This is a genomic window from Pseudomonas sp. LBUM1663 (assembly GCF_059695905.1).
On sequence record NZ_CP166792.1, the window covers coordinates 2,457,816 to 2,512,021 of the forward strand.

Sequence of the window (54,206 nt, forward strand, 5' to 3'; positions counted from 1 at the left end):
GATGCCGTACTGGGTCGCCGGGTTTTTCAGTGCGGCCTTGAAAGCGTTGCGAGGCATGTTCATGGCGGGGTCCTTTCTCAGCGGTTGTACGGCCGATGCAGTTGGCATTCCGGGTTGAGGGTCACGCCGAAACCTGGCTGATCGAGTGCCGACAGGCGCATGCGGCCATTCACCGGCACCGGTTCGCCGAGCAATTGCGGGTGGAACATCGGCACCACTTCGTTGGCCTTAGGCGCCATCATCAGGAATTCGGCGAACGGGCTGTTATGGCGGGTGGCGACAAAGTGGTAGCTGTAAACCGAAGAACCGTGAGGAATGACCAGCGCGTTGTGAGCGTCGGCCAATGCGGAAATCTTCACCAGTTCGGTGATTCCGCCGCACCAGCCGACGTCCGGCTGGATGATGTCGCAGCAGCCCATTTCCAGGAGCATGCGGAAACCCCAGCGGGTCGCTTCGTGTTCGCCGGTGGTCACCAGCATGCCTTTGGGCACGTTGTTGCGCAGGGCCGCGTAGCCCCAGTAATCGTCAGGCGGCAGGGCTTCTTCGATCCACTTCAAACCGTACTCGTGGGCGCCGACCGCCAGTTTGGTGGCGTAGTTGAGGTCCAGGCTCATCCAGCAATCGAGCATCAGCCAGAAGTCCGGTCCGACCCGTTCGCGCATGGTCGCCAGCTCTTCGAGGTTCTTGCGCAAGCCTTCCTCGCCTTCCGCCGGGCCATGGTGCAACGGCATCTTGCCGCCGATGAAACCCATTTTCTGCGCCAGGTCCGGACGGGCGCCGGTGGCGTAGAATTGCAATTCGTCGCGCACCGCACCGCCGAGCAACTGGTGTACTGGCTCTTTGCGGATCTTGCCGAGCAAGTCCCACAACGCCAGATCAACGCCGGAGATCGTGTTGATCACGATGCCTTTGCGACCGTAATACAGGGTCGATTGGTACATCTGGTCCCAGATTTTTTCGATGTCGGTCACCCGTGCGCCTTCGAGGAAGCGCGCCAAGTGTTTTTCGACAATGTACGCGGCAGGCTCGCCACCGGTGGTGACGGCAAAACCCACCGTGCCGTCGCTGGCTTCGATCTCGACCACCAGCGTGCCGAGCACGTTGATGCCGAAGGTGCGGCGGCTCTGGCGGTACTCGGGGTATTTGCTCATCGGCGTGGCAATGTGATCGTCGATCCAGTGACCGTCCGCCTGATCGTGATAATCCGCGCCGCCGCCTCTCAACGTGAAGGCGCGGACGTGTTTGATGGTTGGAATGCCCATGGTGTGACTCCTCAGGTTATACGGTGGCCGGTGTGTTGGAAGGCTTCTGGACAGGTGAACGGATGCCCAGGACCAGCAAAGCGGCGATGACGGTGGTGCCGGCCAGCACGTACAAGCCTGCGGCCGGTGAATGGAAGGCGCCTTCGGCCCAGTTTTTCAGGACCGGGGCGATGAAGCCGCCGAGGGCGCCGAACGAGTTGATCAAGGCGATCCCGGCTGCAGCAGCGCTGCCGGCAAGGTAGCTGGAAGGGAAGGTCCAGAACACCGGTTGCACGGCGATGAAGCCGGAAGCGGCGAAGCACAGGGCGACGATGCCGAGGAACGGGCTGGCGAAAGTCACCGAGCAGGCAATCCCGGCTGCCGACATCAGCAGCGTCAGGCAGGCAGTGCGGCGACGTTCGCCGGTGCGGTCGCTGTAGCCGGGGATCAGGTACGCCGCGACGATCGCGCAGATCCATGGAATTGCCGTGACCAACCCGACCATCAGCCCGACCTTGGTGCCCAACAGCCCGCCGACCTGGGTCGGCAGATAGAACACCACGCCGTAGACGCTGGCCTGAATCAGCAGATAAATCAGGCACAAGTACAGGATTGAGGGTTGGCACAGAACGTTGAGCAAGCTGCGGCCGTGATTCTGTTTGTGGCTGTCTTCTTGATCCAGGATGCCTTGCACTCGCTGGCGTTCTTCAACCGTCAGCCACTTCGCGTCGGCCGGGCGATTGTCCAGATACCAATAGGCCCAGACGCCCACCGCCGTGGCCATCAAGCCTTCAACCGCGAACAGCCATTGCCAGCCGTGGACGCCGGCAAATCCGTCCAGCTCCAGCAGCAAGCCAGACAACGGGCTGCCAAAGATGAACGCCAGCGGTGCACCGAAGTAGAAAAAGCCCATGGCTTTGCCACGCGCGGCGCTGGGGAACCAGTAGGTGAGGTAAAGAATGACACCAGGGAAGAAACCGGCCTCGGCCACGCCCAGCAAAAAGCGCAGGACGTAGAAGCTGGTTTCGGTGTGAGCGAAGACCATAGCGGCGGAGACCAGGCCCCAGGTGACCATGATCCGGCACATCCAGAGGCGGGCGCCGACTCGGTGCAGGATCAGATTGCTCGGCACTTCAAGCAGCGCGTAACCGACAAAAAACACTCCGGCACCGAAGGCGAAGGCGGCGTCGCTGATATTGGTGTCGGCTTGAAAGGCTTGCTTGGCGAACCCGACGTTGGCGCGGTCGAGGAAGGCCATGATGTACATCAGTAGCAGGAAGGGGAGCAGCCGCCAGGAAATTTTGGCGAGCAGAGGCGCGGGTAGAGTCTTCATCGCAGTTTTCCTTTGGAAGGGCATTTGTTCTTATGGGAAAGACTGTACGGCCGTGGATCGATGCGTTACAAATCGAATCTAGCTCACAACTGATACCTTGAGGGTATCGATAACAAAGGCCCGCCATGTCCTCGCCGATCATCTCCCGCAGCCTGCTCAACCGCCTGCGCTACAAGCATTTGCACATGCTGGTGACGCTGAGCAGCAGTCAGAACCTGCACCGCGCCTCGCAAAGCCTGAACATGTCGCAACCGGCGGCGACCCGAATGCTCCATGAGATTGAAGACATGTTCGGCTGCGATCTGTTCGAGCGCCTGCCCCGCGGAATGCGGCCGACGGCGCTGGGCAGTGAATTGATTCGTTTCGCCGAATCCGCCATCAGCGGCCTCGACCGCTGCGCCGAAGACCTGATCGCGCGGCAGCAGGGCGGTTACGGTTATCTGTCCATCGGCACCATCATGGGCGCCGCACCGGACTTGGTGATGGATTCGATTGCCGAAATCAAGGCGCTCAATCCGCAGTTGCGCATTCGCATCATGGGCGACACCAGCGACCAGGTGATCCAGTTACTGGAACAGGGCCGCATCGACCTCGCCATCGCGCGGCGCAATGCCGCCACCGACAGCGAGCATTACGAGTTCGAACAACTGGGCAACGAACGGCTGCTGGTCGTCGTTCGTGCCGGGCATCCCTTGGTGCAGCGGGAAACACTCGAACTCTCGGAACTGGTCAGCGGCTGGCCGTGGATCCTGCAGCCAGAGACCAGCCCGGCGCGCATCGGGCTTGATCAGGCTTTGCAGCGCCTGGCCTTGCCGACGCCCGCCGACATCATCGAATGCAGTTCGGTGTATTCCATGCAGCAACTGATTCAACTGACCGACGCCATCATGGTGCTCTCGGAAACCGCGTTGCGCGACTACCTGAAAATGGGTCTGGTGGTGGCGCTGCCGGTAGAGCTGGATGTGCAACTGGCGCCGTTCGGATTGCTGCTGCGCAAGGGTGAGCACATCAGCCGCGAGTTGGGCTTGTTCATCGATTTGCTGCGCCGAAAGGCAGCGGCTTTTTGATTCTTCGGTCAGATTTTTGTTACCAGTTGTTTTCTAAAAGCGCATAAATCTATAAAGTTAACCTTTCGGTCAGCTTTGCACTGTCAACACGGCCCTTTGCCTCGTCAAAAAGGGCTTCTGCAAGACTCGAGATCCCCAGAACATAACCAGAAGGGCGGACCCATAACCGCCCAGAGGATGATCCATGTCCAACCGTGAAATATCCCGGCGCTCGTTCCTTCAGGGCGGGCTGGTGGCGGGTGTGAGCGTGACGCTCACGCCGCTCAGCAGTCAGGCGCTGGCGGCCTTGATGGAAAACAGCGTGACCGTGCCGTCCGAGCAATGGCTCGGCAACAACGGCAAGGCGCGCTCGCGTAACGATGCCTTGTCCAAGGTTTGCGGCAGCAAGGTTTTTGCCCGCGACATCCGCGCCAAGGACATGCCGGGCTGGCCGCAGCAGCAAGGCCACGCCATGCTGCTGAAAACCACCAAGGCCGATCGCATTTACGCCGGTTACGACCTGACGTGGCTCGGCGCCGACTTGCAGCCGGACCGCATCGTCACCGCCGCCGACCTGGACAAGGACGGCATCGTCTTCCCGGAAGAGCACGCACCGGATCCGCTGCTGCCGGAGGGCAAGGTGCCGATGTTCATCGGTCACCCGGTGGCGATCCTGATCTGGAACGACTTCGAGCGTTTCCGTCAGGCCAAGGCCAAGCTCAAATTCAATGACAAAGCGATTCGTTACGGCGACAAAGTGCCGTTCTACGAAGGCGATCCCTATGGCAGTTTCCGCTACGTGCGGGTGGGCGGCGCGACCTCGGCGGACGAAGATGAATTCGCCAGCCTCAAGGATTCGATCCTGTTCCCGATGCTGAAAAACCGTCGCCCGGTGTGGAATTCCCAACCGAACCTGCACGGCAACCTGACCGAGCGCGGCCTGTTCTACGCCGAGCGCATGAAGCAACAGATCGACACGCCACCCGACAACTGGCTGGTGTTCGACGAGCGCTACAAAACCCCGTCGATCGAACCGGCCGCGATGGAGCCGGACAACGGTAACGGCTGGTACGACCCCGCGACCAAGACCCTGCATTTCGTCGTTGCCACCCAGTGCCCGCTGGAAACCGCGACCGAGACCGCGAAGATGATCGCGCCGTCGCGGTTCGGCCTGGCCAACCTGAACATGCACCCGGGCTACACCGTCGGTTACGGTTCCAAAGACCACAACATTTTCGTGTACTACGCGGCGCTTGCGGCGTTATACGGCGCCGGTGTGCCGGTGCGTCTGGCCAACGATCGCTACGAGCAGTTCCAGAGCGGCATCAAGCGTCACCCGTTCGACATCCGCTACCAACTGGCGGTGGACAAGACCGATCACAGCTTCAAGATTTTCCGCGCCGAGATGAACGTCGACGGCGGTGGACGGATCAACTACAGCCCATCGGTGGCGGCGGTTGGTGCCACGGCGGCGCAATCGATCTATTACATGCCGCAGAACGATTTGCAGGTCACCGCCTACCATTCCCGCGCCGTTGAAGCCGGGTCGATGCGCGGTTACGGCACGCTGCAAAGCATGGCCTCGACCGAGATGATGGTCGATGAGATTGCCGATCGCCTCGGCATCGACGCCATTGATCTGCGCAAGAAAAACGCCATGGTCTCGGGCATGAAAAACACCCAGGGCGCAGTGCCGGCGGGTGCATTGCGCTTGCACGAGATTCTCGATAAAGCCGCCGTACACGAAGTCTGGAAAAACCGCGACGCGATCAAAAAGCAGCGCGAAGCCCAGGACCCGGACAACTGGTACGGCGTCGGTTTTGCCATTTGCCAGAAAGACTTCGGTACCGGTTCTGAAGCGCCGATGGCCAGCATCGAATTCACCGTTGATGGGCACATCACCCTGCGCCACATCGGTATCGAAATCGGCACCGGCATGTCCACCTCGCAAGCCTTGGTCGTGGCGGATTTCCTTGGCATCCCGGCGACTGAAGTGAAGACCGGCGAGACCGAATGGAAAGAGTTGCAGCTGATCACCGGCGGCAACCCGTACCTCATGAGCCAGGCCGAGCAGGACAATGTGCTGCGTAATCCGCGCTGGGTCGGCAAGCTCGCCTCGGCCTCATCGGCGACCAATTCCGCCTACTACTTCAGCCACGCGACCCGTGAAGCTGCGCGCGTGTTGTTCAACCACGGTTTGTGGCCGGCGGCGTTGCAGATCTGGGGCCAGGGCCCTTACGGCGGCCAGGCCAACCCGTATGTGGTGCGCCGTGAAGATGCGCATTGGGTCGACGGCCGACTCACCGCCAACGGCATGCAGCCGTTGAGCTTCGAACAACTGGCCAAACACGCCCACGAAAAAGGCCTGGTGACCGGCGCGACCGTGCACGGTTTCAACCGCTGGAGCTGGGCCGAGGCCGAATTCAGCATCGATGGCGTGCGCGAACGTCTGCCGCTGGATGGCTTGGCGGTGAAGTACGGCGACGGCGCGCCGAGCGTGAAAAAGGCGCAGATGAACAGCGCCGGTTTCCACTTACTGGATCGCCAGAACGTGCATTACCCGGACACGCAGTTGAACAACGCGGCGGTGACTTACTACAGCCCGGTCGCGACGCTGGTGGAACTGAAAGTGAACAAGGGCTCCGCCGAAGTGCAAGTGCTCAACCACCACTCGTGGGTCGAGTGCGGTCGAGTACTGGTGGAAGAACTGGTCAAGGGCCAGCTCGAAGGAGGGATCGCCATGGGCATCGGCCATGCGTTGATGGAAGAGATGCCGCTGTACGAAGGCGGGCCGGGGGAGGGTGACTGGAACTTCAACCGCTACCGCTTGCCGATGGCGCGCCACGTGGCGGTCTGGAAACAGACGGCCGAGATCCTGCCGCCGCTGTCGCCGAGCGATCCATCCAAGGGCATCGCCGAAGTGGTGATGATCCCGGTGGTCGGCGCCATCGGTAATGCCGTGGCGCACGCCATCGGCAAACGGGTCCGCGACCTGCCTATCACTTCTGCACGCATCAAGGAGGCCCTCAATGGCTAACCGTCCGCTTCAACTGACCCTCAACGGTCAATCCGTCGGCCCGGTGGACATCCCTGATGACCTGCCGATGATTGACTATCTGCACGAATACAAAAACCTCACCGGCTCGCGTCTTGGCTGCGGCCAGGGCATCTGCCACGCCTGCGTGGTGATCGTCGACAACCCGGACGGCACCAGCGAAGAAGTGCGCACCTGCATCACCGGTGCGCATTATTTCGAAGGCAAAAAAGTGCGGACCATCGAAGGCCACGCGACCCGCGATGAGCAGGGTCAGGTCATCGAACTCAATCCGATCCAGCAGCGCTTCGTCGATGAATTTGCTTTCCAGTGCAGCTATTGCGCACCGGGTTTCGTGAACGCCGCGACGGTGTTGGTGGAGAAGCTGCAGCGTCAGCCCATCGTCAAAAGCCAGCTGGAAAAAGTCATCGAGGACAGCCTCGGTCACCACATCTGTCGCTGCACTGGTTACGTGCGGTATTACAGCGCGACGCGCAACGTGCTGACCGATCTCGGCCTGGTCAAGGAGGGTTGAGCATGAAGCATTTACTGTCCCGCCTGGCGTTGGCAGTGGGTCTGGCTGCGCCTGTGTGGCTGGCTCATGCGGATGATCAAGTCGTTCGCGGCGCCTATCTTGCCCGTGCGGCGGACTGCATGGCCTGCCACACCGCACCGGGTGGCGCGCCGTATTCGGGCGGTCTGCCGATCGTCTCGCCGTTCGGCACGATTTACGGCACCAACATCACCCCGAGCAAAGAGCACGGCATTGGTTTGTACAACGATGACGAATTCTTCGCCGCGCTCACCGAGGGCAAGCGTCGCGATGGTGCGAACCTGTACCCGGCGATGCCGTACACCTCGTATCACTTGATGCCGCGCGCAGATTCCGATGCGATCCACGCATACCTGAAAACCGTCGAGCCGATCGAGCGTGCAGCACCGGTCACGAGCCTGAGCTTTCCGTTCAACGTGCGCCAGGGCTTGATGGGCTGGAACATGCTCTACGGCAAGGACGTAAAACTGGAACCGGCCGACGGCAAAAGTGAAGCCTGGAAACGCGGCCAGTACATGGTCGACGTGCTCGGTCACTGCGGCGAATGCCACACGCCACGGGGTTTGCCGGGCGCGATGCAGCAGGACAAACGCATGACCGGCGGCCTGCTCAATGGCTATCTGGCGCCCAGCCTGCTGGCCAATGACCTGGCCGCTCGCGGCTGGAATCATCAGGACCTGAGCTCGTTCCTCAAACACGGTATGAGTGCCCAAGGCACGATGTTCAACGAGATGTTCCCGGTGTTCCACAACAGCACCCAAGGCCTCAATGACCCGGACCTGGCGGCGATGGCGACCTTCCTGCTCGGCGATCAACCGCCGGCCGCCAAGGTACTGACCGACGTGCCGCTGGACAAGCTCAGTGCCAGCGCCCAGCGCGGTCGTCAGGATTACCTGAACGTCTGCGCCGGTTGCCACGCGGTCGGTGGCGAGGGCAAGCCGCACATCGCCGTGGCCATGCGCGGCAACACCACGCTGCGCCTGGAAGATCCGCGCAACCTGGTGCGGGTGATCGATGACGGTATCGGTGAGCAGAAGTTTGCCGGGTTCGAGCACATGCAACCCATGCCGGGCTTCGCCGAGAAGCTCAGCCACGAGCAACTCACCGATCTGCTGAACTACCTGCGTCAAGGGTGGGGTGGTCAGTCGGGTGATCTGGCCGTGAGCGACTTGCAGACGTTGCGGGCCGATGCGCCGCCGCTCGAGCACAAGGCGCACTGACATGCAGCATCTCGATCTGCAAGTCGTGCAACGGGCACTGGAATGGTCGATGGCCGAGCAGCGCATCTGGCTGTGCACGGTGCTCGCCACTTATGGCTCGGCGCCGCGTGCGCCGGGCTCGTTGCTGGCAGTGAACACCGACGGTCATTGGATCGGCTCGCTGTCCGGCGGCTGCGTCGAGGAAGACTTTCTCGAACGCGTCGCCGAGGGGGCATTTCTCGATGCGGTCAGCGTGGTCCGTTATGGCGAAGGCGATGATCCGCGTTCTCGTGTGAGTCTGCCCTGCGGCGGCGTGCTTGATGTGCTGGTGGAGAAGCTCGAATCCGGGTGCGAGGTTCAGGCTCATTTGCGGGAACTGGAGTCGGCGTTGCTGGGCCAGCGTCGGCTGATCCGCGAGGTTGATCTGGCGAGCGGTGCGCGCAGTCTGTTCACTGATCGCGAACAGGGTGTGCGCATCGAACGTGAAATTGACAGGGTGCGCGTGCGGATCGGCGCGGCTCAGCGTTTGTTGTTGGCGGGGTATTCCAGCGTCGCTCAGGCGTGCGCGGAGTTTGCGGTTGCCCTCGGTTTCGAGGTGATTCTCTGTGATCCACGGGACGAGGTGCTTGAAGGTGTCGTGCTGGAAAACGTCGAGGTTCGCCGTCAATTGCCGTCGGTATTTATCGCCGACGGCGGCTGCCACAGCGACACCGCGGTGGTGGCCTTGACTCACGATCCGCGCATCGACGACCTGGCGATGATGGAAGCCGTGCGCACCGAGGCGTTTTACATCGGTGTGATGGGCTCCCTGCAGACCTCGCAAAAACGCTTCGAGCGATTGAGCAGGGTTGGTGGTCTGGGAGACGCGGAGTTGGCGCGGATTCACGCGCCCATCGGGCTGAACCTGGGCAGCAAGACCCCAGCTGAAATCGCCCTCGCCGTACTCGCCGACATCCTGCGAATCCGCAGCGGCATCGCGCGGGATCGGCTCTAAAGCCATGCGCTGATCCCTGTGGGAGCCGGGCTTGCCCGCGATGAGGCCATCACATTCGATATCGGTGTTGACTGACCCCCCGCGATCGCGAGCACCCGCAGTGGTTTTGCAGTGTCAGTCAGTACCCGAACTTGTCCCGCAACCCGTAATACCAAGCACCCAGCGCGGCAAACGGTGTGCGCAGCAATTGCCCGCCGGGGAACGGGTAGTGCGGCAGATCGGCAAACGCGTCGAAACGCTCAGCCTGGCCACGCAGCGCTTCGGCCAGCACCTTGCCCGCCAGGTGCGTGTATGTGACGCCGTGGCCGCTGCAACCCTGGGAATAGTAGATGTTGTCGCCGATCCGTCCGACCTGAGGAAGGCGCGACAGGGTCAGCAGGAAATTGCCGGTCCAGGCGTAATCAATCTTCACGTCCTTGAGTTGCGGAAACGCCTTGAGCATCTTCGGCCGGATGATCGCTTCGATGTTCGCTGGATCCCGCGCACCATAGACGACACCGCCCCCGAAGACCAGGCGCTTGTCGCCAGTCAGGCGGTAATAATCGAGCAGGTAATTGCAGTCCTCGACGCAGTAATCCTGTGGCAGCAGACGCTTGGCCAATTCATCGCCCAAAGGCTCGGTGGTGATGACCTGAGTGCCGCAAGGCATCGACTTGGCCGCCAGCTCCGGCACCAGATTGCCGAGATACGCATTGCCGGCCACGATAATAAACTTGGCCCTGACCTTGCCCTGTGGCGTATGCACGACCGGATGCGCGCCGCGCTCGATGCGGACCGCCGGAGATTGCTCATAAATAGTGCCGCCCAGCGACTCGACCGCGGCCGCTTCGCCCAACGCCAGGTTCAGCGGATGAATGTGCCCGCCACTCATATCGAGCATGCCGCCGACGTATTGCTCGCAGGCCACCACTTCACGGATACGCTTTTGATCCAGCAACTCAAGCTGCGTATGACCAAACCGTTCCCAAAGACGTTTCTGCGCTTCCAGATGGCCCATCTGCTTGGCAGTGATGGCGGCGAAAACGCCGCCGTCCTTCAAGTCGCACTGGATATTATATTTGGCGACCCGCTCACGAATGATCCGCCCGCCCTCAAACGCCATTTGCCCCAGCAATTGAGCCTGCTTGGGACCGACGGTGCGTTCGATCACATCAATGTCACGGCTATAACTGTTAACGATCTGCCCGCCGTTACGGCCCGACGCGCCAAAACCCACCTTGGCGGCTTCCAGCACCGTGACCTTGAAACCGTTCTCCAGCAAAAACAGGGCAGAGGACAGACCGGTGTAACCGGCACCGATCACGCAGACATCAGTCTCTACGTCATCCTGCAAGGCCGGGCGCGGCGGAACCGCATTGGCCGACGCGGCGTAATAGGATTCGGGGTAGGGGGTGTTCGCCATCCGGCTGCCTCTGTTTAATATATTTTACGAGTGCATCGATCCTACCCGAGTTAAAAATCGACCGCCAGCCACCGGAAAATCTTCTTTGCCGCAGCGAAATTAAATATTTTGCATATTCATAGGGTTAGCTCGAAAAAAGGTGTTGACACCCCTCCGGAATTCCGTAGAATGCCGCCTCACAGCAGGCACGTAGCTCAGTTGGTTAGAGCACCACCTTGACATGGTGGGGGTCGTTGGTTCGAGTCCAATCGCGCCTACCAAACAAAATCCGCTCTGCTGGGCGGTCTAGAAGGGCTCACCGAAAGGTGGGCCCTTTTTTGTTGTCTGGTGTTTGGGCAAACTTTGGGAATATTTTGGGCAAACGACCACTGGGTTCTAAGTAATGGCTAGATCCACCACAATCGATCGGGCCGCCTAAAAACATTTCACGGTAGCTCATTTAGGGAGGTAATCATGAAGACATGGATAGTAGCGGCGGCAGTGATTTGTGGTTTAACGGCAAACGTAACTGCTCTCGCTGATGATGGTGGGGCGAAGTTTTTTAGTTCCTGCAAAGGTCTGCTTAATTTCTGGGACGGGAAGCCATCAGAGGCAAATTACGATGCAGGTGCTATGGGCTACTGCGTGGGGGTGGTTCACGGTGTCCGTAGTACGTTGCAAATCCTTGGCAGTGAATTAAAAGACGGACATTTACGAGTATGCCTTCCTGAAGATTACATGGAGCAGGCGGGGGTTAGGGCCGTCGTTAAGTACCTTGGTGAGCATCCTGATAAGTTGACGCACAAGGATGTGACTATAACTATGCTTGCGCTCCGTTCTGCATATCCCTGTAAATAGTCGCGGCGCTACACCTTCAGGTCGGCTTTGACCTTCATGTAAACCACCGCGTCATCGCCGTGCCCTGCCTGGTAGTGCTCGGTCATCTTCACATCCGCGTGACCCATCAAGCCCTGTATGTATTCCTGTGCGAAACCCTGCTGCTCGTACAGCCATGCGCCGAGTGCGCGGATCTCGTGGAAGGTGGGTCGCTCGCCGGTAGGCACGTCTTCATAGGCGTTCGAATCATCCCGCGCCTGAGCGAAAGACTTGGTCAGGTAATCCGCCGTCACTGCGTTCCAGTGCAACTTCGCGTCGAGCTGAGTCCGTTTCCGCGCCTTCGGCGAATAGTGGATCAGGTACGGGCAGACGACCGGCGACCGCATGCACTCCATGACCACTTCCCGCAGCGCTTGGCCCATGACAATTTCCAGGTGCACGGGCTTATCGTAGTTCTGCGTCTTCCCGGGCGACACCTTGATGGTGTTCTGCTCGAGGTCCACGGCCGACTTCGGCCACTCCACGATATCTTCCCGCCGCTGAAGACTCAGCAACCCCAGCCTGATGGCGCGTTTCAGCCAGACCGGCGTCCCTTCGTACTCCAAAATCTTGTTCAACCCCTCGACTGTGTGGCGCTGGCGCTTCTTCTCGGCCTCCTTTTTGACCAGGGTCAATTCGGCTGAGTTGCGATCGCACAGGCCCTTGGCCACGGCGAACGCAAACACTTGAACCAGCAGCCCCCGGTGCTTCGTGTAGGCGTTGTTCTCGAAACCATCCAGGTACTCAGCCACCGTCAGCACATCCAGTTGCCCCATCATCAAGTCGCCCAGGTCCTCGCGGTACCGAGCCAGCTTGAATTTGATTTCCTTCAAGGTGCTTGCTGCGTAAGTCTTGGTGGTCAGCCATTCCTTTTCGAAACGCTCCAGGCAACCGCTGAACTTCGGCGCGGCGTCACCGGTGATCATGGCCAGCAGCGAGCCGTCATCAGCCAGCAGCGGCAGCAGTTTGGCGTTGGCGGCATTGGCTAATTTGATGGCCTCAGCCATCGGCTTGTTGATGCTGGTCTTCTTGCCGGTGATCGGGTTTTTGTACTGCCAGTATTTCCCGTTCGGGTACAGGTTCGCTGGAAGGTCCCGGTTCTTTATAGTCCTGGCGCGCGGGGGTGCCATCAGCCTACCTCCAGCATCTTGGCGAGCAACGGATCGTTCGATCCAATCACGGCCGCCTGCAAGTCCACGAAATACATCCCGCCCTTTACCTCTCCTATCACTTCGCCATCCTCAATCCATTTTTTCAACTGCTGCAGACTCGGCTTGCCGCCTGCGTAGCGCAGCTTCCTGTATTCGCCGACCTCCATGAGGCGCGGCAGCCTGGCCGTAATGTAGGCAATGACTTTTGCCATGATGATGCTCCGCGCCGCGTGGCGGCAGAAGGTGGGGTTAGTGTTTGATGATGCGCAGCCGGAGCCCAGGCACATACGTTGGCTCGCCGAGGATGGGGTCTATGCCCGACAAAAACCGACCGTTAACGCCAGAGCAACGCATCAAAGAGCTTGAAGAACAGTTGGCGCTGTCCAATCAGAAAGCGCAGTTTTTCGAGGCGGTCGTCGATGTCTTGAAAAATGACTACGGTCTCTCTGTCGTAAAAAAGCGTCCCGGCAAGTCCTCGCGCAAAAACGAATCCAAAACCTGAGTATCAGCAGGGCTTGCCAGTTCATGGGGATAAGCCGACAGGCTTACTACAAACGCAATCGCGCCGATGCTGCTCGTCTGGTTCTGGATCAGAAAGTTGCCGATTTTGTTCAGCAAAAACGTCAGCGGCAGCCGCGGCTGGGCACCCGAAAGCTGCATTATTTGCTGCATTGCCAGCCTCAACTTGAGCTGAAAGTGGGTCGAGATCGGCTGTTTTCAATTCTGCGCTAGAGGCGTTTATTGGTGGCCCGCAAGCGGGCGTATCACAAGACGACTGACAGCCATCATCGCTTTCGACGTCATCCGAACCTGCTCAAGCCCGGTCCTGATCAGGTTGTTGCAAGCGGCCCGGAGCAAGTCTGGGTGGCTGACATCACCTATTTGCCAACTCAGGAAGGTGTGGCCTATCTGAGCCTTGTGACGGATGCTTTTTCGCGAAAGATCGTGGGCTATCACGTTCATGAAAGCCTACACGCAGAGTCGGTAGCGGGTGCATTGCGCCGGGCGGTGAAACACCGTCGAACGGAGCAGTCGCTGGTCCATCATTCGGATAGAGGCAGTCAGTATTGCTCGGGTATGTACCAGGAACTGCACGCAAAACACGGCATCCGGTGTTCGATGACGGACGGCTATGACTGCTACCAAAACGCCTTGGCAGAGCGTGTCAACGGGATCTTGAAGACGGAGCTTCTGCTTCAGCGACCACAGGATTTAATGCAGGCGAAAAAGATGGTGGGTGAGTCGATATCGATCTACAACCGCGAGCGGCCGCACCAGTCTTTGAAATACAAAACGCCCGATGCGGTGCATCGGGCGTTGGGGTGAAATAGGTGTAAACCTATTTCAGGACTAGACACTGGTGTTTAGCAGTTCCCGGCGCTCACCGACAAACGGTATAGTTCAGTCCGCGAAATTCTTAAGGAGATACTGCTATGGATAAGGCATTTCGAAATCCGATGTTTCTAACCGGCATCCCGCTGGCAATCTGCGGATTCAGCTTTGGCTTGACCGGTCTATTGAACGAAGGCACGTTCAGTTACATGGCGCCCGGGCTGCTCATTCCAGGGCTCGCTTTTATGTTGATCGGCTGGATGCAGAGGAATAAGTGAGCTTTTCGGCCATCGCGCACGGGCCTGTGCGCTGAGCAACGAGCAGATAGCTGTGTTGAAAAGCAGGATTGATCATCCTGCTTTTTCTGTTCCGCTCCCTGATCATTCAGAGCAGGGGTTATCGGTTAAAGCGCTCAACCAGCGAGTATTGAGTTTTAGCCGTCTGCGTTAATTCCTTGGTCACCTCGGCGGAATGCCTGGCCTGTTCAGACGTCTGATCGGCTAGGGTCGCGATGGTGGTGATGTTGCGACTGATTTCCTCTGCGACAGCTGATTGCTCTTCAGTCGCGGCCGCTATCTGGGTTGTCATATCGGTGATGTTGGCGACGGCTTCGCTGATGCCGATCAGGGCTTTATCGGCCTCCAGCACCCACGCAACTCCTTCTTCGGCCTGGCGCTGGCCGCTTTCCATAGTCTTCACGGCATTGTTTGAAGAGACCTGTAGCTTGGAAATCAAGCCGTGAATCTGGGTCGTCGACTCGGTTGTTCGCTGGGCCAGTTGGCGCACTTCGTCTGCGACGACCGCGAAACCTCGACCCATTTCTCCCGCGCGTGCAGCTTCGATTGCGGCATTGAGTGCCAACAGGTTTGTTTGATCGGCAATGCCTTTGATCACATCGACGACCGTCCCGATTTCGTTGCTGTCTTTAGCCAATTGCGCGACGGTCTGGCCTGTCTCGCCTACCACATTGGAGAGCCGCTGAATGGCATCGCGGGTGTCCCGGGCGACGTCGCGTCCACGGCCTGTCAGCACGTTGGCTTCCTGGGTGGCGTCGGCGGTGCGCTGGACATGGCTTGCGACCTCTTGCGTGGTAGCTGCCATCTGATTGACGGCGGCCGACACCTGCTCGGTTTCGATTCGTTGGCGATCAAGTCCACGGGAGCTGTCGGAGGCAAGGGCGTCAGATCTCCCGGCCAGACCGGTGAGCTGCTCTGCGGTGTCTTGTAACCGTGTCAGGCAAGTCTTGAGACGTGACGCCTGGCTCACGAAGGCCGTTTCAAGACGCGCCTGATGACCTCGCTCGTCGCTATACATTTGCGCGATCAGTTGGTCGGAAGTGGAAGCCTCTGCCATTTCCAGCAGATGCAGTGCACCGCGCTTCTGCCGGCGCGAAGCAATCAGCCCCATCGGAGCCGATACACCTACGGCTACCAATGCTGCCAAGGGAGGGCTGAGTAAAACACCGCCCAAAGTCCCCGCCAAACCCATGGCCAGGAACGGCAGCCAGTCCATCAAGACGGGTTGCCATTTGTCGCTGCCAGGAACTGCTGACTTGCCCCGGCTGATTCGTTTATAGAGGGCCTCAGCGCGGCGGATTTGATCGATGCTCGGTTTCACCCGGACCGACTCATAACCAACGACTTGGCTCCCTTCAAAAATGGGCGTGACGTAGGCGTTGACCCAGTAGTGGTCGCCGTTCCTGGAGCGATTCTTGACGATACCCATCCAAGGGTTGCCTTGTTTTAGGGCACTCCACATATGGGCGAATATGGCGGATGGCACGTCAGGATGACGAACGATGTTTTGAGGGGCGCCTATCAGATCTGACTTGTTGAAACCGCTGATTTCTACGAAGGCGTCGTTGCAGTAAGTAATGACCCCTCGTGAGTCCGTTGTCGAGATGAGTTTCTGTTGAGGCCCAAGGGCAACCTCACGTTGTGTAACGGGTTGATTATTTCTCATCTGTGTTGCTCCTATGCCCTGAACCAGAGACATCGGCAAGAATTTGCAGAAGGTTAACGAGTCCTTGGAAATGAACCTGTCGTGCGTCGGAAAGTTTATGTGCCGGCGCGTTTGCGTTGGTCTCCAGCGACTGAGGTTGTCTGCGATTCAGGCGTAAGATATCGGTGCTACCTCACCAAAAGGAGCCGCATATGATCGCCGACCAAATGAACAAACAGGCGTCCGAGGACAAGGCTGTTTGGGATCAATACTTCTGCGCTGCGTTGATTGCGGAAAGCAACCTGACGGCCCCGGTTGTAGGAGGGGCTACTCACGAGGACAGGCAAAACCTGTTGATCGAAAGAGCCAAGGCGCTCGCTGACAAAATGATGGAAAACAGATAATAACCAGAGCCCAGCCCTAGTGCTGGGCTCTCTGTTTCGCTCTGAAAAAGCGTCAGTTACGACACTGGCTTTTGCAGGCTTGATCATGGTCCACAAAAATAGTGTGGATATTTAAGCACTTATGAAATTTATTAACCGAACGGTCCTCAAAATATATTGTTACAAGTGTCGGTTTTAGGTAAGATTGCTTCGCGTTCACCACCACGGTTTATGCATTTTTAAGTCCCAAGCTTCCATCAGCTGCTTGGGATTTTTTTTTGCCTGTAATTTGTCCTGGTTCGTTCGAACATCATTAGGACCGCTTCAACCATCCCCCCTTGCTTTAAAAAAAACGCCGATGTGCCGTCCTGCGTCTATGGAAAATGCTCAGTGCGAACAGGGCGAATCCTGGTTTTTTGGACTACTACTGACTGGCCAAACTCAAACTCAGTCTAATGGGAGTCTTTAGATGCTGGTTCATTGGTCGCTTGCGGCAATTCACCTGCTGGCTTTTGCCTTGGGGTTCTGGGCGGTACTGATGCGGGGCACGGCATTTCGCCAACTGGCTGCCGGAGCGGGGGAGGCTCGTCGTGTGTTGATGGCCGATAACCTGTGGGGCATCTCTGCCGTCCTGCTCTTGGTCACAGGTGGGATGCGGGCCTTCGGCGGGTATGAAAAAGGTACGGATTACTACCTTCACCAACCCTTGTTCCATCTCAAAATGACGCTCTTCGTGCTGATCCTGCTGCTTGAGGTCGCGCCAATGATCACGCTGATCAAATGGCGGATCGCGCTGAGCCGTGGCGCGGCGATCGATACCGGGCGCGCGAAGCTGTTTGCACGGATCAGTCATGTCGAGGGGCTGCTGGTGTTGCTGATGGTCGTGGCGGCCACGGGCATGGCGCGCGGCGTGACGTTTGGTTAGCCGAGTCTGATCACGTTCTTCCTCGGGGATAATCCGAAACGTCTGACAGTCAGGGCAGGGGGCGTGCCGTTAATATCGGCTTCATGTTTTTGGCAGGAAGGGGCGAACGGATGGCGATACGACGCTTGAATCTTTAGCCAGCCGTTGTCCGGGACTGAACGGGCTGGCTACTGACTGCAACAGGATTCAGGGAGTTTGTGGCTTGTCCGGGGCGGTCAGGCCAGCCTGAATACGTTGGTAGATTTCTTCGCGATGCACTGCGACGTCTTTCGGCGCGTTGATGCCAATGCGAACTTGCTGGCCGCTCACGCCCAGAATGGTGATCGTAATGTCGTCACCGATATTTATGCTTTCACCGACTTTGCGGGTGAGTATCAGCATGGTCTTCTCCTTGATTGCTTTGTAGGGCACCTGATTCGAACAGTGCAGAGGTCGGTGGTATGTATAGATTAGTGCGAAGTCTCACGGTTTGGGTGCCTCTTTCTGACGCGCAGATGCTGCATTAATTCCCAAGGCGTAACTATACAGAGGCCGCAACCATCATTCTCGTTGTTTTGCGCCCATTTTGCGGCACTCGGGAAGTATTCATGAATGCTAAAATCGCCGCTTTCAGCATTCAGAGGGACACGTTGTGCGCAAAATGGTCTTGGTAATCGCAGTACTGGCACTGGTTGGATGCGATCAAGGTAAGGGCGTTGACGCTCAAAAGCCGAAGCCGGCAGTCGTTTCCGCACCTGCGGCAGTCACCGGGCCGCAATGGGATGTCGAAGTGCGAGGCGAAACGCCCCAGGCTGTCAGCGACTTGAGCGGCTGGCTGATCGAACACAGCTTTGTGTCCAGCATCGTCAAGGAAAACGGCAAGACCCGGATTCTGCTCGGACCATTCAATTCGAAAGCCGAGGCCGATGCCAAGCAGGCCGAGGTGGCTGCGGCGCTTACCCGGGCCAAGAAACAGAACATCGAAGTGCTGGTGCTTGAGCGTCCCGTAGCCCAGTAACAGCCGTTTTCGCGCAAGCCTTCTGGCGAAGCCCCTTAAAGGGGATCCACATTGACTCGTCTCTAAGCGTAGTCACTGTCGATTCCCAGAAGGAGCTCTCCATGGCCTCCGCCACCCCTTACAAAATATTCGACGCAGTCCTGGCGCACAAAAAGACCCTCAGCCCGCATTTAATGCGCGTGACCCTGGCCGGTCCGATGGTCACCGAAATGGCCACTTGGGCGCCGGATCGGCGCGTCAAACTGTTCTTTCCAGCCGAAGACGGGTCGCCTGCCAGACTGGCTCATGATCAGCATTGGTATGCGCGCTACCGTTCTATGCCGGCCAACCAGCGTCCGGCAATGCGCACTTACACCATCCGGCATCTGCGGGCCGAGCAAGGCGAAGTGGACATCGACTTCGTATTGCACGGTGAAGCCGGTCCGGCCTCCCGTTGGGCAATCCGGTCGGTAGCGGGCGAGTCAATCCAGATTGTCGCACCTGATCGCCGGTTTTCAGCGCAAGACGCGGGAGGTTTAGAATGGAAGCCGCCTCACACGCTCAAGCATCTGTTACTGGTGGCCGATGCCACGGCATTGCCTGCCGCTCTTGGCATTCTGGATGAGATGGCTGTCTTGGCCGAGCCGCCGACGACTCAGGCATTTTTCGAGGTGGACAGTGCAGAAGACGCGTTGCCGGTTCCTGAATGGCCTGGGTTGTCTGTGCGGTGGCTGGTCCGGGATCATTCCAGCGGTAAGGTGGCAGGTGCGCTGATGGTCGATGCGGTCCGTCGGGCGGAGCTGCCGGTTACTTCTTCGCAGGCTCACGAATCAGTGGAGCTGGCCGAGGTCGATGTCGATGAAGAGGTTCTCTGGGAAACCTCCGACTCGACTGGCGACGGTTTCTACGGCTGGATCGCCGGGGAAACGGTGGCCGTGATGAGCCTGCGCAAGCACTTGATCAAGGAGCGCGGCATCGCTCGGGAGTCACTCAATCTGATGGGCTACTGGCGCTACAACAAAAGCGGCGGATAGAAACGTAAAAAGGCCTCGGGCATAAATACCCGAGGCCTTTTTGGTTTTCTGCGGTCGATCAGCCGCAGGCTTTCATGTCCACGGGCCCGACAAACTCGTTGCCGCGACCCATCACGCACGCCACGCTCTGGTTACGCTGGCGTTCCCAGGCTTCAACCGGATAGGTCTTGTTCCACGCGTCGTACAGTTGCCGGTCCTGTTTCGACAGGCGCAAACCGTACTGTTTGCTCATGTAGAAATACGTCCGGGCGATCATTCCGCGAATGGAAGGGCGGGGCATGACCTTCTTCGCCTTGAAGTCGACCTGGGTCAGGCACGAGCCATATTGACCCGATTGCACCGGCAGCCAACCGAAACTGAAGTTACTGCGATCACCGTTCACCTCGCCGATGCTCGGCACCAGGTTGTGCAAATCAGCCTCGGCCTTTTGATAGACCGGATCGTAGCGCGTGCAGTTCTTGCGCCCGCCTTCTTGCCAGCACTGACGCTGATGGCCGATCTGCCAGGCGGGAACGATGTGCTCCCACTCAATGCGGGCAGCGCGCTTGGCATTCTTGCGCGGTACATACCCACAGGCTGCAAGGTTGACCTTGTTGCCGGTGTATTTGCAGCCGCAATAGAACTCGGTGGATTGCGGCTCGTAAAGCTTCCAGGCGACTTTCTTGGCTTCGTTGAAGGTGCGTGGGGCGCCGGCCTGGGCGCCGAGGGTGATGAACAGGAACAGCAAAGCAAACCAGCGGACACTCATTGACTCAATCTTCCTTCGGCACAACCCAGAAAATCTGCACACCGCCATCGTCGCGATAGGCGAGGGTGACGTTGTCGTTCTCATCAATTTCTTCGAGCAATTGCTCCCACTCATCCACAGGTTCGTCCGGTAAACGGAAGATCAGTGCGGCTTTGGCTTTCTGAGCGGTGGGGGAATTGATGATTTTCTGAACACGTATGCCCATGCGTTGATAGGCATCAGGAGAAGCAGAGGTGGAGGCCACGGAATTATCCTTATTAAGCTGTACGTGCATACAGTATTTAACTGTAGGCATTTTCGCAACTGCTTAAAATTCAAGAAAATCCTCTGACAGCAGTTTTTTCCGTTTGGTGTAGGAAGAAGGGAAAATTTTTATCGGAGTATCAGACAGGGTATGAACCACTCGCCCAGGCTGGCGAGTGGTGAATGCAGTGCCCGACCGGAATCGGTCGGGCGAGGGCGAATCAGTATTCCCAGAACATCCGTTGCAGCTCTTTGCTGTCGTTGGTCTTGGTCAGCGCGACCATGGCCAGGATGCGGGCTTTTTGCGGGTTCAGGTCATGTGCCACGACCCAGTCGTACTTGTCGTCAGGCTGTTCGGCATTGCGCAGGACGAAACCACCGGCGTTGACGTGGGACGAGCGAATGATTTGCACGCCATCCTTGCGCAGGGCTTGCAGGGCAGGAACCACGCGCGAAGAGACCGAACCATTGCCGGTGCCGGCATGGATGATCGCTTTGGCGCCGGACTGAGCCAGTGCTTTGTAGGCGGTGTCGCTGACGTTGCCGTAGGAATAGGCGATTTCGACGTCAGGCAGAGTTTTGATGGTTTTGATGTCGAATTCCGAATCCATGGTGTGACGCTTGGCCGGCAGGCGGAACCAGTAGGATTTGCCTTCAACGACCATGCCGAGCGGGCCCCAGGCACTTTTAAACGCCTCGGTCTTGATGTTGATCATTTTGCTGACGTCGCGACCCGACTGAATCTCGTCATTCATGGTCACCAGCACGCCTTTGCCGCGAGCTTCTTTGCTGCTGGCGACGGCGACGGCGTTGTACAGGTTCAACATGCCGTCAGCAGACATTGCAGTGCCCGGGCGCATGGAGCCGACGACGATGATTGGCTTGTCGGTTTTCTCCACCAGGTTCAGGAAGTACGCGGTTTCTTCCAGGGTGTCGGTGCCGTGGGTGATCACGATGCCGTCGACGTCTTTGCTGTCGGCCAGTTCGGCGACGCGACGACCCAGTTGCAGCAGGTTGTCGTTGGTGATGCTTTCCGAGGCAATCTGCATGACCTGTTCGCCTCGAACGTTGGCCAACTGGCTGAGCTCTGGAACCCCGGCGATCAGCTGCTCGATACCGACTTTCGCCGCCTGGTAGGTCGCGCTGTTAGCGGCGCTCGCACCGGCGCCGGCAATGGTGCCGCCGGTGGCGAGGATCACCACGTTGGCCAGTTTCTGTTGGGTTTCGACTTCTTTTGCCTGAAGAGCGGTAGGCAGGAGCAGCAGGAGGGCCAAAGCGCCCGGAATAAAGGTGTTGAAGGCAGATTTCATTATTTTCTCTCTAGTAGTGAGACGGTGCTGATGCAAGTTCATCTAGATACGCCCCAGGCAGATCTGAACGCTTGGGGTCTAGGTGAAGAGCAGGATCTGTACCAGCCCTACGTTGAATGAGAAAAACTTTTAACTGGATGATTTATATCAATATTTACCCAATGGGTTACCAGCGTTAAACAGTCTCGTGTCCGGGTTTCCGAATAAGTTGAGGTTTCGCGTTCGGCTCTCCGAAAAGGCCTACGACTTCTGGTGAACACATGGCCTTGCCAGATAGAAAATTGGTGCTAAAGAAACCCGCGCGCAGGTCGATGTCCCTTCAAAGGATTTTTTTCGGGAGTTCACATGTCTTTTTCTGTCGGTTTTCCAAATGCGGGCGCAATCACCATCGGTGGCAAGACTCCGTCCACGATCAATGCCTTGAGCGAAGCGACGGAAGAAGCGTCGACTCAACTGACTGGAAAAGAAGAAAATCAGGTCAGAACCGGTGGTGCTGTTCAGGGCGAAAGCAAATCCGGGAGCAAATCCGAGAGCAAAAGCACTCAAAGTATTGCGGTGCAGGTGCTGCTCAAACGCATGCAGGAACTGCAACAGCAGTTGCGCGAACAACAGCAGCAGTTGGCCGCTGCTCAGGCAGCGTCTTATCCAACCGAGGAAGCCAAAGCCACCGCTGTCATGTCGATCCAGGGGCAGATCGCCGAGACCAATGGCGCGTTGGCCCAGGTCACGGGCAATCTGGTGAAAGAATTGGCCAAGGACTCCAGCACTGGCGCGCTGGTCAGCACGACCGCGTGATGTGCGGGGTTGGTTTTTGCCAACCGAGACACAAAACAGGTCGTTGACAAATCACAGCAGGGTTCGCATAGTTCGGTCTACGCAAACGTTTGCGCGCTGTTCTTGATGGCTCGGTCCCTTGACGGACGCCATGAAGCTTACGCCAGCGCAAGCGTTGCTCACAATAATCATAAGATCGGAGTGAACCCATGAAGCTGCCATTCGCTGGACGTCTTCTTGCTGTCGCTATGCTGGCCGCCGCATCTGCCGCGCTGCCTGTCTCTTCGGCTTTCGCCGAGACTCCTGAAAAACCCAAAGTCGCGCTGGTCATGAAATCCCTGGCCAACGAGTTCTTCCTGACCATGGAAGACGGCGCCAAGGCTTATCAAAAAGACCATTCCGGCGATTTCGAACTGATCTCCAACGGCATCAAGGACGAAACGGATACCGCTGGGCAGACGCGCATCGTCGAGCAAATGATTCTGGCGAAGGTCAATGCGCTGGTCATCGCGCCGGCCGACTCCAAGGCCATGGTTCCGGTGATCAAGAAAGCCATCGATGCCGGTATCACCGTGATCAATATCGATAACCAGCTCGACCCGGCCGTGGTCAAAAGCAAGAACATCACCGTCCCGTTCGTAGGCCCGGATAACCGCAAAGGCGCACGTCTGGTCGGCGAGTATCTGGCCAAGCAGCTGAAGGCCGGTGACGAAGTCGGCATCATCGAAGGTGTGTCCACCACCACCAACGCCCAGGCTCGCACCGCAGGCTTCAAGGACGCGATGGAAGCGGCGCAGATCAAGGTTGTTTCGTTGCAGTCCGGTGACTGGGAGATCGACAAGGGCAACAAGGTTGCCGCCTCGATCCTCAGCGAGTACCCGGACGTCAAAGCCCTGCTGGCCGGCAACGACAGCATGGCCGTCGGTGCCGTTTCCGCTGTGCGTGCGGCAGGTAAGGCTGGCAAGGTGCAGGTGGTCGGTTACGACAACATCAACGCCATCAAGCCAATGTTGAAAGACGGCCGGGTCTTGGCGACCGCTGACCAGTTTGCCGCCAAGCAAGCCGTGTTCGGTATCGAGACAGCGCTGAAAATCATCAAGGGCGAGAAGGTCGACAGCGGCGCCAATGGCGTGATCGAAACTCCGGTAGAGCTGGTCACCAAGTAACCCTTCTGGCGACACAATGGTGCTCGCCCGACAGGGCGAGCGCATGGAGAGTTTTATGTCAGTTTCCGCCCCGAACGCTGTCCTCTCGGTCAGCGGCATCGGCAAGACCTACGCCCAACCCGTCCTGACCGGCATTGACCTGACGTTGATGCGCGGTGAGGTGCTGGCGCTGACCGGCGAGAACGGCGCCGGCAAAAGCACGCTGTCGAAAATCATTGGCGGGCTGGTCACGCCGACCACCGGCCACATGCAATTCCAGGGGCAGGAATACCGCCCAGGCAGCCGCACCCAGGCCGAAGACCTGGGCATCCGCATGGTCATGCAAGAACTCAATCTGTTGCCGACCCTGTCGGTGGCGGAAAACCTGTTTCTCGACAATCTGCCCAGCAATGGCGGCTGGATCAGCCGCAAACAACTGCGCAAAGCCGCGATCGAGGCCATGGCCCAGGTCGGGCTCGACGCGATCGACCCGGACACCCTGGTCGGCGAACTCGGCATCGGCCACCAACAAATGGTCGAGATCGCGCGCAACCTGATCGGCGATTGCCATGTGCTGATCCTGGACGAACCGACGGCCATGTTGACCGCCCGTGAAGTCGAGATGCTGTTCGAGCAGATCACCCGCCTACAAGCGCGTGGCGTGTCGATCATCTATATCTCCCACCGGCTCGAAGAGCTGGCGCGAGTGGCCCAGCGCATTGCGGTGTTGCGCGACGGCAACCTGGTCTGCGTCGAGCCGATGGCCAATTACAACAGCGAGCAACTGGTCACGTTGATGGTCGGTCGTGAACTCGGCGAACACATCGACCTGGGGCCGCGCAACATTGGCGCTCCCGCCTTGACGGTCAAAGGGCTGACTCGCTCGGACAAAGTTCGCGATGTGTCCTTTGAAGTCCGCGCCGGCGAGATCTATGGGATTTCCGGATTGATCGGGGCAGGGCGCACCGAGTTGCTGCGTCTGATCTTCGGTGCCGACACGGCGGACAGCGGCACCGTCGCGCTGGGTTCGCCGGCTCGGGTGGTGAGTATCCGTTCGCCGGCCGATGCGGTCGGTCACGGCATCGCCCTGATCACCGAGGACCGCAAAGGCGAAGGCCTGCTGCTGACTCAATCGATCAGCGCCAACATCGCGCTGGGCAACATGCCGGTGATTTCCAGTGGCGGCATCGTCAACAACGCTGACGAAATGTCCCTGGCCCAGCGTCAGATCGATGCCATGCGCATCCGCAGTTCGAGCCCGACGCAGCTGGTCTCCGAGCTGTCGGGTGGCAACCAGCAGAAGGTCGTGATCGGTCGTTGGCTGGAGCGTGACTGTTCGGTAATGCTGTTCGATGAACCGACCCGTGGCATCGATGTGGGCGCCAAGTTCGACATCTATGCGCTGCTCGGTGAGCTGACCCGCCAGGGCAAAGCGCTGGTGGTGGTGTCCAGCGACCTGCGTGAGCTGATGCTGATCTGCGACCGGATCGGCGTGTTGTCGGCGGGGCGCCTGATCGACACCTTCGAGCGCGACAGTTGGACCCAGGATGACTTGCTTGCTGCCGCGTTCGCCGGCTACCAAAAACGTGATGCGTTGCTCAACGAAGCAGCGCCTAGGGAACTTCCATGAAAACTGCATCTTCTGCCGGCAAACGTAGTGGCAATTTCTACGGCCTGGGCACCTATCTGGGCCTGGCCGGTGCCTTGCTGGCGATGGTTGCGCTGTTCTCGGTATTGAGCAGCCACTTCCTGTCCTACGACACTTTCAGCACCCTGGCCAACCAGATTCCCGATTTGATGGTGCTGGCGGTCGGTATGACGTTCGTGCTGATCATCGGCGGTATCGACCTGTCGGTCGGCTCGGTGTTGGCGCTCGCGGCGTCGGCCGTCAGCGTGGCAATTCTCGGCTGGGGCTGGAGCGTCCTGCCTGCAGCGCTGCTCGGGATGGCGATTGCGGCATTGGCCGGGACCATTACCGGATCGATCACCGTGGCGTGGCGAATTCCGTCGTTCATCGTGTCCCTCGGCGTGCTGGAAATGGCTCGCGGCGTGGCGTATCAGATGACCGGTTCGCGTACGGCTTACATCGGTGACGCCTTCGCCTGGCTGTCCAACCCGATTGCCTTTGGCATCTCTCCATCGTTCATCATTGCCTTGCTGATCATCATCATCGCCCAGGCCGTGCTGACCCGTACCGTGTTCGGTCGCTACCTGATCGGCATCGGCACCAACGAAGAAGCGGTGCGTCTGGCAGGGATCAATCCAAAACCCTACAAGATCCTGGTATTCAGTCTGATGGGGCTGCTGGCGGGTATTGCCGCGCTGTTCCAGATTTCCCGTCTGGAAGCGGCGGACCCGAATGCCGGCTCCGGGCTTGAGTTGCAAGTGATCGCCGCGGTGGTGATCGGCGGCACCAGTCTGATGGGCGGCCGTGGTTCGGTGATCAGCACCTTCTTCGGGGTTCTGATCATTTCCGTACTGGCGGCGGGCCTGGCGCAGATAGGCGCGACTGAGCCGACCAAACGCATCATCACCGGCGCAGTGATCGTGGTGGCGGTGGTGCTTGATACTTATCGCAGTCAGCGCGCAAGCCGGCGGACCTGAGTCATGGCAACGATCAAGGATGTAGCGGCGCTCGCGGGGATTTCCTACACCACGGTGTCCCATGTGGTGAACAAGACCCGGCCGGTCAGCGAAGAGGTGCGGATCAAGGTCGAGGCGGCGATCAAGACCCTGGACTATGTGCCGAGCGCCGTGGCTCGCTCATTGAAAGCCAAGACCACGGCGACCATCGGTTTGCTGGTGCCGAACAGCCTCAACCCGTACTTCGCCGAACTGGCCCGGGGCATTGAGGATTACTGCGAGCGTAACGGCTACTGCGTGATCCTCTGCAACTCCGACGACAACCCGGACAAACAGCGCAGCTACCTGCGCGTGCTGCTGGAAAAACGCATCGACGGGTTGATCGTGGCCTCGGCCGGTGGCGACGCGGGGCTGGCAGAAGGTCTCGCCGGCGTGCGCACGCCGATGGTCATCGTCGACCGCGGGCTGGAGGGTGTGAATGCCGACTTGGTGCGTATCGACCACGAATACGGCGCCTACCTGGCCACCCGGCATCTGCTTGAGCTGGGTCACCGGGACATCGCCACCATCGGTGGCCCGGCAGGTACCAGCGTGGCGCAGATGCGTCTGGCCGGTTATTGCCGAGCCTTGCAGGAGGCGGGGGTGGAGGTGCATCCCGAACGCATGCTGGAAAGTGATTTCACCAGCACGGGCGGTTACAACGCCGCCGCGATTCTGCTGGAAAAGAACCCGCCCAGCGCGATCTTCGCCGGCAACGACATGATCGGCATCGGCGTGTTGCGAGCGGCTGCCGAGCGCAATGTGCGTGTACCGACCGAGCTGTCGGTGATCGGCTTCGACGATATCCAGATGAGCCGTTATGTCTACCCGGCGCTGACCACCGTGGGCCAATCGATCCTGCAGCTCGGTGAGATGGCAGCCGAGGTTCTGTTACGACGAATCGCAACACCCGACATGGCCACCGATCAACGGATCGTGACCCCCAGTATTGTCCTGCGAGAATCGACTGCGCCGCTTGCCGGTGTGTTCGACGAATACCGCTGAAACCGAATTGACGAGTAGTGATGTATGCCAGCAAAAGTAGTGGTGATAGGCAGCCTGAACATGGACCTGGTGACCCGGGCTCCACGGTTGCCCCGTGGCGGTGAGACGCTGATCGGGCAGTCGTTTGCCACGGTGTCAGGCGGCAAGGGCGCGAACCAGGCGGTCGCGGCGGCGCGGCTGGGGGCCCAGGTGTCGATGGTCGGTTGTGTCGGCAGCGATGCTTACGGTGAAGAACTGCGCGGGGCGCTGTTGGCCGAGCAGATCGACTGCCAGGCCGTCAGCACTGTCGAGGGTTCCAGCGGTGTGGCCTTGATTGTGGTCGATGACAACAGCCAGAACGCAATCGTGATCGTCGCCGGTGCCAATGGTGCGCTGACGCCACAGGTGATCGACCGGTTCGATGCCGTGTTGCAGGCGGCGGACGTGATTATTTGTCAGCTGGAGGTGCCGGATGCCACGGTGGGTCATGCCCTCAAGCGCGGCCGTGAGCTGGGCAAAATCGTGATCCTTAACCCGGCGCCGGCCAGTCGTCCGCTGCCAGCGGATTGGTATGCGTCCATCGATTACCTGATTCCCAATGAAAGCGAGGCCTCGGCTCTGAGCGGTTTGTCGGTTGACTCCCTTGCGTCCGCCGAAACCGCCGCAACCCGGTTGATCACGCTGGGCGCCGGTAAGGTCATCATCACCCTGGGTGCGCAAGGGTCACTGTTCGCCAACGGCACAGGCTTCGAACATTTCCCGGCACCGAAGGTGAAGGCTGTCGATACCACGGCGGCCGGCGATACCTTCGTCGGCGGTTTTGCTGCCGCGCTGGCGTCCGGCAAAACTGAAGCTGAAGCGATCCGTTTCGGCCAGGTCGCCGCGGCGCTTTCAGTTACCCGTGCCGGCGCGCAACCCTCTATTCCCACCTTGTCCGATGTACAGGCGTTCAAAGCACCATGAAAAAGACACCTTTGCTCAACGTCGCGTTGTCTCGGCTGATCGCTTCCCTGGGGCACGGGGACATGGTCGTGATCGGCGATGCCGGCCTGCCCGTACCGCCAGGCGTCGAAATGATCGACCTGGCCCTGACCCAGGGTATTCCGGATTTCGTCAGCACCTTGAACGTCGTGCTCAGCGAAATGCAGGTTGAGCGCCATGTGCTGGCCCAGGAAATTCTGGACAAACAACCACCCGCCTTGAGCTCGCTGGATGAGCTGAATGCCAAAGGCGCGCTGGGCCAGCGTGAGCTGCTCAGTCATGAGCAATTCAAAGTCCTCAGTCGACAGGCGCGAGCGATTGTTCGTACCGGCGAATGTGCGCCGTACTGCAACATCGTGCTGGTCTCGGGAGTGACGTTCTAACCCGCTGTACACAATTTGTTTCCCCACGCACAAGGAGTGCGATATGCACCGCTATGCTCAGAAACTGCACCACCTGCTCCGGAGTCTGCTGCTTTTGTCCCTGATTACTGCAACGAGCGCCCAGGCGGCGGAAAAGATCGATTTGATCATCGACACCGATCCGGGTGCCGACGATGTCGTCGCCTTGCTGTTTGCGTTGGCGTCGCCGGAAGAACTGAATATCCGTGCGCTGACCACCGTCGCTGGCAACGTGCGTCTGGACAAGACTTCGCGCAATGCGCGACTGGCCCGTGAGTGGGCAGGGCGAGAGGAGGTGCCGGTCTACGCGGGCGCACCGAAACCGTTGATGCGCACGCCGATCTATGCCGAGAACATCCATGGCAAGGAGGGCCTGTCGGGTGTGACCGTGCACGAGCCGAAGAAAGGCCTGGCCGAAGGCAATGCGGTCAGTTACCTGATCGACACCTTGAAGGCCGCCAAGCCCCACAGCATCACCATCGCTATGCTCGGTCCACAGACCAACCTGGCCCTGGCGCTGATCCAGGAACCCGAAATCGTTCAGGGCATCAAGGAAGTGGTGATCATGGGTGGCGCGCATTTCAACGGTGGCAACATCACCCCGGTGGCCGAGTTCAACCTGTTCGCCGACCCGCAGGCTGCGGAAGTGGTGCTCAAGAGTGGCGTGAAGCTGACGTATCTGCCGCTGGACGTGACCCACAAGATTCTCACCAGTGAGGCGCGCCTGAAGCAGATCGCAGCGATCAACAACAATGCCAGCAAACTGGTGGGCGACATTCTCAACGAGTACGTCAAAGGCGACATGGAGCACTACGGTATTCCGGGTGGCCCGGTGCATGACGCCACCGTCATTGCCTACCTGCTCAAGCCTGAATTGTTCACCGGTCGTTCGGTCAATGTGGTCGTTGATAGCCGCGAAGGCCCGACCTTCGGTCAAACCATCGTCGACTGGTATGACGGCCTGAAAGCGCCGAAGAACGCGTTCTGGGTGGAAAGCGGCGACGCCCAGGGGTTCTTCGACCTGCTGACCCAGCGTCTGGCTCGTCTGAAGTAAGCGTTAACCCGCAGGTGCCAGCCTGCGGGTTTTAAGCCCGCTCGTTCTCTGTCAGGCCGATATAGTCGGCGGGGTATTTTTCGAATATCTGCGCGATGAATTTCCTGGCCGCTTCAGTACCCAGTTCCTTGACCAATAGATCGATGCCAATGATTGCGAACTCTTCCGGGCTGCCCGGGCTGTAAGAGCTGTGACCCTGCGGCCACTTGACGGTGATGTTGGCGTCGATGCTTATGGTGGACATGATGGCGCTCGTGAAGTCGGGAAAGTCTGAGTGTCGAGTTAACCATTTTGCGCGGCGTTTGGCACTCCGACTTAGGCATGAGAAGAGGGCTATGCGACACTTGGTCTTCGACGAATTTTCAAGGACAGCGCTGTGCAGATCGATTTGAACACACCCGACGGCTTGACCCTTGAGGCGGTGCGCCAGCTGCTGGCCTCTGCCAGTGATGATGAACACACGCAGCTGCGGGTGACCAAGGGCGGAATGGCCTACATTTCATCGGGTGTTGTAGGCGGCACCGATATCAGCGGGCTACTGTTTCGTCTGGAGACGTGGGCCAAGGGTTCCGGTTATGTAGGATTGGTCGCGGCCAGCGACGAGGTCTGGGTCATGCAGATCTTCAATGCGCTGAAAGAGAATTGGCCGAACCCACCGTTCGATTACATCGACGTCTATTGAGAGCTGTTCATATTCAGTCACGATTGAGTGATGAACGACTGGGCGCGGCTCAGGCAAACTCGCCGCTCGCGCGGTTCGAGGGCAGGGTGGTGGCACTCACCTTGAAACCAAATACCGGATTGGCGGTCGCAAGATCTCAGCTTAACTATTGGAAATAAGGAGGCTTCATGCCTTGGAAGCTCGCGTCATTGGGTACTTTGTTCGCCGTCACTCTGTTGGCTGGTTGCAGCAGCACGTCTTCCGAGTCGGCAGCAGACCCTGAAGCGACGACTGACACAGGTCACAGCCGTTGTGAGGCAAAGGCAGCCGAATTCGCCATCGGCAAAGCGGCTTCGCCCGCACTGCTTGAGCAGGCGCGTACCCGCGCAGGTGCACAGAACGCACGATTCCTGTCGCCTAACGATATGGTGACGCTGGAATACCGCTCCGATCGCTTGAACCTGAACACCGATGCCAGCCGGGTGGTCACCCGCGTCAACTGCGGCTGATCGCTTCAGCCTTTTTCTTCGCCCATAAAAAACCCCGTCACATGGACGGGGTTTTTTTAGTGCGGCTGAAAATTACTCAGCGCGGACTTGTGCAGCTTGCATACCCTTTTGGCCTTTCTCAGCCACGAAGGAAACGGTCTGGCCTTCTTTCAGGCTTTTGAAACCGTCGCTTTCGATAGCTTTGAAGTGTACGAACAGGTCGTCACCGCCACCTTGAGGAGTGATGAAGCCGAAGCCTTTTTCATCGTTGAACCATTTAACGGTGCCGGTTTGGCGATTAGACATGGTGTATCTCCAAGAAACATATATTTTCAGTAGTGCTGTGCTGCTCAGGCCAACTGGGCACACCGGGGTATCATAGTCGAAATGTTCGCTTTGGGAGCCCCCCGGACGTGCTGTTTGCCCTGCAGTCGCGTTCCGTTTGCTGCTTGATGTAGCTGAAAGCCCCGTTTTACAAGGCTTTCAGCCGAAAGTAAAGACGATAAAAAAACCTGTAAAACCTGCATAAATTGTACGAAAAAGCTCAAATGCAGCGCTTTTTATCAGTGATTAGTCGAGTCAAAAGGACTTTTTTGTCACTTTTTCACCGGCGTATTGGCCTTGCATTTAGCTATCTGGCCCAGTGCTTTCTGTTGCAATTCCGGGGTGGCCTTGTTGTCCATCAAAGCTTGAATATCAGCCGCCGGATAAGACTTGATCGAGTCAGCACCGCAAGCGCAGTGAGATTTCGCCGCTGCAGCACCGATCTGCGGAGTGGCCGCTTCTGTGCATTGAGCCATGTACTTCTCGCGCTCGCCCTTCGGCCAATCGGCATGGGCGGCCAGTGGCAGCAGCAAAACAATGGGGGCGACGACTGCGAACAAACGATTCAGACGCATGCTGGGATGCTCCTTTTGGGTCAATGTCTTGTTATCTGAGGGGTAAAGCGGGGTTCAAGTTCAGCACTCTGGCATAAATTGCACGATTTGCCCCGGCATAAAGCCTCGTTGCATCGACGACCGTTCATCTGTGCTAGCATGCCTCGCTCGGGCTTTTGCAGGCTCCGGATGACCTTCAGTCCCGGTGGCGGCAACGGCGCGAATAACCCTGATTTGAATCCCAGTCACTCTGGTTCGGTTTTCCGGTTGGCCGCAAGGCTCCTGCCGCTGTAAGGCAGGCGTTCGTCATTGAATGGCCTGGATCGGATCTTGTACTGGCTCATCCCAACCCACGTGACCTTTGGTAGGGGTCACCACTAGGAGAGGAGGCGCCATGCCAACTATTACTCTTCCCGACGGCAGTCAACGTTCATTCGATCACCCGGTTTCCGTAGCCGAGGTCGCCGCATCCATTGGTGCAGGTCTGGCCAAGGCCACCGTAGCCGGCAAGGTCAATGGCAAGCTGGTCGACGCCAGCGACATCATCGACAGCGATTCCACGCTGCAAATCATTACGCCAAAGGATGAAGAGGGGCTGGAGATCATTCGCCACTCTTGCGCCCACCTGGTTGGCCACGCGGTCAAGCAGCTGTACCCGACGGCCAAGATGGTCATCGGTCCGGTCATCGACGAAGGCTTCTATTACGACATCGCCTTCGAGCGTCCTTTCACCCCGGACGACCTGGCCGCGATCGAACAGCGCATGCAGCAGCTGATCGAAAAAGATTACGACGTGATCAAGAAAGTCACTCCGCGAGCCGAAGTGATCGAAGTGTTCAAGGCCCGTGGCGAAGACTACAAACTGCGCCTGGTCGAGGACATGCCGAACGAGCAGGCCATGGGCCTGTACTATCACGAAGAATACGTCGACATGTGCCGCGGTCCGCACGTGCCCAACACGCGTTTCCTGAAATCCTTCAAGCTGACCAAGTTGTCGGGCGCCTACTGGCGTGGCGATGCCAAGAACGAGCAATTGCAGCGCGTTTACGGCACCGCATGGGCGGACAAGAAGCAGCTGGCGGCTTACATCCAGCGCATCGAAGAAGCTGAAAAGCGCGATCACCGCAAGATCGGCAAGCGCCTGGGCCTGTTCCACACCCAGGAAGAGTCGCCGGGCATGGTGTTCTGGCACCCGAACGGCTGGACTTTGTATCAAGTGCTCGAGCAGTACATGCGCAAGGTACAGCGCGACAACGGCTATCTGGAGATCAAGACTCCGCAAGTCGTTGACCGTAGCCTGTGGGAGAAATCCGGGCACTGGGCCAACTACGCCGATAACATGTTCACCACGCAGTCGGAAAACCGCGACTACGCGATCAAGCCAATGAATTGCCCTTGCCACGTGCAAGTGTTCAATCAGGGCCTGAAGAGCTACCGCGAGTTGCCGATGCGTCTGGCCGAATTCGGTGCTTGCCACCGTAACGAGCCATCGGGTGCGCTGCACGGCATCATGCGCGTGCGTGCATTTACTCAGGACGACGCCCACATCTTCTGTACTGAAGAGCAGATGCAGGCCGAATCCGCCGCTTTCATCAAGCTGACCATGGACGTTTATGCCGACTTCGGCTTCAAAGACGTCGAAATGAAGCTGTCCACTCGTCCGGAAAAACGCGTCGGTTCCGACGAGCTGTGGGATCGCGCTGAAGCTGCATTGGCTGCAGCCCTTGATAGCGCTGGCTTGCCTTACGATTTGCAGCCGGGCGAAGGTGCGTTCTACGGTCCGAAGATCGAGTTCTCGCTGAAAGATTGCCTCGGCCGTGTCTGGCAGTGTGGTACCCTTCAGCTCGATTTTAACCTGCCTGTCCGTCTGGGAGCCGAATACGTCTCCGAAGACAACAGTCGCAAGCACCCGGTGATGTTGCACCGGGCGATCCTCGGATCCTTCGAGCGTTTCGTCGGAATCCTGATCGAGCACTACGAGGGTGCATTCCCTGCGTGGCTGGCTCCGACCCAGGCAGTGATTATGAATATCACTGATAAACAGGCCGATTTTGCCGCCGAGGTCGAAAAAACCCTCAACGAAAGCGGATTTCGTGCCAAGTCTGACTTGAGAAATGAAAAGATCGGCTTTAAAATCCGCGAGCATACTTTGCTCAAGGTTCCTTATCTCTTGGTTATCGGAGATCGGGAAGTCGAGATGCAGACTGTCGCTGTGCGTACTCGTGAAGGTGCTGACCTGGGCTCGATGCCCGTCGCCCAGTTCGCTGAGTTTCTCGCGCAAGCGGTTTCCCGGCGTGGTCGCCCAGATTCGGAGTAATTACTATTAAGCGTGAAATGAGACAAGATAAACGAGCTGCACCGAAAGCCCCGATCAACGAGAATATCTCGGCACGCGAGGTTCGGTTAATTGGGGCTGAAGGTGAACAGCTTGGGATTGTGTCAATTGAAGACGCGCTTCTTAAGGCTGAAGAGGCCAAGCTGGATTTGGTGGAAATTTCCGCCGATGCAGTACCCCCTGTTTGCAAACTGATGGACTACGGCAAATCGATCTTCGAGAAGAAGAAGCAGGTTGCCGCAGCCAAGAAAAACCAGAAGCAGATTCAGGTTAAAGAAATCAAGTTTCGTCCAGGGACGGAGGAAGGGGATTACCAGGTAAAACTGCGCAACCTGGTACGTTTCCTGAGTGATGGGGACAGGGCCAAGGTATCCTTGCGATTCCGCGGCCGTGAGATGGCCCACCAGGAGCTGGGGATGGAACTCCTCAAGCGAGTTGAAGGTGACTTGCTCGAGTACGGTTCGGTCGAACAGCATCCTAAGATGGAAGGACGCCAGCTGATCATGGTCATCGCCCCGAAAAAGAAGAAGTAATCATCAGGGCACGGCAGGCCTTCTGATTATGTTTATCAACTGAATGCGGAGTATCCGAACATGCCAAAAATGAAAACGAAAAGTGGTGCTGCTAAGCGGTTTCTGAAAACTGCTAACGGTATCAAGCACAAGCACGCTTTCAAGAGCCACATCCTGACTAAAATGTCGACCAAGCGTAAGCGTCAACTGCGCGGTAGCAGCTTGCTGGCACCGTGTGACGTGGCAAAAGTCGAGCGCATGCTGCGCCTTCGTTAATTTAGTCAAGAATAGAGGAAGTAACTCATGGCTCGTGTAAAGCGTGGCGTCATTGCCCGTAAACGTCACAAAAAAATTCTGAAACTTGCTAAAGGCTACTACGGCGCTCGTTCGCGCGTATTCCGTGTTGCCAAGCAAGCGGTAATCAAGGCAGGCCAATACGCCTACCGTGACCGTCGTCAGAAAAAACGTCAGTTCCGCGCTCTGTGGATTGCTCGTATCAACGCTGGTGCACGTATCAACGGTCTGTCCTACAGCCGTTTCATCGCCGGCCTGAAAAAAGCGTCCATCGAGATCGACCGTAAGGTTCTGGCTGATCTGGCAGTGAACGAAAAAGCGGCGTTTGCTGCGATTGTCGAGAAAGCTAAAGCCACCTTGGCTTAAGTACCCCCGACAGTCACCCGGCCTCACCTCTGTGGGGCCAGGTGTTAAACGTCATAAATAGGGGAAGAGCCTTCAAGCTCTTCCCCTATTTTGTATCTGGAGTCTGTACATGGAAAACCTGGACGCGCTCGTCTCTCAAGCACTAGAGGCTGTGCAAAGCGCTGAAGATATCAATGCCCTGGAGCAAATCCGGGTTCACTACCTTGGCAAAAAGGGTGAATTGACTCAGGTGATGAAGACCCTGGGGAATTTGCCGGCAGAAGAGCGTCCGCAAGTCGGCGCCCTGATCAACGTTGCCAAGGAGCGTGTCACAGAGGTTCTCAATGCCCGCAAGGCACTGTTTGAAGAGGCCGATCTGGCCGCCAAACTGTCTGCCGAGTCCATTGACGTGACCCTGCCTGGCCGCGGCCAGACCTCGGGTGGTCTGCATCCCGTTACTCGTACTCTGGAACGTATCGAACAGTTCTTCACCCACATTGGCTACGGCATCGCCGAAGGCCCTGAGGTTGAAGACGACTACCACAACTTCGAAGCGCTCAACATCCCAGGCCATCACCCGGCCCGGTCGATGCATGACACCTTCTATTTCAATGCCAACATGTTGCTGCGCACCCATACCTCGCCGGTACAGGTCCGCACCATGGAGTCGAAACAACCGCCGATCCGCATCGTCTGCCCAGGCCGTGTGTACCGTAGCGATTCCGATATCACCCACTCACCGATGTTCCACCAGGTCGAAGGCCTGCTGGTCGACCGCGACATCAACTTCGCCGACCTCAAAGGGACCATCGAAGAGTTCCTGCGCGTGTTCTTCGAAAAGGAACTGGCCGTGCGTTTCCGCCCTTCGTACTTCCCTTTCACCGAGCCGTCCGCTGAAGTCGACATGGAATGCGTGATGTGCAGCGGTAAAGGCTGCCGCGTCTGCAAACAAACTGGCTGGCTGGAAGTCATGGGCTGCGGCATGGTTCACCCGAACGTGCTGCGCATGTCCGGGATCGACCCGGAAGAGTTTTCGGGCTTTGCCTTTGGCATGGGCGTTGAGCGTCTGGCGATGCTGCGTTACGGCGTGAACGACTTGCGTCTGTTCTTCGACAACGACTTGCGGTTCCTCGCGCAATTTCGCTAGTCGTAACGAATTCTTAGGAGAGCAGGATGAAATTCAGTGAACAATGGCTGCGTGGCTGGGTAAGCCCGCAGGTAAGTCGCGACGAGCTGGTTGCTCGCCTGTCGATGGCCGGGCTTGAGGTCGATAGCGTTACGCTGGCCGCCGGTGAATTCAGCGGCGTGGTAGTGGGCGAGGTGCTGAGCACCGAGCAGCACCCGGATGCCGACAAGTTGCGCGTTTGCCAGGTCAGCAATGGCTCGGAGACTTTCCAGGTTGTGTGCGGTGCGCCAAACGTGCGCCCGGGTCTGAAGATCCCGTTCGCCATGATCGGTGCCGAACTGCCGGGCGACTTCAAAATCAAGAAAGCCAAGCTGCGTGGCGTTGAGTCCAACGGCATGTTGTGCTCACAAGCCGAGCTGCAAGTCGGCGAAGGCAACGATGGTCTGATGGAGTTGCCGGCGGATGCGCCAGTGGGTCTGGACATCCGTGAGTACCTGAGTCTGGACGACGCCAGCATCGAGGTCGACCTGACCCCGAACCGCGGCGACTGCTTGTCCCTGGCCGGTCTGGCTCGTGAAGTCGGCGCGCTGTATGCCGCTGAAGTCACCCGCCCGGTGGTTGCTGTCGTGCCAGCCGTGCATGACGAAGTGCGTTCGATCGAAGTGCTGGCGCCAGCCGCTTGCCCGCGTTACCTGGGGCGTGTGATCCGAAACGTCGATCTGTCCAAGCCTACGCCGCTGTGGATGGTCGAGCGTTTGCGTCGTGGCGACGTGCGCAGCATCGATGCTGCCGTCGACATCACCAACTACGTGATGCTGGAGTTGGGTCAACCGCTGCACGCGTTCGATCTCGCTGAAATCAATGGCGGCATCCGTGTGCGCATGGCCGAAGAAGGCGAGAAGCTGGTACTGCTCGACGGTCAGGAAGTCAGCCTGCGTAGCGATACGCTGGTGATTGCCGACCACACCCGCGCCTTGGCCATCGCCGGCGTCATGGGGGGCGAGCACAGCGGCGTCAACACCACGACCACTCGTGATGTATTCCTGGAAAGCGCTTTTTTCGATCAGATTGCCGTCGCTGGCAAGGCCCGCTCCTACGGCCTGCACACCGATGCCTCGCACCGCTACGAGCGTGGCGTGGATTGGCAACTTGCCCGTGAAGCCATGGAGCGCGCCACTGGCCTGCTGCTGGAAATCACTGGCGGCGAAGCTGGCCCTATCATCGAAACCGTCAGCGAACAGCACCTGCCGAAGATCGCACCGGTCACCCTGCGTGCGCAGCGCATCACCCAGATGCTGGGCATGGAAATGGAGTCGGCCGAAGTCGAGCGTCTGCTCAGCGGTCTGGGCCTGAAGATTTCCGCCGACGGGGCAGGGCAGTGGCGTGTTGAAGTGCCAAGCCACCGTTTCGACATCAGTCTGGAAGTCGACCTGATCGAAGAGCTGGCCCGTTTGTACGGCTACAACCGTCTGCCGGTTCGTTACCCGCAAGCTCGCTTGGCGCCGCAAGCCAAAGCCGAAGCGCGGAGCGATCTGCCTGAACTGCGTCGCCTGCTGGTGGCGCGTGGTTATCAGGAAGCAATCACCTACAGTTTCATCGATCCGAAACAATTCGAGTTGTTTAATCCGGGTGTCGAGCCGCTGCTGCTGGCCAACCCGATCTCGAACGACATGGCGGCCATGCGCTCATCCTTGTGGCCCGGTCTGGTCAAGGCGCTTCAGCACAACCTGAACCGTCAACAGGATCGCGTCCGTTTGTTCGAAAGCGGCCTGCGCTTCGTTGGTCAGCTGGAAGGCCTGAAGCAAGAACCGATGCTGGCGGGTGTTGTTTGCGGTAGCCGTCTGCCGGAAGGCTGGGCTCAGGGGCGGGATGTCGTGGATTTCTTCGACGTCAAAGCCGATGTGGAAGCGGTGCTGGGCTTTGCCGGCGCGCTGGATTCGTTCACTTTCGCGCCGGGCAAACACCCTGCGCTGCATCCGGGTCAAACCGCGCGCATCGAACGTGAAGGTCGTCTGGTCGGCTTCGTCGGCGCTATCCATCCTGAATTGTCGAAAACCCTTGGTCTCGACCGCCCGGTTTTCGTCTTCGAGCTGGTTCTGGCCGAAGTGGCATTGGGAAAAATGCCAAAATTCCAGGAGTTATCACGCTTTCCTGAAGTGCGTCGTGACCTGGCACTGATTGCGTCCACAGACGTTGCGGCCAGTGCCGTACTGGATGTAATCCGTGAAAATGCAGGCGAATGGCTCACAGACCTCAGGCTATTTGACGTGTATCAGGGTAAAGGCATTGATCCTGATAGAAAAAGCCTTGCAGTCGGCTTGACCTGGCAGCATCCATCGCGCACTCTTAATGACGATGAGGTGAATACCACGACGCAAAACATCCTCACCTCGCTCGAACAAAGGTTGAACGCCACGTTAAGGAAGTGACGTATGGGGGCTCTGACGAAAGCTGAGATGGCGGAACGTCTGTATGAAGAGCTGGGCCTGAATAAACGGGAGGCCAAGGAATTGGTCGAACTGTTTTTTGAAGAAATCAGGCACGCTCTTGAAGACAACGAACAAGTCAAATTGTCCGGTTTCGGCAATTTCGACCTTCGGGACAAACGCCAGCGGCCTGGCCGCAATCCGAAAACGGGTGAAGAAATCCCGATCACGGCTCGCCGTGTGGTCACCTTTCGTCCAGGGCAGAAGTTGAAGGCCCGAGTTGAGGCTTATGCTGGAACCAAGTCATAACGACGAGCTACCCGTCATCCCAGGCAAACGCTACTTCACCATTGGTGAAGTTAGCGAGCTGTGTGCCGTAAAACCGCACGTGCTGCGCTACTGGGAACAGGAGTTTCCTCAACTCAACCCCGTCAAACGGCGCGGAAACCGCCGGTATTATCAGCGACAAGACGTGCTGATGATCCGGCAGATCCGCGCGCTTCTTTACGATCAAGGGTTCACCATCGGCGGCGCGCGCCTGCGTTTATCCGGTGATGAAGCCAAAGACGACACCACTCAATACAAACAGATGATTCGGCAGATGATTGCTGAGTTGGAAGATGTGTTGGTTGCCCTCAAGAAATAATTTCCTGCATTTGAATACTTCCAGTTTTCAAAAGCTTGCGATATATTCTTGAGCGTTCTTCGAGGAGAGGAACAGGTTTCACGCCTAGTCGGGGCGTAGCGCAGTCCGGTAGCGCACTAGCATGGGGTGCTAGGGGTCGAGTGTTCGAATCACTCCGTCCCGACCATTATTCCTGAGTAAAATCAGACACTTAAGCCGATCAGATAGATCGGCTTTTTTGTGTCTGCGCAAAACCCGCGCAAAACTGGCGCAAAACTACCCGGTGATTTCGCTGATATTCAGGTCCGGTATTGCCTCGGACCAGATGATTTCCTCGTGCTCCCGCTGGTAGTTTCTGGTCATGCCCTCGCTCGCATGGCCAGCAATTTTCTGACCATCCTTCCCGGCTTTTTTGTACAGGTGCAGCGATAGCGCTCGCACTTCGTGGAAGCCCGGCATCTCTTCTTCCTTCCACCCCGCGTAGCAGTTCGCCGCCTCCCTGGCTTCCTTGAATGCTCGCGTCAAATACCTCTCTTCAACCTTCGTCCAGTGATCCTTGGTCTGCGCCTGTTTCTGTTTCCGGCGCTCGGGCTTTCGGTGCACCAGGTAGGGCGATACGACATCGTCACGGCATCGGCTGATGACCGCCTGCAACTCCGGCGTTATCAGAAATCGTATCCATGCCGCGTCACTGGCCTTGGCCGTCTTCTTCTGCACCACGTACAGGTAACCCTCCCGACTGCCATCAAAACGCATATCGAGGATGTCTGTCCGGCGCTGGGCGGTGATCAACGCCAGGTCGATTGCGTTCTGCAGCCAAGCCGGCGACTTCTCCCGGATGGCTTTCAGTCCTTCAACCGTGTGGCGTTTGCGCTGCTTCTTCTCGATCCGGTTGATGGTGCTGGCCGCCGGGTTGTCCGGGCACAATCCTTTGGACGCTGCGTGATTGAAGATGTCGATCAGCAGCGCCCTGCACTGGTTCGCCGTGCGGGGAGTGAGCGCGTCCAGCATCTCCGCGACCATGCGAATGGTTATCTGATCGACGGCCTTGCCCTCGAACTGCTTGCGGAAGCGCCGGAAGTGCACGGCGTAAAGGCCCAGCGTTCCTTTGGCCAGCTCGCGTGGTGGCAGAACGTCGCGTTCGTAGGTATCGAGGAAGCCAGCAAATGACTCCGATGAGTTGCCCATCACGGCGCCGATCAGGTCAGCGCCGCGCATGAATTCCAGATTCAGCTGCTTCGCGGCATCAATCGCCTTGATTCGGTCGCTGCCAAACGGGAACCACTTACCGTCGGTTGGCCGCCGGTAGCGATAAGTCGAACGCCGCGAATCGAAATACAGGTTCTGCGGGAGGCTCTTGTTCGCCTTGTTGCGCGGCCGTGGGACCATCATGCAGCTCCTTTCAATACCATCGCGACCAGGTCGTTGCCGCTCGACCGGTTGAACGCGGTCCAGTCAACGTACCAGAGTTTCCCGATCTGCTCCCCGGGCACCATGCCGTTTCGGATGTGGTTGCGGATGGCTTGCGGGCATTGCGGCGTTCCGTTCTCGCCCCAGCGCCGGCGCTGGAACTCACTGATCTTTATCAGTTCTCGTTTCATTGGGTGCTCCATGCCGCGCGTGGCGGCAGAAGGTGGTGAAAGTGTTAGGCTCGCTCGCCCAGATCTAAGCCTATTTGGCTGACTCGATCGACGCAGGCGGGATTCAGCCAGATGCATTCGGTTCGGCTGGCGGTGCCTCGAGCTGCCGAGATTCGCGCCGAGGTGCTGTAGTTGGTCCAGCCCGGGAGCAGCTCTGCATACAGTTCGCTCGGGTAACCAGAGAGCACGACCATTCCTTCTAGCTCGAGTAAAACGCCGAGCAGTTCTCGATGCGCGGCATCGTCCATTTCGTGCTTGTAGTACCGCCCGCTCGACGCGCCTTTGTACCTGGTGTCGTGCACGTAGGGTGGGTCCACGTAGTGCAGGGTCTGGGGTCCGTCGTGAGCGGTGATGACTTCGATCGCCGGGCGGTTCTCGATCAGCACGCCGCTCAGACGCTGGCCAACTTCGGCAAGTTGTTCCGGATACGCAGCCCAAAGTGATTGGGCTGTGCCGTACTGGCGCTTCGTATCGATGCGAAACCCTGTGACACCCTTCGTTGCGCCGGCGGACCCGAAACCCATCTGGGCGCGGATGATCGTTCTGCGTGCACGTTCGATCGGTTCAACGGTCGATTCCCATGACAATTCAAACTCTTCGCGGGAATAGGGCGTGAATACCAACCGTTCGATAAGTCCCGATCGCGCAACAGGATCCTGAAAAACGCGGAACAGGTTCACGATGTCGCCGTCTAGGTCGTTGTAAACCTCGGCATACGATCGGGGTTTTTGCATCAGAACGCCGGCCGCTCCGCCGAAGGACTCGACGTAGCAGGTGTGCGGCGGGAAGTGTTGAAGCACCCACGGCGCGAGCCGAAACTTCGCGCCGTGGTAGCGGATGACCGGTGAGGTGATGGTCATTATTTTTTCCAGGTGCGCGCCCGCCGTACACCGGCAGGCTGGTAGGTGGAATGTGGAATGTGGAATGTGGAAATCAGACGAGGGGAGAGACGACGAATTGCGTGAGACAAATTTATTGGGTGAGCTATTGTTGAAGCTTGCGCTTCATCAGTTACCGAACCCCTGTCTGGTTCATTCGGTGGCTGATGGGGCGGTTTCTATTTATCGCGGCCCCTTGTAGCAGTACACGTAGGCGAACCAGGCGAGGGCGATCATGGCGTCACCTCAAGGCTACCGAATCGCTCCAAAAGTTCGACCTCAAGCTGTGCAGCCTTGTCTTCGAAGCCGTCAACTTGAACGGTGCGCATGCGCTTATGCTCTTCGTCGAATCCTTCGGGCACACCAAGGTCGCGCCACCATTGGCGCGCATACTCGAACACATCCCTTGCTCGTTGATCGTCGATCCAGAGCGTGGCGCCGTTGAACTCGGCGCGCCATGGCAGGGAGCTACCTTTGATCAGCGCCAATGTGCGGCGTCGCAACTGCGCATAGCTCAGCGGAACGCCCCACGCTCGACGGCTGATCATGTGCAACCCCTGAGCGTATCGCTGGCTATCACCGCTACTCAGTGCCTTGCCACCGCCAACGTAATTTGTGATGACGCCTTTGCCAGTTTTGCGCACCTGCGCTCGCCAGATGGCTTGCAGGATTTCTGAGTCGGTTACTTTCATCCGATCACCGCCTTTATGGTCAGTACCAATGGAAGCCAGAAGAAGAGGGCGCAGCTGGCCATGCAGGTCAGGAGCATGGCGTCACCTGTGATTTCAGATCAGCGAGCGCAAAAACAATGCCGCGGCAGTAGCCGTCCTCGCCTTCCCATACGTCGAAAGTCGAGTGCGGAATATCCGTTTCGTAGATCCAGCTGAAGCCGTCCTTATCCCAGATAGCTTTGATAGATGAGGCAGTCTTACGTCGCTCAACAAAGTCAGCGATCGCTTCGTCATCGCCATCATCAATCTGATCCCGATCAAGCAGGCCTTTTGAATCTAGCCAGGCAGCCCCGCCGCCGTAGCAGCCGAACTCATCACGGATGGCACCTTCGAATTCCATCAGGTCATCGCTGGCGCCGAAGACGATCACGAGGCCCGCAGCTTTGGCGGCCGCGATCTGGTCTTTGGTGATGGCCTTGTGCGCTGGATACTGAATTCCGTTCAGTTGTGCTGCGAGCTGATCTCTAGGCATGACTGTTCCTTTGCCGCTATAGCGGCTGACTTTGAAGGGGGAGGGGTTACTGAGGTCTTGAGGCGATGGCGCGAACGGCGGCGTTGTATTCGATCGGATCGCCGTTCGGGTAATTCTCGATGATCGCCCGCAGGCGATCGCGCTCGGCATCGCTTTGAGGGCGTGCCACCGCCGCCGTCATTTCCGCCAAGACCATCCACGGATAGTCGCAGGCGGTGTCCTTTACTAAGCAGTCACCGGCATGGATGAACTTCTCTGCCGCCTTGCTGGCAAGGCAGCCGCGCTGGCAGAAGCGGCACCGGTACAGGTCGCCATCGATGGCCCAGGTGCGGTGGTGTAGTTCGAGATCAGCGTCACGCTTATCCATGGTCATTCGCCCTGGTTGGCCAGCATGTTCAGGCGCATGCCTGATGTGCCGGGGATCTGATGCTCGCGCTCAAGGTGTTCATCCAGCTCCGGGTACTCTGGTCGTGCCGGTGGGTAAGCCGGAGCGGTCATCGCCTGATCAATGGCGGCGCGAAGGTTCTCGCTGTAGTCCTCGCCGATCACGCGCTCGGTCGGCTTGTCCATCCAATGGCCGACAATTTCGATGCTGATGCAACTGTCGCCGGCATCGCCGTTGGGGCTACTGTCGTAGCGGACATCCCAGCAATTCGATTCCAGTGCATCGAGCCGAGCCTTGTCTCGTTCCAACTCATCAACCCGCTGATCCGCTGCGTTCAGGCGCAGCTGCAGGGCGTCACGCTCGGCCTTCATGCGATTGAAGGTCTCGCCGAGCACGTACTGCACTGGGCGGTGTCCGCATTCACAGTCTGGCCAAGGGTTATCCTCTGCCCAAGTCCTGCCGTCGCCGGTGTCTGTCTCGCAGGCCGGGCCGAGGTAAATCACTTTTGGTTCGCTCACCTTGAAATACCTCTTCAATTGTCCGTGCCTGTGTAGGTGCGCCAAGGGACCTTGACGCCGTTGACCAGAAAGCCCCAGTCACCACGCCACTTGCTGGTGATGAACAGGGTGATGACGCCGCCGGGCGATACCTCGTCGATGCGGTGGTACTCGCCGTGCATCAGGCGGGCGGTGTCGCCGGGTTCGCGCCAGTAATCGATGTCGCCGTTCCCGCTGTCTCGGCGCTGCTCCTTGTAGAAGCCGCGTAGGATGATCGTCCGAGCGTTCCACGGGTGGTCATGCGGATCCCGGTCTTCGTCCGGCCGCATGATGTGGTGGATACGGAACGACCACGGGCACCACCAGAGCGCCGGCTTGTGCGTGGTGCGGGAGTAGGGGTTGAACAGCCACCAGCGGCCCATGTACATCTCGGCGCCGTCAGCGGACATGATGTGCAGGTAATACAGCATCATCGAACGCGCCGACAACGGCGACTGGATCGGCTTTATCCCGGTCAGTGCTGACAACGTAGAAGTCGACACCTCGGACGACTTGATCTACTGGGTCACACTGGATGGCGGTCGCTTTCCGGTGTCGCCGGAGAACATGCTGCATTTCAAGCTGTTTAGTGTTGACGGAATTATTGGACTATCGCCTGTCGAGTGCATGGCGGAATCCATGGGTTTGGCCAAGACCGCGCAGGCCTGGTCCGCGATGTTCATGCGCAAAGGCGGGTTCACTGGCGGCTATGTCATATATGAGCAATTCCTGACTAAGGCCCAGCAGGCCCAGATCATGGAAAAGTTTCCTGACGTGCGCAAAGGCGACGTCAACGATATCGGCTCGATGGGCATCTTGCAGGGCGGCCCAAAGATAGTTCCCGCAGGCCTGAGCCAGAAGGACAGCCAGTTCATTGAGTCTCAACAATTCCAAGAGGAAGCCCTTGCAGGCTGCTACGGAGTTCCTCTGTACCTGGCCAACCGTGCCGGGAAGACCTCAATCATGGGGTCGAATCTGGAGCAGCAGACCAGTGGCTTTGTGACGTTCGGCCTCAAGCCTTACCTCGATGCCATCGAGGATGAAATCAACGACAAGCTTTTTCGCGATAAACCTCAATTTGTGGAGTTTGTCGTCGAGGGGTTGTTGCGTGCCGACAGTGCGGGTCGCGCTACTTACTACCAGGCGGCACTTGGTGGCTCTGGTGGTTCGGGCTGGATGTGCATCAACGAGGTTCGCGACAAGGAAAACCTGCCGCGCCTGGAAGGCGAAGAATACAGCCGGGTCACCCGGTGGGAGATGCAGACCAATGTTCAGCAAACTTGAAGTTCCCTTCGAGGTAAAGGCCGTCGATGACGCGGGCAACTTCGAGGGCTATGCCGCGGTGTTCAACAACATCGACCTGGGCGACGACGTGATCCTGCCAGGGGCATTTACCAAGGTTAAGACCACCCGCGCCGGCCGACTGAAGTTGGCCCTGTTCCACGACCTGACCCGTTTGGTCGGATCTTCTGAGTTCACCCAAGACGATCACGGGCTGCACCTCAAGGGCAAGATCAATCTCGCCGTGAGTTATGCCCGCGACGCTTACGAACTGATGAAAGAAGGCACGCTCGACAGCATGTCCATCGGCTTCAACACCTTGCTATCGACGTTCGAAGAGGCTGAGGTTTCGTGCCCGGTGTACGACGGCGCGCCGATGGACACGCCCATGCCATACATCTCGTTTGACCGGGAAATCTCGGCGAACACCAGCCCTATCGCCGGGCGCAAGCGCGAACAACGCCTGATCTACCTGTCGGTCTGGTCTGATGCCCACGGCCAGGCTGAAGTGAAGCGCATCAATGGCGAGATCGTTGCTGCTCTGGACGAGCGCCGGTTGCCGCTGACAGTTGGCCGGGCAGTATCAGTGCGAGTCGAACAGGCCGACGCCCAGCGCGATGCCGACGGCGTCACGTACCAGGGATCAATCACAGTCCGCGTCATCACCACCCACTAATTCCCAACACCGGCCGCCCTGCGGCTTTATCCAATGTGCCCTTGGAGGAACCCCCATGGCCGAAGACAACCTCAATACAGCCGCCGGCTGCCGGATCGGCATCGGTAGCAAGAATGGCGCGGACACCGAAGCGCTCTACAAGGCTGATACCTACGTCGACATTGGTGAGGTCGAGGACCTTGGCGAGTTCGGCGATACCTTCAGCTCTGTGACCTTTACCTCGCTGCGCGATGGCCGGGTGCGCAAGTACAAAGGCACCGCCGATGCCGGCGACCTGACCCTGACTGTCGGCCTCGACAACGGCGACCTCGGCCAGGCCAAGCTGAAGATCGCTCACAAGGATCGCAGCAAGGGCGACTACAACATCAAGATCACCCTGAACGACGGCGACGCTGACGCTACCCCGGTTCTGTTGCCGACCACGTTCTATCTGCGTGGCAAGGTGATGAATAACACTGTCGCCGCCGGCGCGGCTGACAACGTGGTTCGCCGCAACGTCACCATCGGCATCAACTCCGACATTCTCGAAATCCTCCCGGTCGCTGTTGCGCCGTAACCTGCGGGGCTTCGGCCCCGACTTTTCAAGGACCTGACACATGAGCAAGACTTTGCTCGGTACCGTCGACATTACGCTCGACGGCGAGACTTACACCTTGAAGCCAACCCTCGGCGCCGTGCGAGCGATTGAGGCTCACTTCGGCGGGTTGCGCGGCGCGTCCCAGGCAATCAATGCCCTGAGCGTTGACGGTTGCGCTGTGATCGTTGCAAGCGGCGCAGGCCTGACTGGGAAAGCCGCCGAGGGTATACCTGAGCAAGTTTGGCAGGCCGGCGTCCTCGAGGTGTCGGTCCAGCTCAACGCGTACCTGGTAGCGCTTTACAATCCGAAGGGGGCCGACGCGGGAAAGGCTCAGCCGGCGAAGGCGTAAGTGCTGTCGAGGACGGAAGTTACGTCGACCGGCTTTACGCGGTAGCCACCGGATGGCTTGGCTGGTCACCTGAAGTAGCCTGGAGCACGCCGCTCCCTGAGTTGTTTCTGGCCGTGGATGCCCGCGTAGAGTGGGCGCAGATGACTAATCCGTTCGGCAAGCCCGCCGGCAAGAAGGACAAGCCGAAACCGTCCACAGTGGCCGCGAAGCTTCGTCAGGCGCTTACCGGGAGGCGGTCAGCGTAGCATTTTGATAATCTCCATCGACAATGGACGAGGGATTGATGAATGCAAAAGCTGATAGTGACGCTTCCGTTTATTTTATTGTTGGCGGCGTGCGGACAGTCGGAGGCGGATAAAGCAAAGCATGACGCCGAAATGACGGAGATAAGATTTCAGCGCATAGCTAGGGAGTCAGTAACCGCAGTTTTAAAAGATCCAGGCAGCGCTGAATTTCGTGATCAGCGCGGGTTCTGCGGTGAGGTTAATTCTAAGAACTCGTTCGGGGGATATGCCGGTTTCAAGAGGTTCATCGCCCCGAACAAAGATATGGTCGTTTTTGAGAAAGATGATCGAATGAGTCCAGGTGAATTTGAGGAAGCCTGGTCAAAGTTCTGTCATTAATTTTTACTTTACCACCCGCTTCGGCGGGTTTTTTATGCCTGGAGAAAAGCATGGCTGATACTGACGTACAGGGGATGCTCGTCCGCATCGAGGCGACGACTGCACAGTTGCGTCAGGAAATGGCTCGCGCTGATTCTAGCGTTGCTCAGGCGTCAGGGAAAATCGATAAAAGCTTGGGGCGTATCGATACAGCTTTCGACCGTGCCGGTGAAAGTGCGCTTGGTGCATCTGCTCTGATGAAGAGCGCCCTAGCAGCAGCTATCGGTGCCGCATCTATCGGTAAAATTATCGAGACGGCTGACTCCTATTCTCAGATGAGCGACCGCGTCGGGCTGGCCACAAGCAGTGTCGGTGAATATAACCAGGTGCAAGAGCGTCTGATCGACACAGCGAAGCGTACCTACCGCCCTTTAAGCGAAGCTCAGGAACTGTACATCCGAACTTCGGAAAGCCTGAAGTCGATGGGTTTGAACACTGGCCAAGCGTTGGATGTTTTGGACAGCTTCAGCTTCTTGCTGGTGACCAACTCCACTTCTGCGGATAAGGCAAAATCAGCAATCGATGCTTATTCCAAGGCGCTTCAACTCGGGAAAGTAGAAGCTGGTGACTGGCAATCGATTTTGGCGGCCATGCCAACTATCGTCGAGACTGTCGCGAAGGCTACCGGTAAAACAACCGAAGGAATTCGTAGTCTTGGCGCCCAAGGTAAGCTCAGCCTCGAGGTATTGACCGACGGCTTGCAGAAGTCCGCCACAGCAAATGGCAAGCTTGCCGACAGCATGAGTACCGCGGTGCGGGACGCAGTCCAGAATCTATCGAATGCATTCTCGATCTATATCGGTAGGTTGAACGAAACCACTGACTTCACGGGTGTTTTAGCCAAAGGGATAGGGGTGCTGGGAGCCAACTTCGAGACGCTCGCCGACGTTGCTATTCTTGCAGCCATTGGAGCTCTTGCAGGTTATGGGCGGAGCGCTGCAGGCTCTGCTGCTATTGCTGTGAAATCGGCTCTCCAAGATGCCGCAGCTCGGAAAACCCAAGCTGCTTCCGTGCTATTGGTCGCGCAAGCAGAGCAGCAGAAAGCTGCAACCTCGGTCTTTCTCGCAGAGCGGGAGGCCGTCGCTGCGAGAGGCACGGCTGTTCAAACTCAAATGTCGCTGCAACTGGCAGAGGCGCGAATGGTTGAGGCTCGCGCGACAACGGCGGTCTCTGTAGCGCAAGCGGGTGTGAGCCGGGCGGGCGCCGGCATTCTCGGAATTCTTGGTGGTCCAGTAGGGATAGCGGCGTTAGCGATCGGAGCCGCAACCGCTTTTCTGACTCTTCGTGATAATTCAGGATTCTTGGAGGAGAAGCTCGGAGATCTGACTGATCCACTTGATAAGTTGATTAAGCGTTTTGGCGATTTGAATAGGGCCACCCAGTCGGTAACCCTTCGCGAACTGAAGTCGCAAGTTGAAGACCTGCAGTCCGATCTCGGCCAAATGTCAGGAGCAATTGCCGACAAGTTTGAAAACGACTTGCGTGGCATGGGGGCTGCTGGCGCTGACGGGCTCATGGCAGGGCTTACGCCTCTTCCAGAGGAAGCTCAGGCCGCATTGGATTTGGTTCGCAAGGCATCGAAAGACCAGGCTGCGGGAATTACCGTTGACTGGAAGTCTGTTGCTGACCAGGTTCGCCTTGTTCCCGGTGTCACCGAGTCGATGGCTCGGGCAATGGAGGAGAGCCAAGGGCCTGTTACAAAGTTGTCCGGTGAGCTCGGTAAGCAGAAAGAAATTGTTGCTGCACTTACTGGAGAAACCGAAGCCAACACCAAGGCGCAGAGGGAGAATTCGACCGCAAAGGCCGCCGCAGCTCAGGTTGGCCAAAAGTATCTCGAGCAGCTGCAAAAAGATCTCGGCACCGCGAAGGACAAGACCGCGTTGGAGGCGGCGAATCGATTCATTGCCGAAAACACCAAACTCACGGAAGGGATGATTGTTGCGATCCGCTCGGCCGCGGCTGCCAAGGACTCTCAGAAAGAAATTGACGATGCCGCAGCCAAGGCAGCCAAAAAGAACACCAGCGAATCAGAGTCGGCGGCCAAGCAGCAACTCAAAGCCTTCGAGTCGACGGAGGAAGGCTACAAGCGACAGATCGAACTGATCAACACCACCGGCGACAAGCAGAAGGACGCGACCGAAGTTCAGAAGCTGTCGTTTGAGCTTCAGGAAGGCAAGCTCGGCATATTGACCGAGGCCCAGAAGAAGCGGCTCACGGGTATGGCCGCCGAACTGGACGCGCTGAACAAGATCAAGAAGGCCAACGAAGACGACTTGAAGCTGACGGCTTTCAAGAATGCCCAGGCCACGGGTACGCAGACCACCCAGGACGGATTCGATCAGGAGCTTGCCGGCATTGGCATGGGCGACAAGGCCCGCGACCGTATGCGGGCAGACTTGGCCCTTCGGCAGAAATACGCGGCAGATCTGGCCAGCTTGAACGAGCAGCGGAATACCGACCAGATCACACCGGAGCTCTACGCCAGTGAAACCACAGTGCTCAAGGAGGCACTAGCAGAGCGTCTAATTGCTCAAGAGATGTTTTATCAGCAGGTCGACGAGTACCAGTCGAACTGGATGAATGGTGTCAACGAAGCGTGGGCCAACTATGCCGATGCTGCTCGGGACTATTCGCAGATCGCCGCCGACTTCACATCGGGCGCCTTGGATACCGCTACTGGTGACCTGGGCACGTTCTTCTCGGACGTGGCCAGCGGCGCGGAAGATGCCGATGACGCCTTGGGCGACATGGTCGGCAACTTCGCAAAGTCGATGCTCAAGGCGTTGGGTGATATGGCGGCCCAGTGGCTGATCTATCAAGGCGTGCAATTGTTGGTGGGAAAATCGACCCAGGCGACTGCTGCGGGAACACTTGGCGCGAACGCGGCGGCGATGTCGCTTCAGGCTGGCTTGAATGCCTACGCATCGACGGCCGCGATTCCAATCATCGGTCCTGCTGCCGCACCTGCGGCAATGGCGACAGCGTTGAGCGTCACTGGTCCTTTGGCATCGGCAGTGGGCATGACTGCGATGTCGGGTGTTGGCTTCATGGAGGGTGGCTACACCGGCGACGGTCGCCGCGACGAAGTTGCCGGCCCGGTCCACCGCGGCGAGTTCGTTTTCAACTCCGAAGCAACTGCGCGAATCGGCGTGGGAACCTTGGAAGCTATGGCCAATGGCAAGGCCACAATGATCAGTCCTTCCGGAAGTAGTTCCGGTACCGACTCTTCAGGTGGCGGGCCACCGTCGATCATTTTCAACGCACCAGTTTCCGTGCAAGCGCAGCCAGGCATGAGCGACCAACAGGCACAAATGCAGGGCGAATCAATCAGCGCCGGCCTTGAGTCCAGCTTCGGTCAGTTCCTCGATCGGGAAATGCGCCAGGGCGGGCGACTCTGGAGGCGCAACTGATGGCTGAGGTATTTGATTATGACGTGCAGCTCGGCGCCGATGGTGACGTCTCCCAGAGAACTTGGGAGAACGAGTTCGGTGATGGGTATGTCCAGTCCGGCGGTATAGGCATCAACACCAAGAGCCAGGCGTGGAATCTCACGCACACTGGTTCATTGGAGGCCGGTGATGAGCTGCCGCTGGTCTGGGCATTTCTGGATCGTCACGAGGGCTACAAGTCGTTTTTGTGGACGCCGCCTGGAGGAATTCAGGGCTACTACAAATGCACTGGGTACAAGCCACGCCCGCTTGGGAATGACAATTTCACGCTGAGCTTCGTCTTCAAGCAGGTCTATAGGCCCTGATGTCCCAAGCTGATCAACCCCGCCAAGTGCGGGGTTTGTTGTTTCTGGAGCACTATGAATTACAACGCAGACATCCAAAAACTTGAGCCGGGTAACCAGATCCGCCTATTCGAGCTCGACGCCACGCGCCTGGGCGCGAATCTGTGGCGCTTCCACGGTCACGCGCAGGAAGGCGACATCATCTGGCAGGGCCAGTTGTACTCCCCACTCCAGATCACAGCGAAGGGATTCGATATCCGCGGTGATGGCCGGCCTGCTTCGCCCACTTTGCAGGTGGCCAACGAGCTGGGTGGCGTGCGCGGCGCACTGACCGCGCTGTGCTTGCAGTTTCGGGATCTGGCTGGTGCCAAGGTCCGCGTCATCGAAACGTTCCGCCACTTTCTGGACGCCGCCAACTTCCCCGACGGCAATCCAACTGCCAGCAACCAGAGCAAGATCAACCTCTGGTACATCGAGCAGAAGACCTCCGAAACATTCGAATCGCTGACGTTCGACCTGTCCGGTCCAACGGACATGGAAGGACAGATGCTGCCCTCGCAGCAGATCACCAAGCTGTGCCGCTGGGCCTGCCGGGGAGGCTACCGGGGTGAGGCGTGCGCTTACATGGGTGCCGCGATGTTCACGAAAAAGAATGAGCCCACGGACAACCCCGCGCTTGATCGCTGTGGCGGCTGGTGGAGCAGCTGCAAGCTTCGCGGCAATACCCGCCGATTTGGCGGATCCATGGGCGCGAGCCTGATCGCATCTTCGAGGTAATCATGCGGATCAATCAAAAATTGCAGGCAGAGATCCGTGCTCACGCCGAGCGTGATTACCCTGCCGAGGCGTGCGGTGTGTTGGTCAGCACTGAGTCAGGCCGCATTTATGTCCCTTGCGGCAACAAAGCGAAGACCGCCCGGGAGAATTTCCAGATCGATGAGCGCGACCTGGCGGCCGCCGAAGATCTCGGGGCCGTCGTCGCAATTATTCACAGCCATCCGGACAAAGCGCCGTCGCCGAGCATGGCCGATCGCGTCAGTTGCGAACTGCACGAACTGCCCTGGGGCATCGTGGGCTGGCCTGGCGGTGAGTTCGAGTGGTTCAAGCCAGTCGGATTTCAGGCGCCGCTGCTGGGGCGGGACTTCTCCCATGGCCTTCTGGATTGCTGGGCCGCTTGCCGAGACTGGTACGCCCGAGAGGCGGGCCTTCAGCTGCCGAACTTTGAGCGCCATGACCTGTGGTGGGAGGACGAGCAGGGCCCTAGCCTTTATGAAGACAACTTCAAGGCCACGGGTTTCTACCAGGTTGAAAACGCCCAGCGCGGTGACATGTTGGTTCTGCAAATTCCAACACCCGGGCGACCATGTTTCCATCCCAACCACGCCGCGATCTATTTGGGAGACGAGCCCGCGTTTGTCAGCGAGCCAGCAGCAAGGCTTGGCGGCTCAGGTCCCTTCATCTACCACCACATGGCGGGTCGCCTGGCCGGGCGTGAAATCTTCGGCTGGTCGCAGGCCAACCGGGTGAAACTGATACTGAGGCATAAGGACTACCGCCCATGACAATGACGACCATCAAACTGGGCGGTGTGCTGGGCAAGCGCTTTGGCCGCCAGTACTTGCTCGACCTGTACGGCTTTCGCGATGCCATGAGCGCACTGTGCAACATGAAGCCGGGTTTCGAGCAGTTCCTGCGCAGCGCCGAAGAGCGCGGTCTGGTGTTCGCGGTGTTCATCGACGAACGAAATGTCGGTGAGCAGGAGCTCGATCTCAAGTCGGCAGGGCCAAGTGCGATCCGCATCATGCCGATCATTCAAGGGAGCAAGCAGGCTGGCATGTTTCAGACCCTGCTTGGCGTGGCCCTGGTAGTCGCCGGACTGTTCACTGGCGGTACGACTTCTACGCTGGGCCTGGGCCTATTGGCGGCCGGCGCAGCGGTTGGCTTGGGCGGCGTGGTGCAAATGCTGTCTCCGACGACCAAGGCCAACACCAGCGACAAGAATGAGGACGGCAACAATCCGAGCTATGGCTTTGGCAGCGCCGTCACCACCATCGCCCAAGGCAACCCATACCCACTGCTCTACGGCGAGCGGGAGATCGGCGGGGCCGTAGAGTCTGGCGGCATCTACACGCAAGACAACATCTGATCCCTCGGAAACACCCACAACCCGCTTCGGCGGGTTTTTGCATTTATGGAGATCCCGGAATGGGCGCAGTAGCGAAGAAACGCCGGTCGGTGATGGGCGCAAAGGGCGGCCAGGCAAAGCAGAAGCAGCCTAGCATCGCTACCAACAGCGTTCCGTCGATCGCCACTGCCCGCATCGTTTACCTCTGGAGCTGGGGGCCGATCGTCGGGCCGGTGAATGGCTTGCAGTCCGTGCGATTGGATGGCACGCCTATTCAGGCTCCGGACGGGACCATCAATTATCCCGGCGTGAAATGGCAGTTCCGGTCGGGCGAACTCAATCAAGCGCGCCTTGCAGGCGTTTCCGAGTCGAGCAATGAAATTGCCGTGGGGCAGGAGCTGCTCACTACTGCGCCCTGGCTGCACACGATCAACAACGCAATGATCGATGCCGTGCGTCTTCGCTTCAGCTGGCCACAACTCCAGAGCCAGGACTCGAGCGGCAACATTAACGGCGTGCGCATCGACTATGCCGTGGACATATCCACCGACAACGGCCCCTTTGTCCAGATCCTGACCTCGTTTGTCGATCGGAAAAACATCACCAAGTACGAGCGGTCGCACCGCATCGAGTTGCCGGATGGCGGCCGATGGACGATCCGCGCCCGGCGCTTGACTCCTGAGGCGAACAGTTCGCTCGTTCAGGACGGCATGGTTGTTGAAGCCATCGCTGAGGTCGTCGACAGTGACCAGGAGTATCCGCTTACTTCAGTCGGGTGCATTGAATACGACGCCCAGCAGTTCGGCGGCG

General features: G+C 58.4%; 61 protein-coding genes, 2 tRNA genes and 2 pseudogenes (2 of these 65 cut by a window edge). 43 read left to right on the forward strand and 22 right to left on the reverse strand.

Annotation, left to right across the window (positions count from 1 at the left end; genetic code table 11):
- The 3 genes in view from ACA075_RS11115 to ACA075_RS11125 are tightly spaced (at most 16 nt apart) and all read right to left on the reverse strand, a layout consistent with a single transcriptional unit that may run on beyond the window.
- Nucleotides 1-63, reverse strand: the 5' end (the start) of a protein-coding gene (locus ACA075_RS11115; protein WP_497298482.1) for an aldolase/citrate lyase family protein. It extends 738 nt beyond the left edge of the window; the window shows 63 of its 801 coding nt (coding positions 1-63); its start codon is at nt 61-63; its stop codon lies off the left edge, out of view.
- A 14-nt stretch (nt 64-77) separates the two neighbouring features.
- Entirely contained in the window at nt 78-1,262 is a 1,185-nt protein-coding gene (gene rhmD, locus ACA075_RS11120) for an L-rhamnonate dehydratase (RefSeq protein ID WP_497298483.1), read from the reverse strand.
- A gap of 16 nt (nt 1,263-1,278) precedes the next feature.
- Complete coding sequence (locus ACA075_RS11125; protein ID WP_497298484.1) at nt 1,279-2,574, reverse strand: MFS transporter; 1,296 nt, start codon at nt 2,572-2,574, stop codon at nt 1,279-1,281.
- Nucleotides 2,575-2,699: 125 nt separating this feature from the next.
- On the opposite strand from ACA075_RS11125, the gene ACA075_RS11130 reads away from it, so the two are divergent.
- The 5 genes from ACA075_RS11130 to ACA075_RS11150 all read left to right on the forward strand — a co-directional run bounded on the left by ACA075_RS11130 (nt 2,700) and on the right by ACA075_RS11150 (nt 9,400).
- The gene (locus ACA075_RS11130; RefSeq protein WP_497298485.1) at nt 2,700-3,641 is read left to right on the forward strand and encodes a LysR family transcriptional regulator; all 942 of its coding nucleotides are present in this window, start codon (nt 2,700-2,702) and stop codon (nt 3,639-3,641) included.
- Nucleotides 3,642-3,825: 184 nt separating this feature from the next.
- A complete protein-coding gene (locus tag ACA075_RS11135) occupies nt 3,826-6,657 on the forward strand; it encodes a xanthine dehydrogenase family protein molybdopterin-binding subunit (protein ID WP_497298486.1) in 2,832 nt (943 codons plus the stop codon).
- Nucleotides 6,650-7,189: a (2Fe-2S)-binding protein gene (locus tag ACA075_RS11140; RefSeq protein ID WP_497298487.1), complete on the forward strand. Its 540-nt coding sequence runs from the start codon at nt 6,650-6,652 to the stop codon at nt 7,187-7,189. The genes ACA075_RS11135 and ACA075_RS11140 overlap by 8 nt, the downstream gene beginning before the upstream one ends.
- Before the next feature lie 2 nt (nt 7,190-7,191).
- Nucleotides 7,192-8,427: a c-type cytochrome gene (locus tag ACA075_RS11145; protein WP_497298489.1), complete on the forward strand. Its 1,236-nt coding sequence runs from the start codon at nt 7,192-7,194 to the stop codon at nt 8,425-8,427.
- Between the two features lies 1 nt (nt 8,428).
- Nucleotides 8,429-9,400, forward strand: coding sequence for an XdhC family protein (locus ACA075_RS11150; RefSeq protein WP_497298490.1), 972 nt, complete (start codon nt 8,429-8,431; stop codon nt 9,398-9,400).
- Between the two features lie 118 nt (nt 9,401-9,518).
- On the opposite strand, the gene ACA075_RS11155 is transcribed toward ACA075_RS11150, so the two are convergent.
- Complete coding sequence (locus tag ACA075_RS11155; protein WP_497298492.1) at nt 9,519-10,802, reverse strand: NAD(P)/FAD-dependent oxidoreductase; 1,284 nt, start codon at nt 10,800-10,802, stop codon at nt 9,519-9,521.
- Between the two features lie 183 nt (nt 10,803-10,985).
- Here ACA075_RS11155 and ACA075_RS11160 point away from each other — a divergent pair.
- Both ACA075_RS11160 and ACA075_RS11165 read left to right on the forward strand, forming a co-directional pair.
- Nucleotides 10,986-11,062: transfer RNA gene (locus ACA075_RS11160), tRNA-Val, on the forward strand.
- A gap of 193 nt (nt 11,063-11,255) precedes the next feature.
- Complete coding sequence (locus ACA075_RS11165) at nt 11,256-11,639, forward strand: Rap1a/Tai family immunity protein (protein WP_497298494.1); 384 nt, start codon at nt 11,256-11,258, stop codon at nt 11,637-11,639.
- A gap of 8 nt (nt 11,640-11,647) precedes the next feature.
- Here ACA075_RS11165 and ACA075_RS11170 read toward each other — a convergent pair whose 3' ends face one another.
- Both ACA075_RS11170 and ACA075_RS11175 read right to left on the reverse strand, forming a co-directional pair.
- Complete coding sequence (locus ACA075_RS11170; protein WP_497298495.1) at nt 11,648-12,787, reverse strand: tyrosine-type recombinase/integrase; 1,140 nt, start codon at nt 12,785-12,787, stop codon at nt 11,648-11,650.
- Complete coding sequence (locus ACA075_RS11175) at nt 12,787-13,020, reverse strand: hypothetical protein (protein ID WP_497298496.1); 234 nt, start codon at nt 13,018-13,020, stop codon at nt 12,787-12,789. Before ACA075_RS11175 ends, ACA075_RS11170 begins: the two co-directional genes overlap by 1 nt.
- A gap of 116 nt (nt 13,021-13,136) precedes the next feature.
- Between ACA075_RS11175 and ACA075_RS11180 the strand changes: the two are divergent.
- Both ACA075_RS11180 and ACA075_RS11185 read left to right on the forward strand, forming a co-directional pair.
- Nucleotides 13,137-14,162: pseudogene (locus ACA075_RS11180) on the forward strand (IS3 family transposase); the annotation flags it as partial.
- Between the two features lie 79 nt (nt 14,163-14,241).
- Nucleotides 14,242-14,418: a hypothetical protein gene (locus ACA075_RS11185; RefSeq protein ID WP_497298497.1), complete on the forward strand. Its 177-nt coding sequence runs from the start codon at nt 14,242-14,244 to the stop codon at nt 14,416-14,418.
- Nucleotides 14,419-14,536: 118 nt separating this feature from the next.
- Here the strand turns inward: ACA075_RS11185 and ACA075_RS11190 are convergent, their stop codons facing one another.
- The gene (locus tag ACA075_RS11190; RefSeq protein ID WP_497298498.1) at nt 14,537-16,102 is read right to left on the reverse strand and encodes a methyl-accepting chemotaxis protein; all 1,566 of its coding nucleotides are present in this window, start codon (nt 16,100-16,102) and stop codon (nt 14,537-14,539) included.
- Between the two features lie 191 nt (nt 16,103-16,293).
- Here ACA075_RS11190 and ACA075_RS11195 point away from each other — a divergent pair, with 191 nt between their 5' ends.
- Together ACA075_RS11195 and ACA075_RS11200 are read left to right on the forward strand one after the other, a co-directional pair.
- A complete protein-coding gene (locus tag ACA075_RS11195) occupies nt 16,294-16,485 on the forward strand; it encodes a hypothetical protein (RefSeq protein ID WP_497298499.1) in 192 nt (63 codons plus the stop codon).
- Nucleotides 16,486-16,933: 448 nt separating this feature from the next.
- Nucleotides 16,934-17,389: a DUF2214 family protein gene (locus tag ACA075_RS11200; RefSeq protein ID WP_497298500.1), complete on the forward strand. Its 456-nt coding sequence runs from the start codon at nt 16,934-16,936 to the stop codon at nt 17,387-17,389.
- 186 nt (nt 17,390-17,575) lie between these two features.
- Here ACA075_RS11200 and csrA read toward each other — a convergent pair whose 3' ends face one another.
- A complete protein-coding gene (csrA, locus tag ACA075_RS11205) occupies nt 17,576-17,770 on the reverse strand; it encodes a carbon storage regulator CsrA (RefSeq protein ID WP_007938114.1) in 195 nt (64 codons plus the stop codon).
- A gap of 250 nt (nt 17,771-18,020) precedes the next feature.
- On the opposite strand from csrA, the gene ACA075_RS11210 reads away from it, so the two are divergent.
- Both ACA075_RS11210 and ACA075_RS11215 read left to right on the forward strand, forming a co-directional pair.
- The gene (locus ACA075_RS11210; protein ID WP_497298501.1) at nt 18,021-18,386 is read left to right on the forward strand and encodes an SPOR domain-containing protein; all 366 of its coding nucleotides are present in this window, start codon (nt 18,021-18,023) and stop codon (nt 18,384-18,386) included.
- Nucleotides 18,387-18,487: 101 nt separating this feature from the next.
- Nucleotides 18,488-19,399: a siderophore-interacting protein gene (locus tag ACA075_RS11215; protein WP_497298502.1), complete on the forward strand. Its 912-nt coding sequence runs from the start codon at nt 18,488-18,490 to the stop codon at nt 19,397-19,399.
- A 58-nt stretch (nt 19,400-19,457) separates the two neighbouring features.
- Here ACA075_RS11215 and ACA075_RS11220 read toward each other — a convergent pair whose 3' ends face one another.
- The 3 genes from ACA075_RS11220 to ACA075_RS11230 form a co-directional block, all read right to left on the reverse strand.
- A complete protein-coding gene (locus ACA075_RS11220; RefSeq protein ID WP_497298504.1) occupies nt 19,458-20,147 on the reverse strand; it encodes an endonuclease in 690 nt (229 codons plus the stop codon).
- 4 nt (nt 20,148-20,151) lie between these two features.
- Nucleotides 20,152-20,442: a DUF1654 domain-containing protein gene (locus ACA075_RS11225; protein WP_042932723.1), complete on the reverse strand. Its 291-nt coding sequence runs from the start codon at nt 20,440-20,442 to the stop codon at nt 20,152-20,154.
- 169 nt (nt 20,443-20,611) lie between these two features.
- Entirely contained in the window at nt 20,612-21,700 is a 1,089-nt protein-coding gene (locus tag ACA075_RS11230) for an asparaginase (RefSeq protein ID WP_497298505.1), read from the reverse strand.
- A 345-nt stretch (nt 21,701-22,045) separates the two neighbouring features.
- Between ACA075_RS11230 and ACA075_RS11235 the strand changes: the two genes are divergently transcribed.
- The 8 genes from ACA075_RS11235 (at nt 22,046) to ACA075_RS11270 (ending at nt 29,661) form a co-directional block, all read left to right on the forward strand.
- A complete protein-coding gene (locus ACA075_RS11235; protein ID WP_497298506.1) occupies nt 22,046-22,495 on the forward strand; it encodes a hypothetical protein in 450 nt (149 codons plus the stop codon).
- Between the two features lie 188 nt (nt 22,496-22,683).
- The gene (locus ACA075_RS11240; RefSeq protein WP_497298508.1) at nt 22,684-23,640 is read left to right on the forward strand and encodes a sugar ABC transporter substrate-binding protein; all 957 of its coding nucleotides are present in this window, start codon (nt 22,684-22,686) and stop codon (nt 23,638-23,640) included.
- 55 nt (nt 23,641-23,695) lie between these two features.
- The gene (locus ACA075_RS11245; RefSeq protein ID WP_219095910.1) at nt 23,696-25,249 is read left to right on the forward strand and encodes a sugar ABC transporter ATP-binding protein; all 1,554 of its coding nucleotides are present in this window, start codon (nt 23,696-23,698) and stop codon (nt 25,247-25,249) included.
- On the forward strand, nt 25,246-26,223 hold the full coding sequence (locus ACA075_RS11250; protein WP_010455954.1) for an ABC transporter permease: 978 nt from the start codon (nt 25,246-25,248) through the stop codon (nt 26,221-26,223). The genes ACA075_RS11245 and ACA075_RS11250 overlap by 4 nt, the downstream gene beginning before the upstream one ends.
- 3 nt (nt 26,224-26,226) lie before the next feature.
- Entirely contained in the window at nt 26,227-27,246 is a 1,020-nt protein-coding gene (locus ACA075_RS11255) for a LacI family DNA-binding transcriptional regulator (protein WP_219095912.1), read from the forward strand.
- 24 nt (nt 27,247-27,270) lie between these two features.
- Nucleotides 27,271-28,188 (forward strand): ribokinase, encoded by a 918-nt coding sequence (gene rbsK, locus ACA075_RS11260; protein ID WP_497298511.1) that lies wholly within the window; start codon nt 27,271-27,273, stop codon nt 28,186-28,188.
- The gene (gene rbsD / locus ACA075_RS11265) at nt 28,185-28,589 is read left to right on the forward strand and encodes a D-ribose pyranase (RefSeq protein WP_497298513.1); all 405 of its coding nucleotides are present in this window, start codon (nt 28,185-28,187) and stop codon (nt 28,587-28,589) included. Before rbsK ends, rbsD begins: the two co-directional genes overlap by 4 nt.
- Nucleotides 28,590-28,632: 43 nt before the next feature.
- The gene (locus ACA075_RS11270; protein WP_497298515.1) at nt 28,633-29,661 is read left to right on the forward strand and encodes a nucleoside hydrolase; all 1,029 of its coding nucleotides are present in this window, start codon (nt 28,633-28,635) and stop codon (nt 29,659-29,661) included.
- Nucleotides 29,662-29,692: 31 nt separating this feature from the next.
- On the opposite strand, the gene ACA075_RS11275 is transcribed toward ACA075_RS11270, so the two are convergent.
- Entirely contained in the window at nt 29,693-29,905 is a 213-nt protein-coding gene (locus ACA075_RS11275; RefSeq protein ID WP_497298517.1) for a hypothetical protein, read from the reverse strand.
- Nucleotides 29,906-30,037: 132 nt separating this feature from the next.
- On the opposite strand from ACA075_RS11275, the gene ACA075_RS11280 reads away from it, so the two are divergent.
- Together ACA075_RS11280 and ACA075_RS11285 are read left to right on the forward strand one after the other, a co-directional pair.
- Entirely contained in the window at nt 30,038-30,343 is a 306-nt protein-coding gene (locus ACA075_RS11280; protein WP_094471651.1) for a hypothetical protein, read from the forward strand.
- Nucleotides 30,344-30,510: 167 nt separating this feature from the next.
- Complete coding sequence (locus ACA075_RS11285) at nt 30,511-30,831, forward strand: I78 family peptidase inhibitor (RefSeq protein WP_497298519.1); 321 nt, start codon at nt 30,511-30,513, stop codon at nt 30,829-30,831.
- Nucleotides 30,832-30,903: 72 nt separating this feature from the next.
- Here the strand turns inward: ACA075_RS11285 and ACA075_RS11290 are convergent, their stop codons facing one another.
- Complete coding sequence (locus ACA075_RS11290; RefSeq protein ID WP_007905882.1) at nt 30,904-31,116, reverse strand: cold-shock protein; 213 nt, start codon at nt 31,114-31,116, stop codon at nt 30,904-30,906.
- A 290-nt stretch (nt 31,117-31,406) separates the two neighbouring features.
- The gene (locus tag ACA075_RS11295) at nt 31,407-31,709 is read right to left on the reverse strand and encodes a hypothetical protein (RefSeq protein ID WP_497298521.1); all 303 of its coding nucleotides are present in this window, start codon (nt 31,707-31,709) and stop codon (nt 31,407-31,409) included.
- A gap of 373 nt (nt 31,710-32,082) precedes the next feature.
- Between ACA075_RS11295 and thrS the strand changes: the two genes are divergently transcribed.
- The 9 genes from thrS to ACA075_RS11340 all read left to right on the forward strand — a co-directional run bounded on the left by thrS (nt 32,083) and on the right by ACA075_RS11340 (nt 39,538).
- Nucleotides 32,083-34,005, forward strand: coding sequence for a threonine--tRNA ligase (thrS, locus tag ACA075_RS11300; RefSeq protein WP_010455934.1), 1,923 nt, complete (start codon nt 32,083-32,085; stop codon nt 34,003-34,005).
- On the forward strand, nt 34,005-34,556 hold the full coding sequence (gene infC, locus ACA075_RS11305) for a translation initiation factor IF-3 (RefSeq protein WP_176469887.1): 552 nt from the start codon (nt 34,005-34,007) through the stop codon (nt 34,554-34,556). The genes thrS and infC overlap by 1 nt, the downstream gene beginning before the upstream one ends.
- A gap of 60 nt (nt 34,557-34,616) precedes the next feature.
- Nucleotides 34,617-34,811, forward strand: a complete 195-nt coding sequence (gene rpmI / locus ACA075_RS11310) for a 50S ribosomal protein L35 (protein ID WP_008145659.1) — start codon at nt 34,617-34,619, stop codon at nt 34,809-34,811.
- Nucleotides 34,812-34,838: 27 nt separating this feature from the next.
- A complete protein-coding gene (gene rplT, locus ACA075_RS11315) occupies nt 34,839-35,195 on the forward strand; it encodes a 50S ribosomal protein L20 (RefSeq protein WP_007905879.1) in 357 nt (118 codons plus the stop codon).
- A 109-nt stretch (nt 35,196-35,304) separates the two neighbouring features.
- On the forward strand, nt 35,305-36,321 hold the full coding sequence (pheS, locus tag ACA075_RS11320; protein ID WP_007905876.1) for a phenylalanine--tRNA ligase subunit alpha: 1,017 nt from the start codon (nt 35,305-35,307) through the stop codon (nt 36,319-36,321).
- A gap of 26 nt (nt 36,322-36,347) precedes the next feature.
- On the forward strand, nt 36,348-38,729 hold the full coding sequence (pheT, locus tag ACA075_RS11325; protein ID WP_497298524.1) for a phenylalanine--tRNA ligase subunit beta: 2,382 nt from the start codon (nt 36,348-36,350) through the stop codon (nt 38,727-38,729).
- A 3-nt stretch (nt 38,730-38,732) separates the two neighbouring features.
- On the forward strand, nt 38,733-39,035 hold the full coding sequence (gene ihfA / locus ACA075_RS11330) for an integration host factor subunit alpha (protein WP_002553164.1): 303 nt from the start codon (nt 38,733-38,735) through the stop codon (nt 39,033-39,035).
- Nucleotides 39,016-39,372, forward strand: coding sequence for a MerR family transcriptional regulator (locus ACA075_RS11335; RefSeq protein WP_219095931.1), 357 nt, complete (start codon nt 39,016-39,018; stop codon nt 39,370-39,372). The genes ihfA and ACA075_RS11335 overlap by 20 nt, the downstream gene beginning before the upstream one ends.
- Nucleotides 39,373-39,461: 89 nt before the next feature.
- Nucleotides 39,462-39,538 (forward strand) — tRNA-Pro (locus tag ACA075_RS11340).
- 89 nt (nt 39,539-39,627) lie between these two features.
- On the opposite strand, the gene ACA075_RS11345 is transcribed toward ACA075_RS11340, so the two are convergent.
- The 8 genes from ACA075_RS11345 to ACA075_RS11380 all read right to left on the reverse strand — a co-directional run bounded on the left by ACA075_RS11345 (nt 39,628) and on the right by ACA075_RS11380 (nt 44,472).
- Nucleotides 39,628-40,740, reverse strand: coding sequence for a phage integrase Arm DNA-binding domain-containing protein (locus tag ACA075_RS11345; protein ID WP_497299233.1), 1,113 nt, complete (start codon nt 40,738-40,740; stop codon nt 39,628-39,630).
- The gene (locus tag ACA075_RS11350; RefSeq protein WP_497298525.1) at nt 40,740-40,952 is read right to left on the reverse strand and encodes a hypothetical protein; all 213 of its coding nucleotides are present in this window, start codon (nt 40,950-40,952) and stop codon (nt 40,740-40,742) included. The genes ACA075_RS11345 and ACA075_RS11350 overlap by 1 nt, the downstream gene beginning before the upstream one ends.
- Nucleotides 40,953-40,996: 44 nt before the next feature.
- Nucleotides 40,997-41,851, reverse strand: a complete 855-nt coding sequence (locus ACA075_RS11355; protein WP_497298527.1) for a DNA adenine methylase — start codon at nt 41,849-41,851, stop codon at nt 40,997-40,999.
- Between the two features lie 251 nt (nt 41,852-42,102).
- Complete coding sequence (locus tag ACA075_RS11360; RefSeq protein ID WP_497298528.1) at nt 42,103-42,561, reverse strand: hypothetical protein; 459 nt, start codon at nt 42,559-42,561, stop codon at nt 42,103-42,105.
- Between the two features lie 67 nt (nt 42,562-42,628).
- The gene (locus ACA075_RS11365; RefSeq protein WP_497298530.1) at nt 42,629-43,072 is read right to left on the reverse strand and encodes a hypothetical protein; all 444 of its coding nucleotides are present in this window, start codon (nt 43,070-43,072) and stop codon (nt 42,629-42,631) included.
- A gap of 46 nt (nt 43,073-43,118) precedes the next feature.
- Nucleotides 43,119-43,439, reverse strand: a complete 321-nt coding sequence (locus ACA075_RS11370; RefSeq protein WP_497298531.1) for a hypothetical protein — start codon at nt 43,437-43,439, stop codon at nt 43,119-43,121.
- Nucleotides 43,440-43,441: 2 nt separating this feature from the next.
- Complete coding sequence (locus ACA075_RS11375; RefSeq protein WP_497298532.1) at nt 43,442-43,975, reverse strand: hypothetical protein; 534 nt, start codon at nt 43,973-43,975, stop codon at nt 43,442-43,444.
- Between the two features lie 14 nt (nt 43,976-43,989).
- Nucleotides 43,990-44,472, reverse strand: a complete 483-nt coding sequence (locus ACA075_RS11380; protein WP_497299234.1) for a hypothetical protein — start codon at nt 44,470-44,472, stop codon at nt 43,990-43,992.
- On the opposite strand from ACA075_RS11380, the pseudogene ACA075_RS11385 reads away from it, so the two are divergent.
- From ACA075_RS11385 to ACA075_RS11435, 11 genes and pseudogenes are all read left to right on the forward strand, one after another.
- A pseudogene (locus ACA075_RS11385) lies at nt 44,417-45,277 on the forward strand (phage portal protein); the annotation flags it as partial. The gene ACA075_RS11380 and the pseudogene ACA075_RS11385 sit on opposite strands and share 56 nt — an antisense overlap.
- Nucleotides 45,261-45,950 (forward strand): HK97 family phage prohead protease, encoded by a 690-nt coding sequence (locus ACA075_RS11390; protein WP_497298534.1) that lies wholly within the window; start codon nt 45,261-45,263, stop codon nt 45,948-45,950. The pseudogene ACA075_RS11385 and the gene ACA075_RS11390, both read left to right, overlap by 17 nt.
- 55 nt (nt 45,951-46,005) lie before the next feature.
- Complete coding sequence (locus ACA075_RS11395; RefSeq protein ID WP_497298535.1) at nt 46,006-46,506, forward strand: hypothetical protein; 501 nt, start codon at nt 46,006-46,008, stop codon at nt 46,504-46,506.
- Nucleotides 46,507-46,546: 40 nt separating this feature from the next.
- A complete protein-coding gene (locus tag ACA075_RS11400) occupies nt 46,547-46,876 on the forward strand; it encodes a hypothetical protein (RefSeq protein ID WP_497298537.1) in 330 nt (109 codons plus the stop codon).
- A gap of 287 nt (nt 46,877-47,163) precedes the next feature.
- Nucleotides 47,164-47,499, forward strand: coding sequence for a hypothetical protein (locus ACA075_RS11405; RefSeq protein ID WP_497298538.1), 336 nt, complete (start codon nt 47,164-47,166; stop codon nt 47,497-47,499).
- 50 nt (nt 47,500-47,549) lie between these two features.
- Entirely contained in the window at nt 47,550-50,948 is a 3,399-nt protein-coding gene (locus ACA075_RS11410; RefSeq protein WP_497298540.1) for a tape measure protein, read from the forward strand.
- On the forward strand, nt 50,948-51,292 hold the full coding sequence (locus tag ACA075_RS11415; RefSeq protein ID WP_497298541.1) for a phage tail protein: 345 nt from the start codon (nt 50,948-50,950) through the stop codon (nt 51,290-51,292). Before ACA075_RS11410 ends, ACA075_RS11415 begins: the two co-directional genes overlap by 1 nt.
- A 54-nt stretch (nt 51,293-51,346) precedes the next feature.
- Nucleotides 51,347-52,048 carry a phage minor tail protein L gene (locus tag ACA075_RS11420; RefSeq protein ID WP_497298542.1) on the forward strand — a complete coding sequence of 234 codons (702 nt, stop codon included), beginning with the start codon at nt 51,347-51,349 and terminating at the stop codon, nt 52,046-52,048.
- A gap of 2 nt (nt 52,049-52,050) precedes the next feature.
- Entirely contained in the window at nt 52,051-52,833 is a 783-nt protein-coding gene (locus tag ACA075_RS11425; protein WP_497298544.1) for a C40 family peptidase, read from the forward strand.
- On the forward strand, nt 52,830-53,417 hold the full coding sequence (locus ACA075_RS11430; protein WP_497298546.1) for a tail assembly protein: 588 nt from the start codon (nt 52,830-52,832) through the stop codon (nt 53,415-53,417). Before ACA075_RS11425 ends, ACA075_RS11430 begins: the two co-directional genes overlap by 4 nt.
- A 59-nt stretch (nt 53,418-53,476) precedes the next feature.
- A protein-coding gene (locus ACA075_RS11435; protein ID WP_497298547.1) for a TipJ family phage tail tip protein crosses the window boundary here: on the forward strand, nt 53,477-54,206 show its 5' end (the start). Its footprint extends 2,870 nt past the window's final position; only the first 730 of its 3,600 coding nucleotides appear in the window; its start codon is at nt 53,477-53,479; the stop codon falls past the right edge of the window.

What these genes read in the sequence shown, in the direction of transcription:
- rhmD (WP_497298483.1), bottom strand. Translation starts at nt 1,262, where the DNA reads ATGGGCATTCCAACCATCAAACACGTCCGCGCCTTCACGTTGAGAGGC.
- ACA075_RS11125 (WP_497298484.1), bottom strand. Translation starts at nt 2,574, where the DNA reads ATGAAGACTCTACCCGCGCCTCTGCTCGCCAAAATTTCCTGGCGGCTG.
- ACA075_RS11130 (WP_497298485.1), top strand. Translation starts at nt 2,700, where the DNA reads ATGTCCTCGCCGATCATCTCCCGCAGCCTGCTCAACCGCCTGCGCTAC.
- ACA075_RS11135 (WP_497298486.1), top strand. Translation starts at nt 3,826, where the DNA reads ATGTCCAACCGTGAAATATCCCGGCGCTCGTTCCTTCAGGGCGGGCTG.
- ACA075_RS11140 (WP_497298487.1), top strand. Translation starts at nt 6,650, where the DNA reads ATGGCTAACCGTCCGCTTCAACTGACCCTCAACGGTCAATCCGTCGGC.
- ACA075_RS11145 (WP_497298489.1), top strand. Translation starts at nt 7,192, where the DNA reads ATGAAGCATTTACTGTCCCGCCTGGCGTTGGCAGTGGGTCTGGCTGCG.
- ACA075_RS11150 (WP_497298490.1), top strand. Translation starts at nt 8,429, where the DNA reads ATGCAGCATCTCGATCTGCAAGTCGTGCAACGGGCACTGGAATGGTCG.
- ACA075_RS11155 (WP_497298492.1), bottom strand. Translation starts at nt 10,802, where the DNA reads ATGGCGAACACCCCCTACCCCGAATCCTATTACGCCGCGTCGGCCAAT.
- ACA075_RS11165 (WP_497298494.1), top strand. Translation starts at nt 11,256, where the DNA reads ATGAAGACATGGATAGTAGCGGCGGCAGTGATTTGTGGTTTAACGGCA.
- ACA075_RS11170 (WP_497298495.1), bottom strand. Translation starts at nt 12,787, where the DNA reads ATGGCACCCCCGCGCGCCAGGACTATAAAGAACCGGGACCTTCCAGCG.
- ACA075_RS11175 (WP_497298496.1), bottom strand. Translation starts at nt 13,020, where the DNA reads ATGGCAAAAGTCATTGCCTACATTACGGCCAGGCTGCCGCGCCTCATG.
- ACA075_RS11185 (WP_497298497.1), top strand. Translation starts at nt 14,242, where the DNA reads ATGGATAAGGCATTTCGAAATCCGATGTTTCTAACCGGCATCCCGCTG.
- ACA075_RS11190 (WP_497298498.1), bottom strand. Translation starts at nt 16,102, where the DNA reads ATGAGAAATAATCAACCCGTTACACAACGTGAGGTTGCCCTTGGGCCT.
- ACA075_RS11195 (WP_497298499.1), top strand. Translation starts at nt 16,294, where the DNA reads ATGATCGCCGACCAAATGAACAAACAGGCGTCCGAGGACAAGGCTGTT.
- ACA075_RS11200 (WP_497298500.1), top strand. Translation starts at nt 16,934, where the DNA reads ATGCTGGTTCATTGGTCGCTTGCGGCAATTCACCTGCTGGCTTTTGCC.
- csrA (WP_007938114.1), bottom strand. Translation starts at nt 17,770, where the DNA reads ATGCTGATACTCACCCGCAAAGTCGGTGAAAGCATAAATATCGGTGAC.
- ACA075_RS11215 (WP_497298502.1), top strand. Translation starts at nt 18,488, where the DNA reads ATGGCCTCCGCCACCCCTTACAAAATATTCGACGCAGTCCTGGCGCAC.
- ACA075_RS11220 (WP_497298504.1), bottom strand. Translation starts at nt 20,147, where the DNA reads ATGAGTGTCCGCTGGTTTGCTTTGCTGTTCCTGTTCATCACCCTCGGC.
- ACA075_RS11225 (WP_042932723.1), bottom strand. Translation starts at nt 20,442, where the DNA reads ATGCCTACAGTTAAATACTGTATGCACGTACAGCTTAATAAGGATAAT.
- ACA075_RS11230 (WP_497298505.1), bottom strand. Translation starts at nt 21,700, where the DNA reads ATGAAATCTGCCTTCAACACCTTTATTCCGGGCGCTTTGGCCCTCCTG.
- ACA075_RS11235 (WP_497298506.1), top strand. Translation starts at nt 22,046, where the DNA reads ATGTCTTTTTCTGTCGGTTTTCCAAATGCGGGCGCAATCACCATCGGT.
- ACA075_RS11240 (WP_497298508.1), top strand. Translation starts at nt 22,684, where the DNA reads ATGAAGCTGCCATTCGCTGGACGTCTTCTTGCTGTCGCTATGCTGGCC.
- ACA075_RS11245 (WP_219095910.1), top strand. Translation starts at nt 23,696, where the DNA reads ATGTCAGTTTCCGCCCCGAACGCTGTCCTCTCGGTCAGCGGCATCGGC.
- ACA075_RS11250 (WP_010455954.1), top strand. Translation starts at nt 25,246, where the DNA reads ATGAAAACTGCATCTTCTGCCGGCAAACGTAGTGGCAATTTCTACGGC.
- ACA075_RS11255 (WP_219095912.1), top strand. Translation starts at nt 26,227, where the DNA reads ATGGCAACGATCAAGGATGTAGCGGCGCTCGCGGGGATTTCCTACACC.
- rbsK (WP_497298511.1), top strand. Translation starts at nt 27,271, where the DNA reads ATGCCAGCAAAAGTAGTGGTGATAGGCAGCCTGAACATGGACCTGGTG.
- rbsD (WP_497298513.1), top strand. Translation starts at nt 28,185, where the DNA reads ATGAAAAAGACACCTTTGCTCAACGTCGCGTTGTCTCGGCTGATCGCT.
- ACA075_RS11270 (WP_497298515.1), top strand. Translation starts at nt 28,633, where the DNA reads ATGCACCGCTATGCTCAGAAACTGCACCACCTGCTCCGGAGTCTGCTG.
- ACA075_RS11275 (WP_497298517.1), bottom strand. Translation starts at nt 29,905, where the DNA reads ATGTCCACCATAAGCATCGACGCCAACATCACCGTCAAGTGGCCGCAG.
- ACA075_RS11285 (WP_497298519.1), top strand. Translation starts at nt 30,511, where the DNA reads ATGCCTTGGAAGCTCGCGTCATTGGGTACTTTGTTCGCCGTCACTCTG.
- ACA075_RS11290 (WP_007905882.1), bottom strand. Translation starts at nt 31,116, where the DNA reads ATGTCTAATCGCCAAACCGGCACCGTTAAATGGTTCAACGATGAAAAA.
- ACA075_RS11295 (WP_497298521.1), bottom strand. Translation starts at nt 31,709, where the DNA reads ATGCGTCTGAATCGTTTGTTCGCAGTCGTCGCCCCCATTGTTTTGCTG.
- thrS (WP_010455934.1), top strand. Translation starts at nt 32,083, where the DNA reads ATGCCAACTATTACTCTTCCCGACGGCAGTCAACGTTCATTCGATCAC.
- rpmI (WP_008145659.1), top strand. Translation starts at nt 34,617, where the DNA reads ATGCCAAAAATGAAAACGAAAAGTGGTGCTGCTAAGCGGTTTCTGAAA.
- rplT (WP_007905879.1), top strand. Translation starts at nt 34,839, where the DNA reads ATGGCTCGTGTAAAGCGTGGCGTCATTGCCCGTAAACGTCACAAAAAA.
- pheS (WP_007905876.1), top strand. Translation starts at nt 35,305, where the DNA reads ATGGAAAACCTGGACGCGCTCGTCTCTCAAGCACTAGAGGCTGTGCAA.
- pheT (WP_497298524.1), top strand. Translation starts at nt 36,348, where the DNA reads ATGAAATTCAGTGAACAATGGCTGCGTGGCTGGGTAAGCCCGCAGGTA.
- ihfA (WP_002553164.1), top strand. Translation starts at nt 38,733, where the DNA reads ATGGGGGCTCTGACGAAAGCTGAGATGGCGGAACGTCTGTATGAAGAG.
- ACA075_RS11335 (WP_219095931.1), top strand. Translation starts at nt 39,016, where the DNA reads ATGCTGGAACCAAGTCATAACGACGAGCTACCCGTCATCCCAGGCAAA.
- ACA075_RS11345 (WP_497299233.1), bottom strand. Translation starts at nt 40,740, where the DNA reads ATGGTCCCACGGCCGCGCAACAAGGCGAACAAGAGCCTCCCGCAGAAC.
- ACA075_RS11350 (WP_497298525.1), bottom strand. Translation starts at nt 40,952, where the DNA reads ATGAAACGAGAACTGATAAAGATCAGTGAGTTCCAGCGCCGGCGCTGG.
- ACA075_RS11355 (WP_497298527.1), bottom strand. Translation starts at nt 41,851, where the DNA reads ATGACCATCACCTCACCGGTCATCCGCTACCACGGCGCGAAGTTTCGG.
- ACA075_RS11360 (WP_497298528.1), bottom strand. Translation starts at nt 42,561, where the DNA reads ATGAAAGTAACCGACTCAGAAATCCTGCAAGCCATCTGGCGAGCGCAG.
- ACA075_RS11365 (WP_497298530.1), bottom strand. Translation starts at nt 43,072, where the DNA reads ATGCCTAGAGATCAGCTCGCAGCACAACTGAACGGAATTCAGTATCCA.
- ACA075_RS11370 (WP_497298531.1), bottom strand. Translation starts at nt 43,439, where the DNA reads ATGGATAAGCGTGACGCTGATCTCGAACTACACCACCGCACCTGGGCC.
- ACA075_RS11390 (WP_497298534.1), top strand. Translation starts at nt 45,261, where the DNA reads ATGTTCAGCAAACTTGAAGTTCCCTTCGAGGTAAAGGCCGTCGATGAC.
- ACA075_RS11395 (WP_497298535.1), top strand. Translation starts at nt 46,006, where the DNA reads ATGGCCGAAGACAACCTCAATACAGCCGCCGGCTGCCGGATCGGCATC.
- ACA075_RS11400 (WP_497298537.1), top strand. Translation starts at nt 46,547, where the DNA reads ATGAGCAAGACTTTGCTCGGTACCGTCGACATTACGCTCGACGGCGAG.
- ACA075_RS11405 (WP_497298538.1), top strand. Translation starts at nt 47,164, where the DNA reads ATGCAAAAGCTGATAGTGACGCTTCCGTTTATTTTATTGTTGGCGGCG.
- ACA075_RS11410 (WP_497298540.1), top strand. Translation starts at nt 47,550, where the DNA reads ATGGCTGATACTGACGTACAGGGGATGCTCGTCCGCATCGAGGCGACG.
- ACA075_RS11415 (WP_497298541.1), top strand. Translation starts at nt 50,948, where the DNA reads ATGGCTGAGGTATTTGATTATGACGTGCAGCTCGGCGCCGATGGTGAC.
- ACA075_RS11420 (WP_497298542.1), top strand. Translation starts at nt 51,347, where the DNA reads ATGAATTACAACGCAGACATCCAAAAACTTGAGCCGGGTAACCAGATC.
- ACA075_RS11425 (WP_497298544.1), top strand. Translation starts at nt 52,051, where the DNA reads ATGCGGATCAATCAAAAATTGCAGGCAGAGATCCGTGCTCACGCCGAG.
- ACA075_RS11430 (WP_497298546.1), top strand. Translation starts at nt 52,830, where the DNA reads ATGACAATGACGACCATCAAACTGGGCGGTGTGCTGGGCAAGCGCTTT.